General features: G+C 66.8%; 54 protein-coding genes, 2 tRNA genes and 2 pseudogenes (1 of these 58 only partly in view). 32 read left to right on the forward strand and 26 right to left on the reverse strand.

Translation table 11 applies throughout. The features are described from left to right. Positions 1 to 148, forward strand: a pseudogene (locus VGN82_RS02000) (mandelate racemase/muconate lactonizing enzyme family protein); the annotation flags it as partial. A 7-nt stretch (positions 149 to 155) separates the two neighbouring features. Next, positions 156 to 923 (forward strand): SDR family oxidoreductase, encoded by a 768-nt coding sequence (locus VGN82_RS02005; protein WP_327525314.1) that lies wholly within the window; start codon positions 156 to 158, stop codon positions 921 to 923. 24 nt (positions 924 to 947) lie between these two features. On the opposite strand, the gene VGN82_RS02010 is transcribed toward VGN82_RS02005, so the two are convergent. Continuing rightward, a complete protein-coding gene (locus tag VGN82_RS02010; protein ID WP_327525315.1) occupies positions 948 to 1,394 on the reverse strand; it encodes a methyl-accepting chemotaxis protein in 447 nt (148 codons plus the stop codon). A gap of 202 nt (positions 1,395 to 1,596) precedes the next feature. On the opposite strand from VGN82_RS02010, the pseudogene VGN82_RS02015 reads away from it, so the two are divergent. Beyond that, positions 1,597 to 2,496, forward strand: a pseudogene (locus tag VGN82_RS02015) (HNH endonuclease). 170 nt (positions 2,497 to 2,666) lie between these two features. Here the strand turns inward: VGN82_RS02015 and VGN82_RS02020 are convergent. Then, positions 2,667 to 2,741 (reverse strand) — tRNA-Gly (locus tag VGN82_RS02020). A 236-nt stretch (positions 2,742 to 2,977) separates the two neighbouring features. Here VGN82_RS02020 and VGN82_RS02025 point away from each other — a divergent pair. From VGN82_RS02025 to VGN82_RS02040, 4 genes are all read left to right on the forward strand, one after another. After that, positions 2,978 to 3,520 (forward strand): prolyl-tRNA synthetase associated domain-containing protein, encoded by a 543-nt coding sequence (locus tag VGN82_RS02025; protein ID WP_327525316.1) that lies wholly within the window; start codon positions 2,978 to 2,980, stop codon positions 3,518 to 3,520. Between the two features lie 77 nt (positions 3,521 to 3,597). Then, positions 3,598 to 4,497 carry a thioredoxin gene (trxA, locus tag VGN82_RS02030; RefSeq protein WP_327525317.1) on the forward strand — a complete coding sequence of 300 codons (900 nt, stop codon included), beginning with the start codon at positions 3,598 to 3,600 and terminating at the stop codon, positions 4,495 to 4,497. 17 nt (positions 4,498 to 4,514) lie between these two features. Next, the gene (locus VGN82_RS02035) at positions 4,515 to 5,186 is read left to right on the forward strand and encodes an LON peptidase substrate-binding domain-containing protein (RefSeq protein WP_327525318.1); all 672 of its coding nucleotides are present in this window, start codon (positions 4,515 to 4,517) and stop codon (positions 5,184 to 5,186) included. After that, entirely contained in the window at positions 5,183 to 6,580 is a 1,398-nt protein-coding gene (locus tag VGN82_RS02040) for an MFS transporter (protein WP_327525319.1), read from the forward strand. Before VGN82_RS02035 ends, VGN82_RS02040 begins: the two co-directional genes overlap by 4 nt. 19 nt (positions 6,581 to 6,599) lie before the next feature. Here the strand turns inward: VGN82_RS02040 and VGN82_RS02045 are convergent, their stop codons facing one another. The 8 genes from VGN82_RS02045 to VGN82_RS02080 all read right to left on the reverse strand — a co-directional run bounded on the left by VGN82_RS02045 (position 6,600) and on the right by VGN82_RS02080 (position 15,829). Beyond that, on the reverse strand, positions 6,600 to 8,036 hold the full coding sequence (locus tag VGN82_RS02045) for a homospermidine synthase (protein WP_327525320.1): 1,437 nt from the start codon (positions 8,034 to 8,036) through the stop codon (positions 6,600 to 6,602). A 119-nt stretch (positions 8,037 to 8,155) separates the two neighbouring features. Continuing rightward, on the reverse strand, positions 8,156 to 8,983 hold the full coding sequence (locus tag VGN82_RS02050) for a phosphodiesterase (RefSeq protein WP_327525321.1): 828 nt from the start codon (positions 8,981 to 8,983) through the stop codon (positions 8,156 to 8,158). 201 nt (positions 8,984 to 9,184) lie between these two features. After that, positions 9,185 to 10,516 (reverse strand): ABC transporter substrate-binding protein, encoded by a 1,332-nt coding sequence (locus VGN82_RS02055; RefSeq protein ID WP_327525322.1) that lies wholly within the window; start codon positions 10,514 to 10,516, stop codon positions 9,185 to 9,187. Between the two features lie 11 nt (positions 10,517 to 10,527). Continuing rightward, on the reverse strand, positions 10,528 to 11,391 hold the full coding sequence (locus tag VGN82_RS02060; protein ID WP_327525323.1) for a carbohydrate ABC transporter permease: 864 nt from the start codon (positions 11,389 to 11,391) through the stop codon (positions 10,528 to 10,530). After that, complete coding sequence (locus VGN82_RS02065) at positions 11,388 to 12,233, reverse strand: carbohydrate ABC transporter permease (protein WP_327525374.1); 846 nt, start codon at positions 12,231 to 12,233, stop codon at positions 11,388 to 11,390. The genes VGN82_RS02060 and VGN82_RS02065 overlap by 4 nt, the downstream gene beginning before the upstream one ends. A gap of 200 nt (positions 12,234 to 12,433) precedes the next feature. Further along, positions 12,434 to 12,970 carry a GNAT family N-acetyltransferase gene (locus VGN82_RS02070; protein ID WP_327525324.1) on the reverse strand — a complete coding sequence of 179 codons (537 nt, stop codon included), beginning with the start codon at positions 12,968 to 12,970 and terminating at the stop codon, positions 12,434 to 12,436. Positions 12,971 to 13,209: 239 nt separating this feature from the next. Continuing rightward, complete coding sequence (locus tag VGN82_RS02075) at positions 13,210 to 14,355, reverse strand: type III PLP-dependent enzyme (RefSeq protein ID WP_327525325.1); 1,146 nt, start codon at positions 14,353 to 14,355, stop codon at positions 13,210 to 13,212. 637 nt (positions 14,356 to 14,992) lie between these two features. After that, positions 14,993 to 15,829, reverse strand: coding sequence for an N-acyl homoserine lactonase family protein (locus tag VGN82_RS02080; RefSeq protein ID WP_327525326.1), 837 nt, complete (start codon positions 15,827 to 15,829; stop codon positions 14,993 to 14,995). Positions 15,830 to 15,917: 88 nt separating this feature from the next. Here VGN82_RS02080 and VGN82_RS02085 point away from each other — a divergent pair, with 88 nt between their 5' ends. The 4 genes from VGN82_RS02085 (at position 15,918) to VGN82_RS02100 (ending at position 19,546) form a co-directional block, all read left to right on the forward strand. Continuing rightward, a complete protein-coding gene (locus VGN82_RS02085) occupies positions 15,918 to 16,523 on the forward strand; it encodes a TetR/AcrR family transcriptional regulator (RefSeq protein WP_327525327.1) in 606 nt (201 codons plus the stop codon). A 144-nt stretch (positions 16,524 to 16,667) separates the two neighbouring features. Next, a complete protein-coding gene (locus VGN82_RS02090; protein ID WP_327525328.1) occupies positions 16,668 to 18,269 on the forward strand; it encodes an OpgD/OpgG family glucan biosynthesis protein in 1,602 nt (533 codons plus the stop codon). Positions 18,270 to 18,290: 21 nt separating this feature from the next. After that, positions 18,291 to 18,566, forward strand: a complete 276-nt coding sequence (locus VGN82_RS02095) for a GNAT family N-acetyltransferase (protein WP_327525329.1) — start codon at positions 18,291 to 18,293, stop codon at positions 18,564 to 18,566. 17 nt (positions 18,567 to 18,583) lie between these two features. Then, entirely contained in the window at positions 18,584 to 19,546 is a 963-nt protein-coding gene (locus tag VGN82_RS02100; protein WP_327525330.1) for a glutathione S-transferase family protein, read from the forward strand. Here VGN82_RS02100 and VGN82_RS02105 read toward each other — a convergent pair. Beyond that, positions 19,543 to 19,992: a Fur family transcriptional regulator gene (locus VGN82_RS02105; RefSeq protein ID WP_327525331.1), complete on the reverse strand. Its 450-nt coding sequence runs from the start codon at positions 19,990 to 19,992 to the stop codon at positions 19,543 to 19,545. The genes VGN82_RS02100 and VGN82_RS02105 overlap by 4 nt on opposite strands. A 130-nt stretch (positions 19,993 to 20,122) precedes the next feature. Here VGN82_RS02105 and VGN82_RS02110 point away from each other — a divergent pair, with 130 nt between their 5' ends. From VGN82_RS02110 to VGN82_RS02125, 4 genes are read left to right on the forward strand one after another with little or no spacing between them, the layout of a single operon-like run. Continuing rightward, positions 20,123 to 21,055 (forward strand): metal ABC transporter substrate-binding protein, encoded by a 933-nt coding sequence (locus VGN82_RS02110; protein ID WP_327525332.1) that lies wholly within the window; start codon positions 20,123 to 20,125, stop codon positions 21,053 to 21,055. Positions 21,056 to 21,057: 2 nt separating this feature from the next. Next, positions 21,058 to 22,005: a manganese/iron ABC transporter ATP-binding protein gene (locus VGN82_RS02115; protein ID WP_327525375.1), complete on the forward strand. Its 948-nt coding sequence runs from the start codon at positions 21,058 to 21,060 to the stop codon at positions 22,003 to 22,005. After that, complete coding sequence (locus VGN82_RS02120) at positions 22,002 to 22,862, forward strand: metal ABC transporter permease (protein WP_327525333.1); 861 nt, start codon at positions 22,002 to 22,004, stop codon at positions 22,860 to 22,862. Before VGN82_RS02115 ends, VGN82_RS02120 begins: the two co-directional genes overlap by 4 nt. Then, a complete protein-coding gene (locus tag VGN82_RS02125; protein ID WP_327525334.1) occupies positions 22,859 to 23,704 on the forward strand; it encodes a metal ABC transporter permease in 846 nt (281 codons plus the stop codon). Before VGN82_RS02120 ends, VGN82_RS02125 begins: the two co-directional genes overlap by 4 nt. Positions 23,705 to 23,740: 36 nt before the next feature. Here the strand turns inward: VGN82_RS02125 and VGN82_RS02130 are convergent, their stop codons facing one another. From VGN82_RS02130 to VGN82_RS02140, 3 genes are all read right to left on the reverse strand, one after another. After that, positions 23,741 to 24,748 carry an LLM class flavin-dependent oxidoreductase gene (locus VGN82_RS02130; RefSeq protein WP_327525335.1) on the reverse strand — a complete coding sequence of 336 codons (1,008 nt, stop codon included), beginning with the start codon at positions 24,746 to 24,748 and terminating at the stop codon, positions 23,741 to 23,743. Between the two features lie 92 nt (positions 24,749 to 24,840). After that, positions 24,841 to 25,581: an SGNH/GDSL hydrolase family protein gene (locus VGN82_RS02135; protein ID WP_327525336.1), complete on the reverse strand. Its 741-nt coding sequence runs from the start codon at positions 25,579 to 25,581 to the stop codon at positions 24,841 to 24,843. 47 nt (positions 25,582 to 25,628) lie between these two features. Continuing rightward, positions 25,629 to 25,901 (reverse strand): hypothetical protein, encoded by a 273-nt coding sequence (locus VGN82_RS02140; RefSeq protein ID WP_327525337.1) that lies wholly within the window; start codon positions 25,899 to 25,901, stop codon positions 25,629 to 25,631. 165 nt (positions 25,902 to 26,066) lie between these two features. On the opposite strand from VGN82_RS02140, the gene VGN82_RS02145 reads away from it, so the two are divergent. The 3 genes from VGN82_RS02145 (at position 26,067) to VGN82_RS02155 (ending at position 28,400) form a co-directional block, all read left to right on the forward strand. Further along, a complete protein-coding gene (locus VGN82_RS02145; RefSeq protein ID WP_327525338.1) occupies positions 26,067 to 26,798 on the forward strand; it encodes a response regulator in 732 nt (243 codons plus the stop codon). After that, positions 26,798 to 28,141, forward strand: coding sequence for an ATP-binding protein (locus VGN82_RS02150; protein ID WP_327525339.1), 1,344 nt, complete (start codon positions 26,798 to 26,800; stop codon positions 28,139 to 28,141). Before VGN82_RS02145 ends, VGN82_RS02150 begins: the two co-directional genes overlap by 1 nt. Positions 28,142 to 28,217: 76 nt before the next feature. Further along, positions 28,218 to 28,400: a hypothetical protein gene (locus VGN82_RS02155; RefSeq protein ID WP_327525340.1), complete on the forward strand. Its 183-nt coding sequence runs from the start codon at positions 28,218 to 28,220 to the stop codon at positions 28,398 to 28,400. Between the two features lie 6 nt (positions 28,401 to 28,406). On the opposite strand, the gene serA is transcribed toward VGN82_RS02155, so the two are convergent. From serA to VGN82_RS02170, 3 genes are all read right to left on the reverse strand, one after another. Beyond that, positions 28,407 to 29,663, reverse strand: coding sequence for a phosphoglycerate dehydrogenase (serA, locus tag VGN82_RS02160; protein ID WP_327525341.1), 1,257 nt, complete (start codon positions 29,661 to 29,663; stop codon positions 28,407 to 28,409). Positions 29,664 to 29,762: 99 nt separating this feature from the next. Then, positions 29,763 to 30,209, reverse strand: coding sequence for an NfeD family protein (locus VGN82_RS02165; RefSeq protein WP_327525342.1), 447 nt, complete (start codon positions 30,207 to 30,209; stop codon positions 29,763 to 29,765). Positions 30,210 to 30,219: 10 nt separating this feature from the next. Continuing rightward, positions 30,220 to 31,197: an SPFH domain-containing protein gene (locus VGN82_RS02170; protein ID WP_327525343.1), complete on the reverse strand. Its 978-nt coding sequence runs from the start codon at positions 31,195 to 31,197 to the stop codon at positions 30,220 to 30,222. A gap of 270 nt (positions 31,198 to 31,467) precedes the next feature. Between VGN82_RS02170 and VGN82_RS02175 the strand changes: the two genes are divergently transcribed. Continuing rightward, positions 31,468 to 33,879, forward strand: coding sequence for a transketolase-like TK C-terminal-containing protein (locus VGN82_RS02175; RefSeq protein WP_327525344.1), 2,412 nt, complete (start codon positions 31,468 to 31,470; stop codon positions 33,877 to 33,879). Positions 33,880 to 33,881: 2 nt separating this feature from the next. On the opposite strand, the gene VGN82_RS02180 is transcribed toward VGN82_RS02175, so the two are convergent. Beyond that, on the reverse strand, positions 33,882 to 34,193 hold the full coding sequence (locus VGN82_RS02180; protein WP_327525345.1) for a hypothetical protein: 312 nt from the start codon (positions 34,191 to 34,193) through the stop codon (positions 33,882 to 33,884). A gap of 193 nt (positions 34,194 to 34,386) precedes the next feature. Between VGN82_RS02180 and VGN82_RS02185 the strand changes: the two genes are divergently transcribed. Beyond that, positions 34,387 to 36,114, forward strand: a complete 1,728-nt coding sequence (locus tag VGN82_RS02185; protein WP_327525346.1) for an AfsR/SARP family transcriptional regulator — start codon at positions 34,387 to 34,389, stop codon at positions 36,112 to 36,114. Positions 36,115 to 36,183: 69 nt separating this feature from the next. On the opposite strand, the gene VGN82_RS02190 is transcribed toward VGN82_RS02185, so the two are convergent. Both VGN82_RS02190 and VGN82_RS02195 read right to left on the reverse strand, forming a co-directional pair. Next, complete coding sequence (locus VGN82_RS02190) at positions 36,184 to 36,489, reverse strand: hypothetical protein (RefSeq protein WP_327525347.1); 306 nt, start codon at positions 36,487 to 36,489, stop codon at positions 36,184 to 36,186. A gap of 119 nt (positions 36,490 to 36,608) precedes the next feature. Further along, positions 36,609 to 37,727 (reverse strand): hypothetical protein, encoded by a 1,119-nt coding sequence (locus tag VGN82_RS02195; RefSeq protein ID WP_327525348.1) that lies wholly within the window; start codon positions 37,725 to 37,727, stop codon positions 36,609 to 36,611. 463 nt (positions 37,728 to 38,190) lie between these two features. Between VGN82_RS02195 and VGN82_RS02200 the strand changes: the two genes are divergently transcribed. Further along, positions 38,191 to 39,225, forward strand: coding sequence for an aspartate-semialdehyde dehydrogenase (locus VGN82_RS02200; protein ID WP_327525349.1), 1,035 nt, complete (start codon positions 38,191 to 38,193; stop codon positions 39,223 to 39,225). 238 nt (positions 39,226 to 39,463) lie between these two features. Beyond that, on the forward strand, positions 39,464 to 40,336 hold the full coding sequence (locus VGN82_RS02205; protein WP_327525350.1) for a DMT family transporter: 873 nt from the start codon (positions 39,464 to 39,466) through the stop codon (positions 40,334 to 40,336). Positions 40,337 to 40,345: 9 nt separating this feature from the next. Here the strand turns inward: VGN82_RS02205 and VGN82_RS02210 are convergent, their stop codons facing one another. Then, positions 40,346 to 41,011 carry a TetR/AcrR family transcriptional regulator gene (locus VGN82_RS02210; RefSeq protein WP_327525351.1) on the reverse strand — a complete coding sequence of 222 codons (666 nt, stop codon included), beginning with the start codon at positions 41,009 to 41,011 and terminating at the stop codon, positions 40,346 to 40,348. A gap of 143 nt (positions 41,012 to 41,154) precedes the next feature. Between VGN82_RS02210 and VGN82_RS02215 the strand changes: the two genes are divergently transcribed. The 6 genes from VGN82_RS02215 to VGN82_RS02240 all read left to right on the forward strand — a co-directional run bounded on the left by VGN82_RS02215 (position 41,155) and on the right by VGN82_RS02240 (position 46,391). Further along, on the forward strand, positions 41,155 to 42,345 hold the full coding sequence (locus VGN82_RS02215) for an HlyD family secretion protein (RefSeq protein ID WP_327525352.1): 1,191 nt from the start codon (positions 41,155 to 41,157) through the stop codon (positions 42,343 to 42,345). Between the two features lie 153 nt (positions 42,346 to 42,498). Then, a complete protein-coding gene (locus tag VGN82_RS02220; RefSeq protein WP_414644179.1) occupies positions 42,499 to 44,085 on the forward strand; it encodes a DHA2 family efflux MFS transporter permease subunit in 1,587 nt (528 codons plus the stop codon). 179 nt (positions 44,086 to 44,264) lie between these two features. Then, complete coding sequence (irrA, locus tag VGN82_RS02225) at positions 44,265 to 44,810, forward strand: iron response transcriptional regulator IrrA (protein WP_414644180.1); 546 nt, start codon at positions 44,265 to 44,267, stop codon at positions 44,808 to 44,810. Between the two features lie 25 nt (positions 44,811 to 44,835). Continuing rightward, positions 44,836 to 45,123 (forward strand): (2Fe-2S)-binding protein, encoded by a 288-nt coding sequence (locus tag VGN82_RS02230; RefSeq protein WP_327525353.1) that lies wholly within the window; start codon positions 44,836 to 44,838, stop codon positions 45,121 to 45,123. A 102-nt stretch (positions 45,124 to 45,225) separates the two neighbouring features. After that, entirely contained in the window at positions 45,226 to 45,711 is a 486-nt protein-coding gene (gene bfr, locus VGN82_RS02235; RefSeq protein WP_327525354.1) for a bacterioferritin, read from the forward strand. A 140-nt stretch (positions 45,712 to 45,851) separates the two neighbouring features. Further along, positions 45,852 to 46,391, forward strand: a complete 540-nt coding sequence (locus VGN82_RS02240) for an MOSC domain-containing protein (RefSeq protein WP_327525377.1) — start codon at positions 45,852 to 45,854, stop codon at positions 46,389 to 46,391. Positions 46,392 to 46,451: 60 nt separating this feature from the next. Here VGN82_RS02240 and VGN82_RS02245 read toward each other — a convergent pair whose 3' ends face one another. Further along, complete coding sequence (locus VGN82_RS02245) at positions 46,452 to 48,209, reverse strand: adenylate/guanylate cyclase domain-containing protein (protein WP_327525355.1); 1,758 nt, start codon at positions 48,207 to 48,209, stop codon at positions 46,452 to 46,454. 297 nt (positions 48,210 to 48,506) lie between these two features. Here VGN82_RS02245 and VGN82_RS02250 point away from each other — a divergent pair, with 297 nt between their 5' ends. Continuing rightward, on the forward strand, positions 48,507 to 48,797 hold the full coding sequence (locus VGN82_RS02250; RefSeq protein ID WP_327525356.1) for a DUF1330 domain-containing protein: 291 nt from the start codon (positions 48,507 to 48,509) through the stop codon (positions 48,795 to 48,797). Between the two features lie 73 nt (positions 48,798 to 48,870). On the opposite strand, the gene VGN82_RS02255 is transcribed toward VGN82_RS02250, so the two are convergent. Beyond that, complete coding sequence (locus tag VGN82_RS02255) at positions 48,871 to 49,566, reverse strand: cold-shock protein (protein WP_327525357.1); 696 nt, start codon at positions 49,564 to 49,566, stop codon at positions 48,871 to 48,873. 149 nt (positions 49,567 to 49,715) lie between these two features. Continuing rightward, positions 49,716 to 50,966, reverse strand: coding sequence for a Zn-dependent hydrolase (locus tag VGN82_RS02260; RefSeq protein ID WP_327525358.1), 1,251 nt, complete (start codon positions 50,964 to 50,966; stop codon positions 49,716 to 49,718). 198 nt (positions 50,967 to 51,164) lie between these two features. On the opposite strand from VGN82_RS02260, the gene VGN82_RS02265 reads away from it, so the two are divergent. Then, positions 51,165 to 52,769 (forward strand): phytoene desaturase family protein, encoded by a 1,605-nt coding sequence (locus VGN82_RS02265; protein WP_327525359.1) that lies wholly within the window; start codon positions 51,165 to 51,167, stop codon positions 52,767 to 52,769. 174 nt (positions 52,770 to 52,943) lie between these two features. After that, complete coding sequence (locus VGN82_RS02270; protein ID WP_327525360.1) at positions 52,944 to 53,840, forward strand: ABC transporter substrate-binding protein; 897 nt, start codon at positions 52,944 to 52,946, stop codon at positions 53,838 to 53,840. Positions 53,841 to 53,910: 70 nt separating this feature from the next. Here the strand turns inward: VGN82_RS02270 and VGN82_RS02275 are convergent. Further along, positions 53,911 to 53,985: transfer RNA gene (locus VGN82_RS02275), tRNA-Val, on the reverse strand. A gap of 155 nt (positions 53,986 to 54,140) precedes the next feature. Then, positions 54,141 to 54,500 carry a cell cycle two-component system response regulator CpdR gene (gene cpdR, locus VGN82_RS02280; protein WP_038363805.1) on the reverse strand — a complete coding sequence of 120 codons (360 nt, stop codon included), beginning with the start codon at positions 54,498 to 54,500 and terminating at the stop codon, positions 54,141 to 54,143. A 256-nt stretch (positions 54,501 to 54,756) separates the two neighbouring features. Here cpdR and VGN82_RS02285 point away from each other — a divergent pair, with 256 nt between their 5' ends. After that, positions 54,757 to 55,128: the 5' end (the start) of an N-formylglutamate amidohydrolase gene (locus tag VGN82_RS02285; protein ID WP_327525361.1), read on the forward strand. It continues 549 nt past the right edge of the window; the window shows 372 of its 921 coding nt (coding positions 1-372); the start codon lies at positions 54,757 to 54,759; its stop codon lies off the right edge, out of view.

Consider the following 55,128-nt stretch of genomic DNA (forward strand, 5'->3'; position numbering starts at 1 on the left):
CACCGGCTGGTACAAGGAACTGGTCACGACGATGCCGGTGTTCGAGAATGGCTATGTCCTGCCGATGGAAGGGCCGGGCCTCGGCGTCGAACTGCTGCCGGCCGTGTTCGAGCGGTCCGACCTGACCGTCCGCCGCTCCAGCCTGTGAGGCTCAGATGACCAACCCTCTCTTCGATCTTTCGGGCAGGACCGCACTCGTTACCGGCTCGTCGCGCGGCCTTGGCCGGGCCATGGCGGAAGGGCTCGCCGTTGCAGGTGCCCGCATCCTGATCAACGGCACCGATCCGGTGCGCGTCGCCGAGACGGTCTCGCAGTTCCACGAGGCCGGCCATGCGGCCGAGCCGGCGGCCTTCGACGTGACCTCGGAGGCGGACATCGTCAGGGCCTTCGAGGCTTTCGATGCCGCCGGCATCGCCGTCGACATCTTGGTCAACAATGCCGGCATCCAGTTCCGTAAGCCGATGGTCGAGCTTGCGACCGCCGACTGGCAGCGCGTCATCGATACCAACCTGACCTCCGCCTTCATGATCGGGCGCGAGGCGGCCAAGCGCATGATCGCGCGCGGCTACGGCAAGGTGATCAATATCGGTTCGCTCACCAGCGAACTGGCCCGCGCTACAGTGGCGCCCTACACGGTCGCCAAGGGCGGCATCAAGATGCTGACTCGGGCCATGGCGGCGGAATGGGCCGAAGCCGGCATCCAGGCCAATGCGATCGGCCCGGGCTACATGATCACCGACATGAACCAGGCGCTGATCGAGAATCCGACCTTCGACGCCTGGGTGAAGGGACGTACGCCGGCCCGGCGCTGGGGCAAGCCGGCGGAGCTGGTCGGCGCGGCGGTGTTCCTCGCTTCGCCCGCCTCCGACTACGTCAACGGCCAGATCATCTATGTCGATGGCGGAATGTCGTCCGTCCTCTGATTCCCGCGCGAGGCGAGGCGGCGTTCAGTTGCGCCCGCCCGCCTTCGCCAGGCCCCAGCTCGGGGACATTCCCGTGCGCGCCGGCTCACCGGGCGCACAGACGGCGTCGTCGACCTTGAAGGCGGCGATCAGACGATCGAGCGTCGCGACCTGACCGGACAGAGAGACGGCCGACGCCGCGCCTTCCTCGGCCAGGGCTGAGTTCTTCTGCGTCACGGCATCCATCAAGGCCAAGGTCTGGCTCATCTCGTCGATGCCATTCGCCTGCTCCGACGAGCCGGACGAAATTCCGGAAATGGAGCACGCCACCTGCTGCGTCGCGGCGACGATGCGCTCCAGCGCGGCGCCGGCCGAGCGGACCAGCGTGACCCCGCGCGAGACTTCGTCTTTCGAAGCGTTGATCAGCGCATCGATGCCCTTCGACGCCTCGCTCGAGCGTTGTGCCAGGGTGCGGACCTCAGACGCCACCACCGCAAACCCCCTGGCACGTCAGAAATGGTGTGTATAACCGAAGCTTTCGAACAAGGAGCATGGCGAGCCGCCATGCAGCCTGGAGAGTTGACGTGTCCGCTTCCCGATAGGCAGCCAATATACGCAATTTGCGCGTTGCCGAAGGATTGACCCGGGCAAACAGCCTTGCTCAGTTTCGTTGGTTAGCGCGGATCGGACGGGCATGGGCTTCGGCGTCTTCATTCATCGTCAGGATTCGATCTACGACGACAGCCCGGCCGAACGGTATCAGTTCCCGCGCCAATATCTTGGCCGCGTGCAAGCCTGTGTCGGCGATTGGATCATCTACTATGAGCCACGTAAGGTTGCCGGGACACGCGGCTACTTCGCGGTGGCCAAGGTCCAGCAGGTCATTCCCGATCCGGCTGCTCCGGACATGTTCATCGCCGTCATCGAACCGGGCAGCTATCTCGATTTCGCCAACCCGGTTCCTTTCACCGACGCCCAGGGTATCATCGAGCGCGGCGTCCTGAACGAGGAGGGGCGCATCTCCGGTCGTGCCTAGGCGGCAGTGCGCCCGCTCTCGCCAGCGGACTTCGATCGAAACACCGACCTCGGCCTGGAAGATTCGGCACCGCTGCTGCCACGCAGAGATGAGGAGGCGGCATCGAACAGCTTCGCCGAGCAGCAGGCTCCGTTCGTATTCGAGCAGGCGCGCGAGCGGGCAACGTTCCTTGCCTCGCGGATCATCCGCGATCGCGTCTTTCGGAGCGTCGTCCTGCGTGCCTATGACGAACGCTGCGCAATCACAGGGCTTAAACTGATCAATGGCGGGGGCCGAGCGGAGGTCGCCGCTGCTCACATTCGCCCCGTCGAGGCGAGGGGGCCGGACATCGTCAACAACGGCATCGCTCTGTCGGGCACGGCTCACTGGATGTTCGATCGTGGTTTGATCAGTCTGTCGGATGACCTCGACATTCTGATCTCGCGGCAGGCGAACGACGCGGATGGGATACGCAGTTTCATCAACAAGACAGGTCGAGCGCTACCGCCGCTGCGAGCCCACGACCGTCCGCATCCACATTTCCTGCAGTGGCACCGAGACAATTGCTTCAAACAGTAGGGGTTAGCGATCGCGCGTCGAGAGAGCGTGCGGCGCCGAAGCGTACTTGCAACCCGCATGTAACCACTCGTCTTCGGAGCCCCCGTACCGGGCCTCGAAATCCAAACCTGAAAACGCAAAAAGCGCCGGTAAACCCAGCGCTTGCGGCAGTCTGATATGCTATGATGTCCTGGAGCGGGAGAAGGGATTCGAACCCTCGACCCCAACCTTGGCAAGGTTGTGCTCTACCCCTGAGCTACTCCCGCATCAGGACATGGCCGCGTCGTGTCCGCCGCGGTGGCCGGGTTATTGCCCCAAAGCGGCGCGCGTTGCAAGCGCCTTGTTGTGGAAATTTCATCCTTTGCGAAATCGGACCCCATCCCCGCGTTCAAGAGCCTCTCGATCGGCCAAAACGGTGCTTGTGGCCGGGTTTCCGGAGCGTTAGGCAACGCGGGCCAGCCCTTCGAGGCCGTAACTCCAGCGCGAATCCGACGTCAGCCCGATGCTCCAGACCGCACCGACCGCCGCCCATCTGACCCCCGACGAGCTGTGCGCGCATCTCGAAGTGCGCGGAATTGCGTTCGAGCGCGTCGATCACGAGGCGGTCTTCACGGTGGCCGAATCGCAGGCGCTGCGCGGCACGTTGCCGGGGCTGCATTCCAAGAACCTGTTCGTGAAGGACAAGAAGGGCCGGCTCTTCCTGATCTCGGCGCGGGAGAATGCTCGCATCGACCTGAAGCGCCTGCACGAGACGCTTGGCGCCAGCGGGCGGCTCTCCTTCTGCTCGGCCGAGACGCTGATGGAGAAGCTCGGTGTCACGCCGGGCTCGGTGACCGCCTTCGCCGTGGTCAACGACCGCGCCGGCGCCGTGACCATGGTGCTCGACCGCAATCTCACCACCGGCGCCGACATGAACTTCCACCCGCTGATCAATACGGCGACGCTGCGGATCGGGCGCGACGATATGCTGACCTTCCTGCGGGATACGGGCCATGAGCCGATGATCGTCGATTTGCCCGTCCCCGATGATGGACAGAACGGCTGATCCTCCCCATCTATGCTCCGGGCGCGGCGGCGGCCGGACCGACCATTCTCTGATGTAAGCGCGACGAAGGACGACCGATGCTGGTCAATGGCGAGGCGGCCGAACAACCCGGCCTGATCAAGGACACCACGACCCAGGGCTTCCGGCAGGATGTCGTGGCCGAATCAATGAAGCAGCCCGTGCTGGTCGATTTCTGGGCGCCCTGGTGCGGCCCCTGCAAGCAACTGACCCCGGTCATCGAGAAGGTGGTCAAGGAGGCGCGCGGCAAGGTCCGGCTCGTCAAGATGAACATCGACGATTTCCCGGAGATCCCGGGCCAGCTCGGCATCCAGTCGATTCCCGCCGTGATCGCCTTCAAGCAGGGCCAGCCGGTCGACGGCTTCATGGGCGCGCAGCCCGAGAGCCAGGTCAAGGCCTTCATCGAGAAGCTGGTCGGGCCGATGGGCCCCGGTGCGACGGAGGAGTTGATCACGGCCGCGCAGGCGGCCGCGGAGGCAGGCGACGCAGGGGGAGCGAGCGAGCTCTATGCGCATGTGCTCGAGCTGGAGCCGGAGAACCTGGCGGCGATCGCCGGCCTCGCGCGGCTGCATCTCGATATGGGCGACATCGAGGGCGCGGCCGGCATCCTCGGCATGGTGCCCGAGGCGAAGGCGGCGGATCCGATCGTGGCGGCGGTTCGCGCCGCGATCGAGCTGGCGCAGCAGGCCGCTTCGCTGGGCGACACCGCCGAGCTCGAGGCCAAGGTCGCGGCGAACCCGAAGGACCATCAGGCCCGTTTCGATCTGGCGCTGGCGCTGAACGCGCGCGACCGTCGCGAGGAGGCCGTCGATCATCTGATCGCCATCATCAAGGCCGATCGGAAATGGAACGAGGACGGCGCCCGCAAGCAGTTGCTGCAGTTCTTCGAGGCCTGGGGCCCGATGGACGAGCACAGCACGGCCGGCCGGCGCAAGCTCTCGACACTGTTGTTCTCCTGATCATGGAGCTGCCGCCGATGGGCATGAACGCCGTCTACAAGGGGCCAGAGGATTGCCCGTCGGTGATCCCGGTCTTCCCATTGGGCGGCGCGCTCCTGCTCCCGCGCGGCCAGATGCCGCTCAACATCTTCGAGCCGCGCTACATCGCGATGATCGACGATGCGATTCGGGCGCATCGCACCATCGGGATCATCCAGCCCGAGCCGGAGAACGGGCGCCAGTCGGCGACGCCGCCGCTGCTTCAGGTCGGTTGCCTCGGCCGGATCACGCAATTCGCCGAGACCGGCGACGACCGCTACATCCTGACGCTGACCGGCATCGCCCGCTTCCGCGTCGCGGAGGAGCTTCCGGTCACGACGGCCTACCGGCAATGCCGCGTGGCCTATGACGATTTCATCATCGACTTCACCGCCCGCGCCGGCGAGGAGGAGGTCGACCGCGTCGCGCTGCTCAAGGCGTTGCGCGCCTTCGCCAAGGCGAGCGACCTCAAGATCGACTGGAAGGGCGTCAACGAGGCGCCGAACGAGGCGCTGGTCAACGCGCTCTCGATGATGTGCCCGTTCGGGCCGCGCGAGAAACAGGCCTTGCTGGAGGCGCCGACCCTCAAGGAGCGCGCCGAAGTGCTGGTCGCGATCACCGAGATCGAGCTGGCACGGGGCGGCGGCGACCCCGAGACGACGCTGCAGTGAGTGCCGCGCCGGCGATTTCGGGGGCGCTGCCGGGCGCCTATCCGCCGCGGCGCGCCGTCGCCGCTTGGCTGTTCTTCGATTGGGCGGCGCAACCCTTCTTCACGCTGATCACGACCTTCGTCTTCGCGCCGTTCTTCGCCGCCGGTCTGGCTGCGGATCCGGCGCAGGGGCAGGCGCTTTGGGGCTATGCGACAGGCTTCGCAGGGCTTTGCATCGCCTTGCTCTCGCCCTTGCTCGGCGGCATCGCCGACCGTACGGGGCCGCGCAAGCCGTGGATCGCCGTGTTCGGCGCCTGCCTCGTGCTGGGTTCGGGCGCGCTCTGGTTCGCGGTGCCGGGTTCGCCCTGGGCGGTGCCGATTGCGCTCTCAGGCTTCGTGCTGGCGACGATCGGCGCTGAGTTCGCCACAACCTTCAACAACGCGATGATGACGCGGCTGGTGCCGCCGGAGCGGCTCGGCTGGCTCTCGGGCACGGGCTGGGCAATCGGTTATCTCGGAGGGCTCTTGTCGCTGGCGCTTACGCTCGGCCTGCTGGCAGCGGACCCGGTCACGGGCAAGACGCTGGCGGGGCTGACGCCGATCTTCGGGCTTGATGCCGCGAGCCGCGAGGGCGACCGCTTCTCGGGGCCGCTGACCGCGCTGTGGTTCGTGATCTTCGTCACGCCGATGTTCCTGCTGACGCCGGATTCGAAGCGGACGGGCATGAGGCTCGGCGAAGCGGCGCGCGGCGGTGTTGGCCGGCTGAAGGCGACGCTCGCGGAACTGCCGCGCCTGCCGTCGCTCGGGCGCTTCCTGCTGGCCAACATGATTTATCAGGATGCGCTGGTGGCGCTGTTCGCCTTCGGTGGGATCTACGCTGCCGGCGTGTTCGGCTGGCAGACGATCGAGATCGGCATCTTCGGCATCATGCTCACCGTCACCGGGACACTGGGCGCCTGGCTCGGTGGCAAGGTCGACGACGCGATCGGAGGCAAGGCGGTGGTGCTGGGTGCGATCGCCTGTCTGCTCTTCGCCTGTCTCGGCATCCTGTCGCTGGCGCCGGACCGGATCCTCTTCTTCGTGGAAGCCGTGCCGGCGGCGCCCGGGGACGGGCTGTTCGCCTCGCTGCCGGAAAAGGTCTATCTCGGTCTTGGCTTGTTGATCGGCCTCGTCGCGGGGCCGTTGCAGGCCTCATCGCGCAGCCTGATGGCGCGGCTCGCTCCACCCGAGCGCATCGGCGAGTTCTTCGGGCTGTTTGCGCTGTCGGGGAAGGTGACATCCTTCCTGGGGCCGACGCTGGTGGCGCTGGCGACGACGGCGTTCGCCAGCCAGCGCGCAGGGCTAGCCGTCCTGATCGCGTTCTTCCTGACCGGCGGCGCGTTGCTCGCCGGCGTCAAAGTGAAACGGGCGCCGTAGCGCCCGATCCTTTGCTTCCTCACCGAACCAGGATGTTCCGGAACTGCCAGGGGTCGCTGGTGTCGATGTCCTCCGGGAAGAGCCCCGGACGGCCGTCGAGCGGCGTCCAGTCGGTGTAGTAGCCCTTCACCGGCCCGAGATAGGGCATCTGGATCTCGAGGCAGCGGTCGAGATCCATTTCCTCGACCTCGACGATTCCCGCCTTCGGGTTCTCCAGGGCCCAGACCATGCCGGCGAGCACGGCCGAGGTCACCTGCAGGCCGGTCGCGGTCTGGTAGGGAGCGAGCTTGCGTGCCTCATCGGTCGAGAGCTGCGAGCCGAACCAGTAGGCGCCCTTGTCGTGGCCGTAGAGCAGCACGCCGAGCTCGTCGATGCCGTCGATGACCTCATTCTCCTCGAGAATGTGGTGCTCCTTCTGCGGACGGCCGGCATTGCCGAACATCTCGTGCAGCGAAAGCACGGCATCGTTCGCGGGGTGATAGGCGTAGTGGCAGGTCGGCCGGAAGATCGCCCGCCCCGCTTCGTCACGCACCGTGAAGTAGTCGGCGATCGAGATCGACTCGTTATGCGTCACCAGGAAGCCGTATTGCGGGCCCGGGGTCGGGCACCAGCTGCGCACCTTGGTCTCGGCGCCGGCCTGCATCAGGTAGATTGCCGCCTGCGAGCCGGTCTCGTGGGTGCGGGCATTATCCGGCATCCACTTCTCATGGGTGCCCCAGCCGAGCTCGGCCGGCTGCACGCCCTCGGAGATGAAGCCCTCGACCGACCAGGTGTTGACGAAGACGCCCGGCGGCTTGGGGTTCTTCGAGCGCTGCGTGTCGCGTTCGGCGATATGGATGCCCTTGACGCCGACCTGCTTCATCAGCCCGGCCCATTCCTCGCGGGTCGTGGGCTGCGGCACATTGAGGCGCATGTCGGCGGCGATGTTCAGCAACGCCTTCTTGGCGAGCCAGGAGGCCATGCCCGGGTTGGCGCCACAGCAGGAGACGGCGGTGGTCGAGCCAGGCGCGCGGGCGCGCTTGGCGGCCAGCGTCATCTCGCGCAGCGCGTAGTTCGAGCGCTCGCCCGGGCCCTTGCTCTCGTCGAAATAGAAACCGAGCCAGGGCTCGTTGACCGTGTCGATATAGAGCGCGCCGAGGCTGGAGCAGAATTCCATGATGTCGCGGGAGCCGGTGTCGCAGGACAGGTTCACGCAGAAGCCCTGCCCGCCGCCGGCGGTCAGCAGCGGCTCGAGCATCGTCTTGTAGTTGTCGATGGTGACCGCTTCCTGGATGAAGCGGATGCCGCGCTCGTCGAGGAGGTGGCGGTTCTGATCGTCGGGTGCGATCACGACGAAGCGGCTCTTGTCGAACTTCAGGTGCCGTTCGATCAGCGGCAGCGTACCGCGGCCGATCGAGCCGAAGCCGATCATCACGATCGGGCCGGTGATCTCGCCGTAGACGGGCCAAGTGCTCATTCTCTGGTTGTCTCCTTTTTGGGGGATAGCGCTGTTCAAAACGGGGCCGCGCGGAGCCGCCCTTGGGTCGTATGGGTGAAGTGCCGCCGCGTCAATGACGCGGCGGATTCGCGTTGTGCTCAGTGATCGCCGGGATAGTCGGCATCGAGCACGAAAGGATAGGGCCCCGGGAAGCGCTCGACATAGGCCGTGTGCGTCACGAAGCCCGCCGTCTGGCGGAACGAATGCAACAGATAGGCGGGCGGTTCCATGTGGAAGGTGGCATTGCTGGTCTCCGACAGATCGAGGGTGACCTGATGTGTCACGCTGGGCGCGATCTGGGCGATGGTGCCGCCGAAGCGCGTCACGATCGGCCGGTGGTGATGGCCGCAGAGGATGCGCTCGACATTCGGATGGCGCGCGACGATCGCGGCGAAGTCCGCTGCGCCATCGAGCAACCGGATCGCATCCATATGCGCGATGCCGCAATCGAAGGGCGGGTGATGCATGAAGATCGCGACGGGCTTGCCGTCCGCTTCGGATAGAGCCTTGTCGAGAAAGGCGAGGCGCGTTGCGCAGAGCGCGCCGGCGCTCTTGCCGGGCAGCAGCGTGTCGAGGCCGATCAGTCGCATCGGTCCGAGATCGGAGACGAACTGGACGAAGCCGCCATCCAGGACCTGACGCTGGTCGAGGGTAAGCCCGCCGATCAGCGTTTCGCGGCGGTCATGATTGCCGGGGACCAGCAGCACCGGCATGCCGACGCCGGCGAGCATCGCCTGCAACAGCTCGTATTCTTCGGGCAGCCCGCAATCGGTGAGATCGCCGGTGATCACCAGCAGGTCGGGTCGCGGATTGAGCCTGGCGACGACATCGAGCGCGCGCTCGCTCAGCGCATTGGTTTCGGAGACGCGATAGGCGGGCTTGCCGAGCGGGCGGATATGCAGGTCGGTGATCTGGGCGATGAGCATGGATGGTCTCGAAGGTCGAAAGGATGAGCGCGTTGCCCTCCCCCTTGTGGGGAGGGGCCAGGGGTGGGGGTGGTGCCGCTTGGCGATCGGATCCAGGAAGACCCGCTGCATCTCTGAACAGCGATCTGCCAAAGGGACCGTCTCGCGTTTTGACCCCCACCCCCATCCCCTCCCCACAAGGGGGAGGAGAGAAGCAGAACCTCAGTTCGTCGGCAGCTTCAGCGCGGTCTGCTCGACGTAAGGACGCATGATCTCGTCGGCCTGCTTCTGGGCGGCGGCGAGTGCCTCCTTCGGCTGCTTCTTGCCGGAGAGCACGGCGGCGAGCTCGTCCTCGATCGCCTTGCGGACGGGGACGGTCTTGTAGGTCGCGAACCACGGCTTGGCGAAGGCGAGCTGGCTGACCGCGATGCCAGCGTCGGGGTTCTTCTCGAGGAAGGCCTTCATCTCGGCTGTGTCATAGGCGGCCTTGTTGGGGGCGAAATAGCCGGTGGCGCGGCTCCACCAGCCGGACTTCTCAGGGCTCGTCATCCAGTTGATCAGCGTCCAGGCGGCCTTGCGGCGCTCGCCCTCGACGCCGGTCGGGATCACCAGCGAGGCGCCGCCGATCGGCACCTCGTTCTTCACGTTCTTCGGGACGAAGGCGACCTTGTAGGGGAACTTGGCGTTGTTGCGGATATGGGTCAGCGAGCCCGTGGAGAGCAGCATCATCGAGGCCTGGCCGGAGAGGAAGGCCGACGAGACCGCGCCGCCGGCCTGCACGCCGGCCGGATGGACCTTGTGCTTGCTGACGAGGTCGGACCAGAAGGTCAGGGCGCCGAGCATGGAGGGGGTGTCGTAATAGACCTCGCCGCCGTAATCGACGTTGAACCACTGGCCGCCATTCGAATGAGTGAAGGCCTGCAGGATCCAGCCGCCGTAATCATAGTTCGAGGGCATCATCATGCCCCAGCGGGTGACGCGGTCGCCGTCGCGCCTGGTCAGCTTCTTGGCGGTGGCGACCAACTCCTCCCAATTGGCGGGCAGCTTCTCGGGATCGAGGCCGGCTTCCTTGAGGTGGTCAGTGTTGACGTAGAGCAGCGGCGTCGAGTTGTGGAAGGGCACGCCATAGACCTGCCGGTCGAGCACGGCGTTGCCGTGCAGTGCATCGAAGAACTGGCCCATGAACTGATCGTTCGTCTTGCCGTCGGCCTTGATCAGCGCGTCCATCGGCTGGATCTCGCCCTCGATCTTGAGATCGAGCAGGAAGTTCGCGGACATGATCACCGCCGCCGGCGGCTTGCCGGCCTTCATCGCGGCCCGGGTCTTGATCAGGGTCTCGTCATAGGAGCCGGTATAGACCGGGGTGGCCTTGATCGAGGGGTTCTTCTCGTTGAACTCCTTGAGCAGGGCGGCCATGTCGCGGGCAAGCTGGCCATCGACCGGCACGGGGAAGAACAGCTCGATCTCGGTAGGCACCTGGGCGAATGCGGGGGAGAGCGCGAAGGTCGTGGCCAGCGCGGCGCCGGCGAGGACGGAGCGACGGGTGGTCGTCATGATGGTTTCCCTTACTTGATGCCGGAGGAGACAAAGGAGTTGACGAAGGCACGCTGGAACAGGGCGAAGGCGATCAGCAGCGGCGCGCTGACCAGCAGGGTGCCGGCGGCGATGACGCCCCAGGCCTGCGCGCCCTCGGCACCGCGGGTGAAGGAGGCGAGGCCGACGGTGAGCGGGCGCAGATCGGGCGAATTGATCACCATCAGCGGCCAAAGGAACTCGTTCCAATGGGCGGTGACCGAGACGATCGAGAAGGCGACGAGCGAGGGCTTGGCGAGGGGCAGATAGATGAAGCCGATGCGCTGCCAGACATTGGCGCCGTCGATCAGCGCGGCATCCTCCAGTTCCCGCGGGATCGCCCGGAAGGCCTGGCGCATCAGGAAGGTGCCGAAGGCCGAGGCGAAATAGGGCGCCATCACGCCGAGCAGCGTGTCGTAGAGGCCGAGCTTCGCGATCGTGGTCAGGTTCGGGACGATGAGCACGACCGGCGCCAGCATGAGCTGGAGCAGGAAGAGGTAGAAGCAGAGCGTCCTGCCGGGGAATTCGAGCCGCGCGAAGGCGTAGCCGGCTAATGTGATCGTGACGATCTGCACGGCGAGGATGCCGAGGCTGATGATCGTCGTGTTCAGGCCATAGCGCGGAAAGTCGGCCGAGACCCAGGCCTCGCGGAAGTTCGCCAGCGTCGGGAGGTAGGACGGCACCAGCGAAGCCATGCCGGCGCCGATGCTCTGCGGGTTGAAGGCGGCGACCAGCATCCAGAGGAAGGGCACCATCCAGAGCGCGGCGATGAGCAGCGTGGCGGCATAGCCGAGCTTCGGCGAGATCTCGCCGGTCGCGACGCCGGTGCTGGCCTGGTGGCCTCCCGCCTGGCTCATGCGCCCTTCTCCCCGAAGGAGCGCTCGAGCGTGCGCAGGGAGGAGGCGGTCACAGTGAGCAGCAGGGCCAGCATCACCAGCGTGCCGGCGGCGGCGCGTCCCGCGTCGTAGTTCTCGACCGCCTGCTGGTAGACGTAGAACAGCAGCAGGTTGGTCGAGTCGGACGGGCCGCCCTTGGTCAGGACGAAGACATGGTCGACCTGCGTCACCACATTGAGCAGGCCGATGACCAGGACGAAGCCGATCGTCGGCTTGAGATAGGGCAGGGTGACATAGCGCAGCCGCTGCCAGGGGCCGGCACCGTCGAGGATTGCGGCCTCATAGGCGTCGGCCGGGACAGCCTGCAGCCCTGCCAGGAAGAACAGCATGTAGTAGCCGGCATTCTTCCAGATCGTCAGCGCCATGATCGACCAGAGCGCGATATCGGGATCGCCGAGCCAGTTCGGCCCGGAGATGGCGAGCTTGGCGAGGTGGTAGTCGATCAGCCCGACATTGGGCAGGAACAGGAAGAGGAAGATCGAGGCGGCCGCGACCAGCGGGATGAGCACCGGCAGGAAGAACAGGGCGCGGAACAGAGCGTTGACGCGGCTCGTCCTGGCCAGAGCCATGGCGAAGCCCAGCGCCAGTACGAGGCTCGGGATCACCGTGCCGAAGGCGTAGACCAGATTGTTGGCGAGCGCCTTGCGGAAGGCGGCGTCGGCGAAGAGCTTGATGAAATTGTCGAGCCCGACATAGGCCTGCGGGCCGCCGACGCGGATCTGGCCGTGCAGCGACTGCCAGAGCACCTGCACGACCGGCCAGTAGGTGAAGAGCGCGAGGAAGACGAGCGACGGCGCCAGCATCGCGAAGGCGAGTAGCGTCGCCGGGCGCGGACGCCAGCGCGGCGCGCTCCAGTCATTCGCCCTGCCCGTGGTCAGAACTGCTTGCGCCATGAACCCCTTCCTTGGCGGGGGTCATGGCGCTGCGTGACGACGGAGCGGTTACGGATCGATGACGGATGCGTGACGGATCTCGCGAATCGCGAAACCCGTCACGGTTATCCTCAGGCGGCGCGGCGCGCAGGCTCGGCCAGCGGCGCGGTCTCGTCCACCAGGCCGGTCGCGACAAGGACGCCGGCCGCGCCGGCCAGCGCGCCGTCGCGCAGTTCGAGACCGAGAAAGCGCTCGCGCTCGACCGGGCCGGGCATGGCGAGGTCGCGGGTCAGGTCGCCCGAGAAGCCAAAGCGCTCGTAATAGGCGGCGTCGCCGACGAGCAGCACGGCGCCATGGCCGCGGCAGGCCGCGCGCCAGATCGCCTCACGCATCATTGCGCGGCCGAGGCCCTCGCCCTGGAGTTCCGGCGAGACGGCGAGCGGGCCGAGCAGGAGCGCCGCCTTGCTACCGGCCTGGACATGCCAGAGCCTGATCGTCGCGACGACGACGCCGTCGCGCTCGGCGGTCAGCGCCAGGCCTTCAGCCGGCAAACGACCCTCGCGGAGCCGCTCGCTCGATTTGGCGGTGCGGCGCTCGCCCAGGCAACGGTCGAGCAGCGCCTCGCGGGCGGGAACATCGGCAGCGATCTCGTCGCGAATCGTGATCATGACGCACCTCCGGCCGGAGCGCCTGCAAGCTCGCAGACCTTCCCGGCGCCGCGCGAACGCGGCCACAACATCAGGGGATGAGGGTGGATGAGGGTCCGGCGGGAGCCACGTCCACGGCGCTCCATTCTTGGAGGCACGAACGCTCCGCCCGAAAGCACTGGGCGGCCTGCCGATTATGGCAGGGCGCTTCGCCGGACCCGATTGGTGAGGGGCGCGGGTTTGGATCGCGCCCCGTTTCGTCAGATGACGTACTGCTTCAGCGGCGGGAAGCCATTGAAGGCGACGGCCGAATAGGTCGTCGTATAGGCGCCCGTGCCCTCGATCAGCACCTTGTCGCCGATCTCCAGCGAGAAGGGCAGCATGTACGGCGTCTTCTCGTACATGACGTCGACCGAGTCGCAGGTCGGGCCGGCGAGCACGCACGGGACGGTCGCATCGCCATCGCGCACGGTGCGGATGGGGTAGCGGATCGCCTCGTCCATGGTCTCGGCGAGACCGTTGAACTTGCCGATATCGAGATAGACCCAGCGCACATCGTCGCTCTCGGCCTTCTTCGAGATCAGCACGACCTCGGCCTCGATCAGGCCGGCTTCGCCGACCATGCCGCGGCCCGGCTCGATGATCGTCTCGGGCAGCTGGTTGCCGAAATGCTTCGACAGCGCCCGGAAGATCGCGTCGCCATAGGACGGCACGCCCGGAATCGGCTTCAGGTAGCGCGCCGGGAAGCCGCCGCCGAGGTTGACCATCGACAGCGAGAGACCGCGGGTGGCGCATTCCTTGAAGATCGCCGAGGCCGAGGCCAGGGCGGAATCCCAGGCGTTCACATTCGCCTGCTGCGAGCCGACATGGAACGAGATGCCATAGGCCTGCAGGCCGAGGCGATGGCCATGCTCGAGCACGTCCGCGGCCATTTCGGGCACGCAGCCGAACTTGCGCGAGAGCGGCCAATCAGCACCGGCGCCGTCGCAGAGGATGCGGCAGAAGATGCGCGCATCCTTGGCGCCGGCATTGTCGGCCGAGCGGGCAACCTTCTCGACTTCGGCCGTGCAGTCGACGGCGAAGAGACGCACGCCAAGCTCCATGGCGCGCACGACGTCGCGCTCCTTCTTGATCGTGTTGCCGAAGGAGATGCGGTCGGCCGTGGCGCCGGCAGCGAGTGCGAGCTCGATCTCGACGACCGAGGCGCAATCGAAGCAGGAGCCGAGCTTGGCGAGCAGCGCCAACACTTCCGGAGCAGGGTTCGCCTTCACCGCGTAGAAGACACGAGTGTCCGGCAGCGCCCGGGAGAAGGCACGGTAATTGTCGCGCACGACATCGAGGTCGATGACGACGCAGGGCCCGTCCTCGCGGCGGGAACGAAGGAATTCACGGATGCGCTCGGTCATGAGACGCGACTCCCTTCGGCGCAAGCGGCGCCGATGCGACGTGAAGCCGGGTGCAACGTCAGCAATTCCGGGCGCGATGGAGACGCCTAGAACAGCCGAACGTAACGTCCGGACCCTGGTAACCGTCGCTTGGGGAGACCCCGCACGCCCGGCAATGAAGGACAAGCCTCTTCGGTGCCGGCCTGTGGAAAGCCGGCGAGACCAAAAAAAGCCCGTTCCGTCGTTGCTTTAAGCTGCGTCCCCCGTGGAGATTCGGGGTTCGCCGGTTTCGCCTCCGGCTGCCAGTCGCTGTTCGGTGACAGTTCCCCGGAGAAGGGAACCGGGAGCGTGATTTGAGGGGATGTCCATCCCCCTCCATCCGTCTCCAACACCTGGCGGCTGTCCGGCCTCTTGTCCGGATGCCCACCGACCGGCACGCGGCCACAGGCACGTGCGAATTGGGTGAACGCGATATACGGATGATGGACCCGGCATTCAAGTTTTTTCTGAAGGCCGGGTGCGGTTTTTTTGACGAACGCGAGCGGATTCGGCCGGCTGTGCGAGACGATGCGGCTTCCCGACCCGATCGGGGCCAGTTCCGTCCTTCCGCGCGGGCACTTCGCCTGTGTGCGTACCCTGGATGGCTGGCCGGGATACGTCAGATCAGGACGGTGCCGGCGGCGAGCCGCGCCGGGCCTTCCGGGTCATGTGCCGGCAGCAGGATCGTCGGCTCCTGGGTGGCGAAGCGGCGGATCGCCTGCAGGGTCGCGAGTGCGGTTGCGGGGTCGTTGGTGACGCCGTCGGTCTTCTCCGCGAGCAGGTTCGCCTGCGAATAGGTGGCATCTCCGGCGAGGAACCAGGTGATGCCCTCGCCCCGGACGATCACCGAGACATGCCCGTCGACATGGCCGGGCGTCGGCACCAGCAGGATGCGGCCGTCGCTGGTGATGCGGTGCGAGGCCGGGAACGGGCCGATCGCGGGCCCGTCCATCTCGACGAGATCGGGCTTGAGCCAGACCGGCCAGCGCTGCGGCAGGCAACCTGTCATCATCCCGCGCAGGCCGGTGGAGACGGCGTAGTTCGCGCGCGGGCCGACGATGCGGCTGCGCGGGAAATGGTCGAGCCCGCCGGTATGGTCGTGATGGAAATGGGTGAGGATGACGGTGCCGATATCCGTCGCCGGATCGATCCCGAGAGCCAGCAGGCGCGAGCCGGCCTCCTCATGTGGGGCCACGCGAATCTGGACCTGCTTGTAGAAGGGGTTCCAGCCCGGCAGATAGCCGGGCACGGAATTGCGCCAAGTGTCGCCGGTGTCGACGAGGAAGCGCCCCTCGGGGTGCTCGATCAGGAAACACAGGATCGGCAGCGGCTCGACCCAGTCCGGATCGCGGAAGATGTCGATCTTCCTGCCGATGCCGCCGCGCCCGTCACGGCCACTGCGCTGCGCCGTCTTCATCCGCGCCTTGCCGGTCTCGATCGCCGTCACCTTGATCATGATGGCCTCCAAAAAGAACGGTGGTTCGTTTTATTAATCCAGATGCCGTCGCCTTGTAAAGAGCGATCGTTCGTTTTATTTCGAGGCCATGCCGAAGATCTCAGACGAGAAGCGTGCTGCCCGCCGAGCCCAGATCCTCGACGCAGCCTGGATCTGCTTTCAGAAGGAGGGGCTGCATGCCACGACGATGGACGACATCATCCGCGCGTCCGGGCTCTCGGCCGGTGCGGTCTATTCCTATTATCCGAGCAAGGACGAGCTCATCCTGGCGGCGGTGACCACGTCGCTGTCGGGTTTGCGGACCCTGATGCAGCCGCTGTTCGATGTGCGGCCCCCGTTGGCGCCGGCCGAGTTTCTGCGCCGGGCGACCGAGACGATCGCGCGCTTCACGGCGCGCGAGGGCTACGACCTCAAGCGGATAGCGTTGCTCGGCTGGAGCGAGGCGCAGCGCAATGAGCGGCTGCGCGCGACGATGCAGGGCTTCTACCTCGCATTTCGCGACCAGATCGAAATTGTGATGGAGCAGGCGGTCGAGGCGAAGCGCCTCGATGCAACGGTGTCCGCCAAAGATGCCGCCAAGACGCTCCTGTCCGCCATTCTCGGCTTCGTCGCCCAGTCCGCCATCCTCGGAGACGTCGATCCGGCCGAGATCGCTGCTGGGGTGACCGCTTTCGCAGCTTCGGGCCGCAGCTAGACGCCGCGCAACGGGCCGCGTCGAATCGCGCCGCGCCACGGCCCTAGACCGGCCCCAATTCCTCGCCTAAGTCACTGGCAGGCCAGCCTTTGACAATTCCCCCGCGCCGACCCCGCGACGGCGCGGCGAGACCACGGATTTCCCATGACCTTGACCAATCGTCGCCATGTCCTGGCGGGGCTTTCAGCCGCGCTCAGCCTCTCGGTGGCTCCGTCCGTCCTGCTGGCGCAGCAACCTGCGGCACGGCCGGACCCCGCGCCGGCGCCGGCTCCCGAGCCGCCGCAGCCGAAATTCGGCTTCGACGAGGTCGTGCGCCGCGCCCGCGAGATCGCCGCCGTTCCCTATGATGCCGGCCCGAACCTGCCCGAGCCACTGTCCAGGCTCGATTTCGATTCGTGGCGGGACATCCGCTTCCGGTCGGAGCGTGCTCTGCTCGCGCAAAACGGCTCCCCGTTCCGGATGCAGATGTTTCATCCGGGCTTCCTGTTCACGCGCCCGGTCGTGGTCAATGTCGTCCGCGACGGCGTGGCGACGCCGGTGCCCTACTCGGCGAACCTGTTCGACTACGGCCGCGTCAAGTTCGACAAGCCGCTGCCGGTCAATCTCGGCTTCGCCGGCTTTCGCCTGCACTATCCGCTCAACGATCCGCGCGTCTATGACGAGCTGATCTCCTTCATCGGCGCGAGCTATTTCCGCGTCCTCGGCCGTGAGCAGCGCTATGGCCTGTCGGCGCGCGGACTTTCGATCGGGGCCGGCGTGCCGGGTGGCGAGGAGTTCCCGATGTTCCGGGAGTTCTGGGTCGAGGCGCCGCAGGCCAATGCGGAGCGCGTCACCGTCTATGCGCTGCTCGATTCGGCCTCCGTCACCGGCGCCTATCGCTTCCACATCTATCCGGACGTCGATGCGGTCGTCGATGTCGGGGTGACGCTGTTCCCGCGCAAGCCGATCGAGAAACTCGGGCTGGCACCGCTGACCTCGATGTTCTTCACCGGCGAGAACGATCGGCGTTTCCATGACGATTTCCGCACCGAGCTGCATGATTCCGACGGGCTGATGATCCATTCCGGTACCGGCGAATGGATCTGGCGGCCGCTGCGCAACCCGCGTCAGCAGGCGGTGTCCTCCTTCGTCGAGCGCAATGTCCGCGGCTTCGGACTGATGCAGCGTGACCGCGTTTTCGAGCACTATCAGGACCTCGACCTGAGCTATGAGCTGCGCCCGTCCTACTGGATCGAGCCGCAGGGCGACTGGGGCGAGGGCGTGGTCGAGCTGATCGAGATGCCGACGACCGACGAGACCAACGACAATATCGTCGCGCTTTGGGCGCCGAAGGCGCCGCTGGAGCCGGGCCGTGAATTCTCCTTCGGCTACAAGTTGACCGCCATGCTGGATTCGAGCGATCTGCATCCGGGCGGGCGCATCATCAACACCTATCAGGCGCGGCCGAAGGCGCTGGGCTCCGGCGAGCCGGTGACGGCAGGGGCGCGGCGCTTCATCGTCGACTTCGCCGGCGGCGACCTCGACTATCATCTGCGCCAGCCGGAGAAGGTCGAGATCGTGCCGTCGATCGCCTATGGCCGGATCGACCGCGCCTTCATCGTGCCGAACCCGAAGACGCAAGGCTTCCGCGCCTTCATCGACATCGTCGTCGAGCCGGGCCAGCTCGCCGAGATGCGCGCCTTCCTCAAGAGCGGCGACAAGACGCTGACCGAGACCTGGAGCTACCCCTGGCGGGCTGAAGCCTAGGCGGCTGCGAGGAGAGAGCGGATGGACCAGGTCATCGACAACACGGCGGAGAGCCGCTTCGAGCTGGCGCTCGAAGGCGGCACAGCAATCATCGCCTATCGGATCGAGGGCGAGCGGATCGTGCTGATCCACACCGAGGTGCCGCAGGCCCTGTCGGGGCAGGGCGTCGGCTCGCGGCTCGCCAAGGGCGCCTTCGAGCTGATCCGGGCCAGCGGGCGCAAGGCGGTGCTCCGCTGCACCTTCATTCGGGGCTGGATCGTCAAGCATCCCGAATATGACGACATCGTCGACGGCTGAGACCGGGAAGGGCGCAGATGGGTCTGCTGATCGACGGCCGCTGGCAGGACCAGTGGTATGACACGGCCAAGAGCGGCGGACGCTTCATCCGGCAGGACAGCGCCTTCCGCAACTGGGTGACGCCGGATGGAGCGCCGGGTCCGAGCGGCAAGGGCGGTTTCGCGGCCGAGGCCGGGCGCTATCACCTCTATGTCTCGCTGGCCTGTCCCTGGGCGCATCGCACCCTGATCTTCCGGGCGCTGAAGGGGCTCAAATGCCATATCGACGTCTCCGTCGTGCATTGGCTGATGCTCGAGCAGGGCTGGACCTTTGCCGCGGCTGAGGGCGTCGTGCCGGATCCTGTTGGCGGCGCGCACTATTTGCACGAGGTCTATACCCGGGCCGATCCGCACTACACCGGCCGCGTCACGGTGCCGGTGCTCTGGGACAAGGTGACCGGCACCATCGTCAGCAACGAATCCTCCGAGATCATCCGGATGTTCAATTCGGCTTTCGATGGCGTCGGCGCAAAGGCGGGCGACTATTTTCCGCTGGCGCTGCGGGCGGAGATCGACGCGCTGAACGAGCGCATCTACGGGACGCTCAACAACGGCGTCTACAAGGCCGGCTTCGCGACGACGCAAGCGGCCTATGAGGAGGCTGTGAAGCCGCTGTTCGAGACGCTGGACTGGCTCGAGGAGCGGCTGGCGACACGGCGCTTCCTGACCGGAGATGCGATCACGGAAGCCGACTGGCGGCTCTTCACCACGCTGATCCGGTTCGACGCCGTCTATGTCGGCCACTTCAAGTGCAACATCCGGCGGATTGCCGACTATCCGCGGTTGAGCGCCTATCTGCGGGCGCTGCTCGCGGTCGAGGGCGTGGCCGCGACGGTCGATTTCGGCCATATCAAGCGGCACTATTACGAGAGCCACCGCATCATCAACCCGACCGGGGTCGTGCCGGTGGGGCCGGACCTGGCGGGATTGCTCGCGGGCTAGCCCTTCTTGCCGCGCGTGCCGGGGCGCTTCTTGCGGCCGTAGAGCTCGAGCCGGTGGCGGACGAGTTCGTAGCCGAGCTCGGCGGCGATACGGCGCTGCAACTCCTCGATCGCGTCGGAGGAGAACTCGATCACCTCGCCGCTCTCGACGTCGATCAGGTGGTCGTGGTGCTCCTGGTCGGCGTGCTCATAGCGCGAGACGCCGTCCTCGAAGGCGTGGCGCTCGATCGCGCCTTGCGTCTCCAGCACCTTCATGGTGCGATAGACCGTGGAAAGCGAGAGCGTCGGATCATGCGCGAAGGCGCGGGTGAAGATGCCCTTGGCGTCGGGGTGGTCGTCGGCTTCCGCCAGCACGCGCAGGATCAGCCGGCGCTGCTGCGTCATCCGCAGCCCCGCATCCCTGAGCTGGCCCTCGAAACCGGCCACGCGCTGTTCAACTGCTGTCATGGCGCCGGCATAGCAACTCTGCGTCGCATTTGCAAAAACTCCTTATTGCAAATCACTCGCAGTTGCGTTGACAGATGCAAGTGCTTTGCAATAGCGTGATGACTTGAACGGGTATCGGACAGGAGACCACATGCCTTCGCGTCGATCTTTCATGGGTGGCTCGCTCTTGAGCCTGGGAGCGGCCGCCGTGCTGGTCGGCGGATTGGCGGCGGGCACCGGCGTCGCGCTGGCGCAGGCGCCGGCGAAGAAGCTGCGCGTCGTCACCACTTTCACGGTGATCCAGGACATCGCCCAGAACGTCGGGGGCGAGGCTGCGGTCGTCGAGTCGATCACCAAGCCTGGCGCCGAGATCCATGATTACCAGCCGACGCCGCTCGACGTGGTGAAGGCCCAGTCGGCCGATCTCGTTCTGTGGAACGGCATGAATCTGGAGCGCTGGTTCGAGCGCTTCTTCGAGAATGTGAAGAGCGTGAAGAGCGCCGTCGTCACCGAGGGCATCGAGCCGATGGGCATCAAGGAAGGGCCCTATGAGGGCAAGCCCAACCCCCATGCCTGGATGTCGACGAAGAATGCACTGATCTACGTCGAGAACATCCGCAAGGCGATGGCCGAAGCCGATCCGGCACAGGCCGAGACCTATGCCCGCAACGCCAAGGCCTATGCCGAGAAGCTGATGGCGGTCGACGCGCCGCTGCGCGCGCGGCTGGACAAGGTCCCGGCCGACAAGCGATGGCTCGTCTCCAGCGAGGGAGCCTTCAGCTACCTCGCCCGCGACTATGGCTGGCGCGAGGCTTATCTCTGGCCGATCAACGCCGACCAGCAGGGCACGCCGCAGCAGGTGCGCCGCTTGATCGATCTCGTGCGCAAGAACAAGATCCCGACCGTGTTCAGCGAAAGCACGATTTCTGACAAGGCGGCTAGGCAGGTCGCCCGCGAGACCGGTGCCCGCTATGGCGGCGTGCTCTATGTCGACTCGCTCTCGGCGGAGGACGGGCCGGTGCCAACCTTTCTGAAGCTGCTCGAAGTGACCGTGGACACGATCGCGAAGGGTTTCAGCCAGTGAACATGCGGGCGGCCGGCTTGCCGGGTGGCATCGGTGTGACGCCCTCGATCGCGGTCGAGGAGGTCACGGTGCGCTATGGCAACGGCGTGACGGCTGTGAACGACGCCTCCTTCGCCCTGGGAGCGGGAACCATCTGCGCGCTGGTCGGCATCAACGGCTCGGGCAAGTCGACGCTGTTCAAGACCCTGATGGGCTTCCTGAAGCCGGCGCGGGGCTCGGTCCTGATCGCCGGCCTGCCGGTGCGCCAGGCCTTGAAGCGTGGGCTCGTCGCCTATGTGCCGCAGGCCGAGGAGGTCGACTGGACCTTCCCCGTGCTGGTCGAGGACGTGGTGATGATGGGCCGCTACGGCCATATGGGCCTGCTGCGCATCGCCGGAAAGGCCGATCGCGCTGCCGTCGATCAGGCGCTCGCCCGCGTCAACATGCTGGAGTTCCGCAAGCGCCAGATCGGCGAATTGTCGGGCGGGCAGCGCAAGCGCGTGTTCCTCGCGCGGGCGCTCGCACAAGGCGGGAAGGTGATCCTGCTCGACGAGCCCTTCACCGGCGTCGACGTCAAGACCGAGGATGCGATCGTAGCACTGATGCGTGAACTCAGGGCTGAGGGGCGGCTGATGCTGGTCTCGACCCATAATCTCGGCTCGATCCCGGATTTCTGCGATCAGGTCGTGATCATCAACCGCACCGTGCTGGCGGCCGGCCCGACCGAGACCACCTTCACCCATGACAACCTGCAGCGTGCCTTCGGCGGCGCGCTCCGGCATTTCCGGCTCGGCGGCGCCGACCTGCATGACGACGCGGACAAGCGGCGCGTCACCGTCATCACCGACGACGAGCGCCCGCTCGTGCTCTACGGCGACCGCGACCACGAGAAGCTTGCCAGGGGTGGCAAGGAGAACGGCGGCAGCGAGAATGGCGGAAAGGCGATAGGCGAAAAGGATCCCGCGCCGTGATCGAGCTGCTGCTGGAGCCGTTCGGCTATCAATACATGGTCCGGGCGATCTGGGTCTCGGCACTGGTCGGCGGGGTCTGCGCCTTCCTCTCCTGCTTCCTCATGCTGAAGGGCTGGTCGCTGATGGGCGACGCGCTGGCGCATGCGATCGTGCCCGGCGTGGCGCTGGCCTATCTGCTGAAGGTGCCCTATGCGGCCGGCGCCTTCTTCTCCGGGCTGCTGGCGGCCCTGGCGATGGCGCTGGTCAGGGTTCGCACGCAACTGCGCGAGGACGCGATCATCGGCATCGTTTTCACCACCTTCTTCGCGGTGGGGCTGCTGATCGTCTCGATTAACCCGACCTCGGTGAACGTGCAGTCGATCGTGCTCGGCAACATCCTCGGAATCTCGGACGAGGACGTGGTGCAGGTCGCGATCATTGCCGCTGTCTCGCTGGTCATCCTCGTGGCGCGCTGGCGCGACCTGATGCTGGTCTTCTTCGACGAGAACCAGGCGCGTTCCGTCGGGCTGTCGCCGACGCGGCTGAAGATCCTGTTCTTCATGCTGCTCAGCGCCTGCACGGTCGCGGCCCTGCAGACCGTCGGGGCCGTGCTGGTGATCGCCATGGTGATCACGCCCGGCGCCACGGCCTATCTGCTGAGCGATCGTTTCGGCCGGTTGATCTGCATCGCTGTCGGGCTCGGCGTCGTCACCAGCGCGGCCGGTGCCTATGCCAGCTACTTCCTCGACGGCTCGACCGGCGGGCTGATCGTCGTGTTCCAGACACTGCTGTTCCTGCTCGCCTTCGTCTTCGCGCCCAAGCACGGTCGGCTGGCCGCCGCACGTGCGGCGCAGGCCGCTTCGGAGCCGGCGCCATGAGCCTGATCGAAGCCTGGCTGATCGCGCCGCTGGCGCATGAGTTCATGCAGCGCGGCCTCGTCGTCGCCGTGCTGGTCGGCGTGGTCTGCGCCGTCCTGTCCTGCTTCCTGATCCTCAAGGGCTGGTCGCTGATGGGGGATGCGGTTTCGCATGCGGTGCTGCCCGGCATCGTGCTGGCGCAGGTCGCCGGCCTGCCCCTGGCGGCGGGCGCCTTCGTTGCAGGCTTAAGCTGCGCGCTCGCCATCGGCTATCTCAAGGAGAACAGCCGGGTGAAGGAGGACACGGTGATGGGCATCGTCTTCGCCGGGATGTTCGCGCTCGGGCTCGTCCTGTTCGTCAAGGTCGACAGCGACCAGCACCTGCTTCACGTGCTGTTCGGCAACATGCTCGGCGTCCGCTGGGAAGACATCGCCGAGACGGCGGCGATCGCGGTGCCGACGATCGCGATCATGCTGGCCAAGCGGCGCGACTTCCTGCTCCTCGCCTTCGATCCGGCTCATGCACGGGCGATCGGCCTGCCGGTGCGTGCGCTGAACTTCGGGATGCTGATCCTGTTGGCGCTGACCATCGTCGCGGCGCTGAAGGCCGTCGGCATCATCCTCGTCGTCGCCATGCTGATCGCGCCCGGCGCCATCGGCTTCCTGACGACGCGGCGCTTCGATGCGATGCTGGCGGTCGCCGTCGCAGCCGCGACGCTGTCCAGCGTCATCGGCACCATCCTGAGCTTCCATCTCGACGGGGCGACCGGCCCCTGCATCGTGGTGGTGCAGGCAGTGTTCTTCCTGGCGGCGCTCGGACTCAACCTGCGCCGCTCGGCCCGGCGCGCGGCGGCTGTCGCCTGATACGGTGCCTGGTGCAGCCCCGCGTCGCCAGCTTGCTCAGGCCGCGTGAGCCGTGACGCCGATCTCCGGAGCGATGCTGGCCAGGATCTCATAGGAGCGCTTGCGCGCGCCATGGTCGAAGATCGGCGCGGTCGCCATGATCTCGTCGGCCCGTGTGGCGGCGAGGAAGGCGCGCAGATCGCGCTTCAGCGTCTCCGGCGAACCGATGAAGGCGTAGCGCAGCATCGACGAGACATGGGCCTTCTCGGCCGGCGACCAGTAGCTGTCGATGTGGTCGAGAGGAGGCTGGAGCTTGCCGCGCGCGCCACGGACCATGCCGACGAAGCGCTGCTGCAGCGAGGTCGCGAGGTAGCGCGCCTCCTCGTCCGTTTCGGCGGCGATCACATTGATGCCGGGCATCGCATAGGGGCTGTCGAGCTGTTCTGAGGGCTTGAAGCGCTCGCGGTAGATCGCCAGCGCCTGCATCAATGCATCCGGCGCGAAATGCGACGCGAAGGCATAGGGGAGGCCGAGTTCGGCGGCGAGCTGCGCACCGAACAGGCTGGAGCCGAGGATCCAGAGCGGCACGTTGAGCCCGGCGCCGGGGACGGCCTGGATCATCTGGTTCGGCCCGGCCGGCGCGAAGTAGGCCTGCACCTCGAGCACATCCTGCGGGAAGGTGTCCGCCGACATCGGGTTGCGCCGCAGCGCGCGCATGGTCATCTGGTCGGTGCCCGGCGCCCGACCGAGGCCAAGGTCGATGCGGCCCGGAAACAGGGCTTCGAGCGTGCCGAACTGCTCGGCGATGACGAGCGGGGCGTGGTTCGGCAGCATGATGCCACCGGCGCCGATCCGCATGGTTTTCGTCGCGGCGGCGAGCTGGCCGATCACGACCGCGGTTGCGGCACTGGCGATGCCGGTCATGTTGTGGTGCTCGGCCACCCAGTAGCGCTTGTAGCCCAGCGCTTCGGCATGGCGGGCGAGGTCGATCGAGGAGCGCAAGGCATCGCCCGCCTCCTGGCCTTCGCGGACGGGGACGAGGTCGAGGACGGAGATGGCGACCATGGGAGCCTCTGCTTGGGCTCCGTGCGGAACCGCTGACGTGGCTTCCTAGATGGGGCAGGGGGAGCGCCCGGTCCAGAGGTGCCACCGCTCCGTCATGGCGCGTCTGCGTCGGCGTTCTGGCCGCGTCGTGGCGAGGGTGATGGTTCTCCGGCCAGAGCTGTACAGAGCGTCGCCGCGATGCGGGCATAGGCGTGCTCGTATTCCGCGAGATGCAGCCCATCCGTGAGTCTGTCTTCGTCGCGGAAGCTTTTGACCACGCGGCAGGAGGCGCTCCGGCGGCAGGCGCCTTCAGCCGAGGCGGTGATCCCGGAGGCGGCCTCGGCCGAGAAATCCGGGACGTTGCCGGCATCCAAGGGCGGAAGGCCGGTGACCACGACGAGATCGGCCCGATGTGCGAGCTTCCTCAGCAGCGGCCGGAAGGCCTGGCTGAAGCGGGTGACCGCTTCGGGCGGGTCGCGGAAGCGCTTGCGATTGGCGTCGTTGGTGCCGACGGTGAGGATGATCGCACGAGGTGGGCGCGGCAGGGCGAGTTCCGCTTGCAGGGCGTCGATGTCGCGCACCGTTGCGCCGTTCACCCCGGCATTGACCAGCGGCAGGCCGCAGAGTTCGCGGGCTCGCCAGGCTGCCACATGGGAATCGCCGGCGGCCAGCAGATAGTCGCCATCGATGTCCCGGAGATCGGCCGAAATCTGAGCGAGGCGCTGGGCTCGATAGGAGGTCGGCGCCGATGAGGCGCTGCCGACCGCGAAGCCCGCCATCGAGCCGAGCATCAGGGTGAGCGGAACGACGAGGACGAGCGTCAGCAGGATCTGGCCTGCTGAAATGCCTCCCATGTGCCGGGTTGTCCGAACTTCGAGGGAGGGCTTTCGGTCAAGGGCCGTCATGACCGGCCCGTTCTCGACGGGGCCGGGCAGGTTCCGCTGGCGGCGGCTTGGATGGTGGGGGCCGGCCGGGATTGGCCGGTGACCGGATCGCGATAGCTCGCCGGGGCGCAGGCGTCGCCACGGGAGATGAAGCCATCACGCGTCAGCAGCGTCGGCAGGGCCCAGAGCCATAGAGCGACGGCGCCGAGCAGGGCAATTGCGATGCCGGTGCGCCTGAGCGTCAGGTGCGAGAGGGCGGTTTGGGGGGCGGGCGAAGTGAGCTTGAGCATGACGTCATCGAGCGCGGCGGCGTGGCCTGTTCTGTGGCCGGGAGTTTTCCGGATGACGTCTGGCGGAAGGCTTCTGGTATCCTTGCTTTTCCATCTCCGGCGTCGGAAACGATTGGAAACAATTCCGGCCACGACCTCGCCGTGCGCGGAAGTTAGAGCCGATCCATGACCCGAACCCCGCATATCCTCATTGTCGAGGACGACCGCGAGATCGCGACGCTGGTGTCGCGCTTCCTGCGCAACAATGATTTCCGCATCAAAGCCGTCGCGAACGGACGCGAGATGGACGTCGCGCTGCAGGACGGGCGCTTCGACTTGATCGTGCTCGACCTGATGCTGCCGGGCGAGGATGGCCTCAGCCTGTGCCGCAGGTTGCGCAGCAACGGCTCGATCCCGATCATCATGCTCACCGCCAAGGCCGAGGAGATCGACCGCATTCTCGGCCTCGAGATGGGCGCGGACGATTATCTGGTGAAGCCCTTCAATCCGCGCGAACTGCTCGCGCGGATCCGCGCCGTGCTGCGGCGGGCCGGAGGCACGCCGGCGCCCGATGTCGGGGAAAGCTCGGTGTTGTCCTTCTCCGGCTGGCGGCTCGACAAGGCCGTGCGGCGGCTCTTCAATCCGCAGGGCGAGCGCGTCGTGCTGACCGGCGCGGAAATCGACCTGTTGTTGGCCTTTTGCGAGCGGCCGCGCCGGGTGCTCTCGCGCGACCAGTTGCTCGACCTGACGCAAGGCCGCGCCGCAGCGCCGTTCGAGCGCTCGATCGACGTGCTGGTGAGCCGGCTTCGTCAGAAGATGGAGCGCAATCCGCGCGAGCCCGAGCTGATCCAGACGATCCGTTCCGGCGGCTACATGTTCTCGCCCGAGATCGAGCTCTCGCCGGGGAATCCGGGCTGATGAGGCGGCTCCTGCTGCGCCTCCTGCCGGCAAGGGCCGCGGCACAGATCACGGTCATCGCAATCGGCTCGCTGGTGCTCGCCAATCTGGTGACGATCGTGACGCTGGTGGTGGCGCTGCCGCCAGAACTCAAGCGCGTTCCGAACATGCCCTATGTGACGCAACTCGTCTCGATCGGCCAGATGGTCGTGGCCGCGCCGACATGGGAAGCCAAGGCCGCGATCATCGAGGCGGCGCTGGCGACGCATCCGAAGCTGGCGCTTCTGCCCGCCGACGCCAGGGCGACGGCCCGCAGGCTGCCGCCGCCTGACGAACAGATCGTCGAGAGCGTCACCGAGATGCTCGGCGGCGCTGTGGAGGTGCTGGTCCTCGATAAGCCCGGCGAGCAGCGCGGCCCGCCACCGTTTGGCCTGCGCTTCGGCGACGGGACGGGGCTGGTGATGTCTCCCGATCCGATGATGCGACCGCCCCGTGCCTCCGCCTTCATCGGCTATCTCGTGGTGATGCTCGCGCTGCTGGCCTGCCTCGTCGGGCTGCTCTCGCTCTGGGCGGCGCGTGCCGTGGCATCGCCACTGTCGCGCCTGGCCGAGGCGGTGGACCGCTTCGACCCCGACCGCGACGATCTCATCGCTGCCGAACAGGGGCCGACCGAAGTCAAGCGGCTCGCGCGGGCATTTGGCGAAATGGCGGCGCGCATCAGGCGGCTTGTCGACGACCGGACGCGGATGCTAGCCGCCGTCAGCCATGACCTGCGCACGCCGATCACGCGGCTGCGGCTGCGGGCTGACGAAATCAGCGACGGGAAGCAGCGCCGCGCCATCGTCGCCGATCTCGCCTTGATGGAGCGCATGGTCGGGGGCGCGCTGTCCTATCTGCGCGAGGGGCGCGCCTCGGGCAGCATGGCGGCGACCGATATCCCGGCGCTGCTCCAGACGATCTGCGACGATTTCGCCGATCTCGGCCACATCGTTGTGTTCGAAGGACCGATGCGGGCCTCGGCGCTGTGCGATTCCGACCAGATGACGCGCGCCGTCACCAATCTCGTCGATAACGCCATCAAGTTCGGCGGTAAGGTCGTGGTCCGTCTCGACGATGGCGATCCCGACACGATTGCCGTCATCGTCGAGGACGATGGGCCGGGCATCGCGCCGGATGAACGGGAAAAGGTGTTCGAGCCGTTCTATCGCAGCGATCTGGCGCGGACACTGAAGCAGGGCAGCGGTTTCGGGCTCGGGCTCGCGATCGTGCGCGCCATCGCCGAAGCGCATCGCGGCGAGCTGACCCTGGCGGAGCGGGAGGGCGGGGGCCTCGCTGCGCGGATCTCCTGGCCGCGCCGCCGCTAGCGGAACGCGTTGACACCTGACGCGTTGATTCCACAGGGCCCGCGAGCCGGGCCGCGGCGTTCACGAAAGGATTGCCATGACCAGCACCAATCCGGCCAAGGAAAGCCTACGCAAGGAACAGCGCGAACAACGACAGGCCAGTCGCAAGCAGGGCAAGGATGCCGAGCTCGACAAGGCGCTGGAAGACACCTTCCCGGCTAGCGACCCGGTGGCGGCGCAGGAGCCGACCAAGCCGGGCGCAAGCCGCAGGCGCCACTGACGCCCGTCAGGAGCGCTGATAAAGCAGGCGCGCCCTGATGGTACCGTCGAGGGCGCGGATCTCCCGCAGGATGTCGCGGGCGTCGGCGCCGATGCTTTCCGCCTCCATGACGACGTAGCCGACCTCGCCATCCGTTTGGTAGTTCTGCGCGGCGATATTCACGTTGCGGCTGGCGAAGACGTCGTTCAGCCGCCGCAGCATGCCCGGCACGTTGCGCTGGACATGGATGAAGCGCGTGCCCACGGCGCGGGCCGCGAGCTGGACCTGCGGGAAGTTGACCGCGCCGACCGTCGAACCGACATCAGAGTAATCGACCAGCTTGCGTGCGACCTCCGCGCCGATGCGCTCCTGCGCTTCCTCCGTCGAGCCGCCGACATGGGGAGTTAGGATGACGTTCGGCAGCCCTTGCAGCGGCGAGACGAAGCGATCGGCGTTGGAGGCCGGCTCGACCGGGAAGACATCGACCGCAGCGCCCGCCAGATGGCCGCTCTTCAGCGCGGCCGCCAGCGCGTCGAGATCGACGACGGTTCCGCGCGAGTTGTTGATCAGGTAGCTGCCCGGGTTCATCGCCGCGATCTGCTCGGCACCGATCATGCCGTGGGTCTGCGGCGTCTCCGGCACGTGCAGCGAGACGATGTCGGCCGAGCCGAGCAATTCGTTGAGGCTGTCGACCGGTTCGGTGTTGCCGTGACGCAGGCGGTCGGTCTGATCGAAATAGATCACCCGCATGCCCATTGCCTCGGCCAGCGTCGAGAGCTGACTGCCGATATTGCCGTAGCCTACGATGCCCAGCACCTTGCCGCGCACCTCGAAGGAGCCATCGGCGGACTTGTCCCAGCCGCCGCCATGGGCCGCGCGCGAGCGGTCCGGAATCCGGCGCAGCAGCATGACGATCTCACCGATGGTCAGCTCCGCGACGCTGCGGGTGTTCGAGAAGGGCGCATTGAAGACCGGGACGCCACGGCTGCGCGCCGCCTGCAGGTCGACCTGGTTGGTGCCGACCGAGAAGCAGCCGACCGCGAAAAGGCGGTCGGCATGGGCGAAGACCTCTTCGGTCAGCTGCGTGCGCGAGCGGATGCCGAGCACATGCACGCCCTCGATCGCCTTGAGCAGGGCGTCGCGGTCGAGCGCCTTCGGCAGGCGCGTCATGTTGGTGTAGCCCGCGTTCAGCAGCAGCTCGGCGGCGGAATCGTTGATGCCTTCCAGAAGCAGGACCTTGATGCGGTCCTTGGACAGGGACAGGCGTTCGCTTTGAGTGGTCATCGCAATGTTCGGTCTGGCGGCGGAGGCGTTCGCTATAGACCCCGCGTCGCGCCTGAGAAACCGATTCTTCGCATGAGCGCCGCGCGCGTGGACCGCGGGCTAGTTTTTCTCGACCACGAGCGTCGCGCCCTCGACACGGATCACGCGGACTTCGCTTCCCGCCAGGAGTTCCGGGCCGATGACGCGCCAGGACGAATCGCCGACGCGGATGCGGCCCTCGCCGCCGGTCATGGTCGTCTCCAGCCGGAAGACCTTGCCGATGAGCTGGCGGCCGCGGTCGTTGAGGCCGGTGGCGGCATCGGGCTCCTCGCCCTTTCGGCGCGTCAGCAGGCGTCCGACGACCACGCTGACGAGGCTGAAGCCGGCGAAGACGAGCGCCGCCGCCTGCCAGCCGATTCCGGTGATGCCGACGACCGCGCCGGTCAGCAGCGCCGCGAGCCCGAGCCAGATCAGGAATACGCCGGGCGCGAACACCTCGCCGCCGATCAGGATCAGGCCGAGAATGACCCAGCCCCAGGCGCCCAGCCACAGCATCGACGACAGCATGATCTTCTCCTCAGGCGCCGCGCCCGGCCGGCGGCACGGAACCGCTACGCCTGGTCTCGGCCGCGTCATCGCCGAACACAGCGCGGGTAAGCTGCGCGATGCCGCCGACCGTACCGGCGAGAGCAGCGGCCTCGATCGGCACGATGACAACCTTGCTGTTATGGGCGCCAGCGATCGATTTCAGCGCATCGGTGTAGCGCTCGGCGATCAGGAAGTTCGCGGCCTGGATGTCGCCCTTGCCGATCGCCTCGGAGACCATGGTGGTGGCGTTTGCCTCCGCCTGCGCCAGCCGCTCGCGGGCTTCCGCGTCGCGCAGCGCCGCTTCCTTGCGGCCTTCGGCGGCAAGAATCTGCGCCTGCTTCTGGCCCTCGGCCTTGAGGATCTCGGCCTGGCGCAGGCCTTCGGCCTCGAGGATCGCGGCACGCCGGTCGCGCTCAGCCTTCATCTGGCGGTTCATCGCGCCGGCAATGTCGGCCGGCGGCAGGATGTCCCGGATCTCGATGCGCGTGACCTTGACGCCCCAGGGCGAGGCGGCGGCGTCCATGACGCGCAGCAGACGCTCATTGATCTCGTCGCGATGCGACAAGAGCTGGTCGAGATCCATCGAGCCGACGACGGTGCGGATATTGGTCATGGTCAGGACCATCAGCGCGTCGTTGAGCGAGGAGACCTCGTAGCAGGCCTTGGCGGCGTCCAGCACCTGGAAGAAGGCCGCGGCGTCGATTCGCACGCCGGCATTGTCCTTGGTGATCGCTTCCTGCGAGGGAATGTCGAGCACCTGCTCCATGACGTTCACCTTGTGCCCGATGCGGTCGATATAGGGCACGATCAGGTTGAGGCCGGCGCTGAGCGTGCGCGAATACCGGCCGAAGCGCTCCACCGTGTAGTTGTAACCCTGAGGCACGGTCTTCACCAGGAAGGCGATGGTGATGACGACGAGCAGGACGAGCACGATGACGAAGAGACTGAAACCCGACAACGCGTCCATCCAATACTTCTCCTGATCCGCCGTGCCGCTGCGGTACTCCGCATCGGGATTCAACCTGACGATTGCGACAGACCAATGCAAGTTCGTGCGGCGGGTGTACACCCGGGCCGAGTCGGCGAACCCGCGGCGCCAACGCCGCTCTGGCAGTTTCCACTAAGATGGCCGGGCCTTTGGCAGAAAGCTCCAACGCATCCGTCGTTTCCGGGGCGATTGCGGTTCACAGCGCTTGGCGATTTCGTGCATGATCGGCGCCTTGCTGGAGTGTCGACCATGTCCGATCCGCGCCTGTCCGCCGATTCCCGCCTCCCGGTCCTGGCCGAGCTGGAAAAGAAGATCCTCTGGCTGGCGTCATGGACGATCCACAACGCCAACCACCTGCGCGACAGCGCCGATGGCATGAAGGTAGGCGGGCACCAGGCCTCCTCGGCCTCGCTGGCGACGATCATGACGGCGCTCTACATGGCGGCCTTGCGCCCGCAGGACCGTGTCGCGGTGAAGCCGCATGCCTCGCCGATCTTCCACGCGATCAACTATCTGATGGGGCTGCAGACGCGCGAGAAGCTCGAGAACTTCCGCGGCTACAAGGGCGCGCAGAGCTATCCCTCGCGCACCAAGGACATCGACGACGTCGATTTCTCGACCGGTTCGGTCGGCCTCGGCGTCGCGCAGACTTTGTTCTCGTCGCTGACGCAGGATTACCTGCGCGGCCATGGCTGGGGCACGGATCGGCCCGAAGGCCGCATGATCTCGCTGATCGGTGATGCCGAACTCGACGAGGGCAATATCTTCGAGGCCCTGATGGAAGGCTGGAAGCACGGTCTGCGCAACACCTGGTGGGTGATCGACTACAACCGCCAGTCGCTCGACGCCGTCATCCGGGAAGGGCTCTACGACCGCTTCGAGACGATGTTCCGCAATTTCGGCTGGGATGTCGTGACGCTGAAATATGGCCGGCTGCAGCAGGCGGCTTTCCGGGAGAAGGGCGGCGAGCGGCTGAAGGCCTGGATCGATTCCTGCCCGAACCAGCTCTATTCGGCGCTGACCTTCCAGGGCGGCGCTGCCTGGCGCAAGCGCCTGATGGACGATCTCGGCGACCAGGGCCCGGTGACGAAGCTGATCGAAAGCCGCTCCGATGCGGAACTCTCGAAGCTGATGTGCAATCTCGGCGGGCACGACCTGCCCTCGATCCTCGAAGCCTTCGAGGCGATCGACCACGATCGGCCGGTCTGCTTCCTCGCCTACACCGTCAAGGGCTTCGGCCTGCCGCTCGCCGGGCACAAGGACAACCACGCCGGGCTGATGACCAAGGAGCAGATGGAGGGCTTCAAGGCCGCCAACGCTGTCCGCCCCGGGCATGAGTGGGACCTGTTCGAGGGGCTTTCGCTGCCCGAGAGCGAGATTCGGGCCTTCCTCGACAAGGTGCCGTTCTTCGCCGAAGGGCGCCGTCGCTACAGCGCTCCCGCGCTGCCGGTCCCGGCGAAGCTGGAGGCCGGCATCCAGCCGGTGATGTCGACGCAAATGGGCTTCGGCAAGATCCTCGACGAGATCGCCAAGGCGGGCGGGCCGCTCGCCGACCGCATCGTCACGACGGCGCCCGACGTTACGGTCTCGACCAATCTCGGGCCCTGGGTGAACCGGCGTGGCCTGTTCGCCAAGGCGTCGATGGCCGACACCTTCAAGGACGAGCGCATCCCCTCGATGCAGAAGTGGGAGTTCTCGCCCAAGGGCCAGCATGTCGAGCTCGGCATCGCCGAGATGAACCTGTTCATCAATCTCTCGGCGCTGGGCCTGTCGCATTCGATCTTCGGCGAGCGGCTGATCCCGATCGGAACGCTCTACGATCCCTTCATCTCCCGCGGTCTCGATGCACTGAACTATGCCTGCTACCAGGACGCTCGCTTCATGGTGGTGGCGACGCCGTCAGGCGTGACGCTCGCGCCCGAAGGCGGGGCGCACCAGTCGATCGCGACGCCGCTGATCGGGATGAGCCAGGATGGTTTGTGCGCCTTCGAGCCCGCCTTCGTCGACGAGCTGTCGGTGATGATGCGCTGGTCCTTCGAATACCTGCAGAAGGATGGCGAGGGTGATCCCGACGAGCGCACTTGGCTGCGCGACGAGACCGGCGGCTCTGTCTATCTGCGCCTGTCGACGCTGCAGCTCGAGCAGCCGCAGCGCGCAATGACGCCCGAGCTGGAAAGCGACATCATCGACGGCGCCTACTGGCTGCGGAAGCCCGGGCCGAACGCTTCGGTGGTGATCGCTTACACGGGTGCGGTCGCGTCCGAGGCGATCAAGGCGGTCGGGCTGCTGGGCGAGGACCGGCGCGATGTCGGCCTGCTCGCGATCACCTCGGCCGACCGGCTCAATGCCGGATGGCAGGCGGCCGAGCGCGCGCGCCAGCGCGGCAACCATCGCGCGACCAGCCATGTCGAGCGGCTGCTCGGCGACCTGTCACGCGATTGCGGCATCGTCTCGGTGCTGGACGGTCATCCGGCGACGCTGGCCTGGCTTGGCAGCGTCCACGGCCACAGGCAGAAGGCGCTCGGCGTCGAGCATTTCGGCCAGACCGGCACGGTCGCCGATCTCTACCGGCATTTCGGCATCGACGCGAACGCGATCGTCCATGCCGCGAATGCCGCGTCGCCCGGCCGACCGGTGCGCTATCTCAAGGCTCTGCCCTAACCTCAGGGGCGCGGGTTCGGGCCGGCGCGGCGCTGTGCGTCGTCACCGATTTCGCGGCCATGGCGCAGTGCCCATTCGACGCCGCATTGCGGGAGGCCGATGTCCTTGAGCATGGCGTCGTCGGCGCCGCGCAATTGCCTGCGCTCGCGACGGCGCTCGAGGGCGGCTTCGAGCCCCTGAAGCAGGTTCCACGCCCTCATCGCCCTCATCCGCAGGGTGCGGGCGACGCGTAGCGCCTGTGCTTCGGCGCTCTGCGCCGTCGCACTCAACCGGGTGCTCCATGATGTTGGCCGTTCGGGAACGAAGGTCGACATGCCGGCGTCCTTTCGATTGGCTTGATCGGCGATACGTGCCGTTCGAGGATTGGACCGTGCTCTGCTGTCACCGGGCGTGTTCCTCGCAACGTCGGTCGCACGACGCCGTGACACGTTCGCTGACACGTTGAGCCAGTCGACTTGGCGGTCATCGCTTCGAGGGAACCGCCAATCCTGAATCGTGAGGCCAGCCATGGGCGTGACGATCAGATTGCTGGGCAGGCCGGCCATTCTCGATGCCACGGGGCAACCCGTCGCCATGCGCGGCCAAAAGGTCTGGGCGCTGCTGGCGCGGCTGCTGCTGGCGCGGGGGCCGATCGAGAGGCGGGTGCTGGCGGCGGAGCTGTTCCCGGAGGCTGAGGACCCGCTCGGCTCGCTGCGCGGGTGTCTCGCCATGCTGCGCCGAGCGCTGGGGCGGCGCCTGCACTTGCGCGGCGACCCGTTGAGCATCGTTCTGCCCCCCGACTGCGATGTCGACCTCACGAGGTTCGACGGCGATGACTTCGACATCGAGCAGGCAGGACAGCTGCTGGATGGCCTGGAGCCGCAAGCCGGTCCCGAATTCGCGACCTGGCTTCTGGTCGAGCGCTCGCGCCTATCGAGCCTGGTCGAGTCGCGCATCCGGCAGGAAGCGCTCCGGGCGCTCGCCATGGCGGAATTCGAGAAGGCAATACGTCTGGCTGAACTCGGCGTGCAGCGCGCTCCCTTCGACGAGGGAGCGCATGTTCTGCTGGTCAAGGCTCTCGCGATGGCCGGTCGGCATGACGCGGCGCAGCGCCATGTCGCGGTGACCGAAGCGCTGTTTCATGACGAACTCGGCGAGCGTCCTTCCTCGGCTTTGCGCAGTGCGGCGCGCCCCACGATGTCATCGCCTCCGGTGGGAATCTCCCGCACGGCTTTTGTCGGGTCGCTGATCGCCTCCGGGCTGGCCGCCCTGTCCGCCGGCGCGAGCGATGCGGGGCTGGATTGCCTGCGACGGGCGGCGCAGGACGCTACCGCGCTGGGCGATCCCCATCTCGAAGCCAGGGCGCTGCTTGAGCTCGGCACGGCGCTGGTCCATGCCGTTCGCGGCCATGCCGTGGAGGGGGCTGTGCTCCTGCGCCAGTCAGCCGAGATCGCCCGGGCGCGCGGCTATGGCGACATGGCGGCGACAGCGCTGCGTGAGCTGGGCTTCATCGAGACCAAGGCGGGTCGGCGGCCGGCCGCCGCCGATTGCCTCACTCAGGCGCAGGCGCTGGCCGGGGGAGGTGAGAGCCTTGCCGGTATCCATGCCGTCGCGGGCATGAACCTGATCGACTGGGGGCGGCCAGCCGAGGGGCTGGAGCAGATCGCACTTGCGCTCGACCAGGCGCGTCGTGCCGGCAATTGCAGGCGTGAGGTCTTCGCGCTCGGCATCGGCGCCCGCGGGTTGCTGTGTGTCGGACGGCTCGATGAGGCCGAAACCTGGCTCGCCGACTGCATCGGGCTAGTTGATGACGAGCACTGGCTCGCATTTCGGCCCTGGCCTGTCGCATTGCTCGGCGAGGCCCGGCTGCGTCAGGCGCATCGACCCGCTTCCGTCCGGCCAGCCCTGGAGGAGGCCTTCGCCCTCAGTTGCCAACTCGGCGATTCCTGTTGGGAAGGCGCCGCGGCGCGCGTGCTGGCGCTGTCCTTCATCGGCGAAGGGGAACGATCCCGTGCTGCCGAATGGCTTTCCGAGGCCCGCAGGCGATGTATTCGCCATGCCGACAAATACGTCGCGATGGAGGTCGAGATCCTGGCCAATCAGACCGAGAACAGCCAGGCGCTGGGGCAAAGCGAACTAGCCGATGCCTTCGCCCGCAGCTGGCTCGTACTGGCGGCAAGGAGCCACATGGACGATCACGTCGCGCGAGCCGCACGTCTGCTGCCGCAGGCGACCCGCGCAGGTCAGCCGTCGTAGCGGCGATCTACCAGGCCCAACCGATGCAGCGGCGGAAACGGCGCCGCCGCGATCGTCATGGCGTCAGGTTCAGAAGCGCGGCGTCGAGAAGGTGTTGGCGAACGGATTCACGCCCGCGCCGATGCGGCCGGGGAGGGCCTCCTCGCCATACCAGCCGCCGACATTGGCATAGGTCGGGGCGGCGATGAACTGCTGGGTGGCGTAGCGGTTCATCGAGCCGACCGGGACGACGTTGCCGGCGTCAAGGTAGCTGCGCTTCTGGACGGTGACGCGCAGCGGCCCGCGGCGGCTCTGTGCTTCCGCGATGGTGACAAGGACGGTCGATGCCGCGATCGAGACCGCGAACACGGCGGCGAGTTGCTTGAGCGAACGCATGGCGACGACATCTCCGGAGCAGCGGCGACCCGCTTGACGTAAGGATGAAAACTTCACGATGAAGCCTATCCTACCGTAGTTAACGAATTTGTGAGCGTCTCTTCAGCATAGCGCCGCCATCAACGCTTCGGTTGTGGCTTCGTCGACACGTTCGCCGCGCTCTTCGTCCGCAATGCGGGCGTCGCGCCGTCGGCGTCGAGCCAGGAAGCCTTGCGGCCCGACGCAGCGAGGCGCGACGGGGCGCAGGCCGGCTGGCGGTTTAGCTCGGTGCGGGCGAAGGCGGAGCGCAGGGCGCGGTCGTCGCCGGCATTGAGCAGGTCGATGCGATCGATCAGGCAGACGAGCTGCTGCCGGTCGGCGGGCTTGCCCTCGCCGCCGCACCACCAGCCGCTCATCGACAGCGGCATGGCTCCGGCGTCCATCCGGAAGGCGATGCACGACCGGCTGAGGTCGCCGTCGCTCAGCGTCGCGTCCGCGGTCTCGACCGGGCCGAAGCGGGTCTGGATCGCGTTCGCCAGGCCGCTGCGCTGTACCGACATGGCGCGCATAGCGGCCTCGCGCACCAGCGCGACGACGAAAGGCTGGCTGAGTTCGGTGCGATCATGCTCCACGCTCAGGCGCAGCAGCAGATGAGCCTTGGGTTCGGCGAAGCTGCCGAAGCCCAGCACGTCCTCGCGCTGCGAGCCGTCCTGGCTGCGCCGCGCCTCGAGGGTTGCGGAAGCGCGCTCCAGCTCGGGCGATTCCAGCCCGAACATCGGGATCGGCTTGGTGATGGGGATCCAGTTTTCCCGGCCGCCCAGGCTTGGGCGAGGCTCCTGCCGGACGTTCCGGACGGGCCGGATGTCCTGCGCAGGCTGCACAGCGAGGCTGGCGATGGTGGGCTCACGCTCCGGGGCCAGCGCGGTGACCAGCGCAGCGGTCAGCCCGATGCCCGTCGCGGCGGCGAGGCTTCGCCAGAGTAGCCCGCCGCCGAGCCCGAGATCAGGAACGCGCAGCAGGCGAGGCAGATGGCGCAGGCGGGCGAGATTGCTCCGGATGTAGCCGAAACCGATCTCGATGCGGTCGGCGAAGCGGATCAGGGCGGCGGCGACATCGACGTTCGCCAGCCGCGCCCGGAGCCGGTCCAGCGACGCGCCGCCCGGCCACGGCCGGGCATCCGCGATGAATGGCCAGGCCGACCTGAAGCGGCCGAGCAGATGCGATGCGATATGACTCGACACGAACCCCGAACCCGTCATGCCGCGCCGCTCCCCAGCGGCGCGGTCGTCCTCACCCGCGTCGAGGGTGATGCGGGCTGGTCAGCGCGTGGTTACCGGCCGCCGGGATTCGCGGCGCAGCGTGAACAGCCGGTCAACGGGCACGGTTAACGCAGGTCGAAGCTGGCGCGGGGCAGGCCGTCGCGGACAGGGCCACATTGACTTTTTATCGCCTTCGGTGTTCTCACATCCTCGTGGCATGCGGGGCGAGCGCCCTGGATGGCACCGCGAAGCATCAGCCTTTCGGGATTGGCCCTGTGACTGTCCGTCTCACGACGAAACGCACGACCAAAACGGCGACCGGGACCACCGGCACGCCGCGCTGAACTTCGCCTCGGTTCCGGGCCCCTCCCCCCCGGCGGGGGCATGATGCCGGACCCGCCTTCTAAAAGGCGACCGGCGCCCAGGGGGAGACCAAACCGGCTTATCCAAAAGGAACAAGATCATGAGCTTCAAGGTCGCGATCGTCGGCGCCACGGGCAATGTGGGCCGCGAAATGCTGGACATCCTGGCCGAGCGGGCCTTCCCGGTCAGCGAGGTGGTCGCGCTCGCATCCTCGCGTTCGATCGGGACGGAGGTCTCGTTCGGCGACAAGACGCTGAAGTGCAAGTCGCTCGAGCATTTCGACTTCTCCGACACCGATATCTGCCTGATGTCGGCCGGCGGCGAGATCTCGAAGGAATGGTCGCCTAAGATCGGCAAGCAGGGCGCCGTCGTGATCGACAACTCCTCTGCCTGGCGAACCCATCCCGACGTGCCGCTGATCGTGCCGGAGGTGAACGCGGCCGCCGCTGCCGGCTTCACCAAGATGAACATCATCGCCAACCCGAACTGCTCGACTGCGCAGCTCGTCGTGGCGCTGAAGCCGCTGCATGACAAGTACGGTGTCAAGCGCGTCGTCGTCTCGACCTATCAGTCGGTCTCGGGCGCCGGAAAGGAGGGCATGGACGAGCTCTTCAACCAGACCCGCGCCGTGTTCTCGGCCGGCGAGGTCGAGACCAAGAAGTTCCCGAAGCGCATCTCCTTCAACCTCATTCCGCATATCGACGTCTTCATGGAGGACGGCTTCACCAAGGAAGAGTGGAAGATGATGGTCGAGACCAAGAAGATCCTCGACCCGAAGATCAAGCTGACTGCGACCTGCGTGCGCGTGCCGGTCTTCATCGGCCATTCCGAGAGCGTCAACATCGAGTGCGAGAAGCCGGTCACGGCCGACGAGGCGCGCGAGGTGCTGCGCTCGGCGCCCGGCATCCTCGTCGTCGACAAGCACGAGCCCGGTGGCTACATCACCCCGCACGAGGCGGCCGGTGAGGATGCGACCTACATCTCGCGCATCCGCGAGGACAATACGGTCGAGAACGGCCTCGCCTTCTGGTGCGTCTCCGACAACCTGCGCAAGGGCGCGGCACTCAACGCGGTGCAGATCGCCGAGGTGCTGGTCAACCGCAAGCTGATCCAGCCGCGGCAAAAGGCGGCCTGAGGCCAGCTCTCCGGTGCTGTTTGATGAAGGCGGGCTGCGGCCCGCCTTTTTCGTTTGCTGAGCCGGGCGATCCTTCCGTTGGGACAGGCGCGTTGCTGCATGCGGGGCGTTCGTTCTTTGCGCAACCAATTCGGGGCGGATCGACTAAGGTCACGGTCCCATCCGACGTGACCTTGAATTGCCAAACGCCCCGCATCCCGAACCGCCTCCGCTGCCCAAGGGCGAGGCAACGCCGCCATTGCGTCGCGATGCGCCGTTTCGCGGCATCGGGCTGGTGCTGCTGGCCAGCATCTTCCTGACTTCGGCGGACATGGTCTCGAAGCTGCTGACGCTTCAGATCCCGCCGCTGCAGGTGACCTGGATTCGCTACGGCACCTTCTCGGTGATCATGCTCGCGATCGTCTGGCGCCGTGGCGGCCTCGAGCGGCTGCGGACGCAGCGGCCGATGCTGCAGTTCCTGCGCGGTGTCGGCGTGCTGACCTCGTCGGTGCTCTTCATCATGGCGCTCAAGCACATGCCGCTGGCCGATGCGACGGCGACGGGCTTCGTCGCGCCGCTGTTCGTGACGGCCCTGTCGATCCCGATCCTCGGCGAGAAGATCGGCTGGCGGCGCTGGACGGCGACCCTGGTCGGCTTCGTCGGGGTTTTGATCGTGGTGCGTCCGGGTGGTGCGGGTTTCCAGATCGCATCGCTGCTCGCCGTGGCCTCGGCCCTGGCGTGGGCCTTCGCGATGATCATGACGCGGATGATGAGCCGGACCGAAAGCCCGCTGACGACGCTGACCTATTCGGCCCTGATCGGTTTCGGCCTGACGAGCTTCGTGGTGCCGTTCCTGTGGGGGCCGGTGACGCCGCTGATCCTGCTGATGGGCGTATTCGTCGGCGTTTCGTCGACGGTGGGGCACTGGCTGATCGTGCTGGCCTATCGCCATGCCGACGCTTCGCTGCTGGCGCCGTTCTCCTATATCCAGCTGCTCTGGGCCTCACTGCTCGGCCTGGTCGTCTTCGCTGTCCTGCCGGACTTCTGGACGCTCGTCGGCGCCGTCATCATCGCAGGGTCCGGCCTCTATACCGCGCATCGGGAACGGGTCACCGCGAAGCTGCGCGGCTGAGGCAGCAGGTCAGCGTCTCGGCGCGCCGTAGCGTGCCATGAACATCGCGACGGCGGAGGCGACGACGCGGTGGATCTCATCGTCCGACGGGGGCTCGCGCATGGCATTGAACAGGCGTGGCCGCAGCAGGGTCGACTGGCAGAGGTCGATGAACTGAACGGCGGCGAGATAGGCGTCGTCCAGCGACAGCAGCCCCTGCTCGGCCTTGCCGGCCAGGAACTGCGCCAGGCGATAGCCGCCCAGCTTGGGGCCGCTCTCGTAGAAGTCCCGGCCGAGATCGGGCATCCGCTCGGCCACGCCGATGACGATGCGATGGGCGCTGACCACGAAGTCGCGGGTCAGAAGATGGGCAAGCCCTTCGCCGAAGCGGGTGAGGGCGCGGACGACATCGGGGTCGTCGTTCAGCGCGTCGAAGACCGCGGCCTTCTGGGTCTCGCGCTCGCGTTCGATCAAGGCGACAAAGAGGTGCTCCTTGTCGGCGAAATAGACGTAGAGCGTGCCCTTGGAGACGCCGGCGACGGCCGCGATCTCGCTCATGCTCGCGGCGTCGAAGCCCTGAGCCGCGAATACGGCCTGAGCGCCGTCGAGAATCTGGCGGCGCTTCTCGGGATCCATGCCCGCGACACGGCGATTGCGCGCGGTGGCCTTAACGATCGGCTCAGCAGTCTCGTTCATTGTCCCCGTCCGGCAGCGCGAAGGCCTGCTTGAAAAAAGAATCGAACCAATCGGTTCGATATGACTTGATATGCGTGAAGCGCCACGCTATTTCAAGCGCAATCGAACTGACTGGTTCGAATTGTTTTGTTCAGGACGAAGCCATGTCTGCCGAGACAAGCACCCGCCAGCGTCGCGACCGGCTGCAACTGGTCGATCCCGTCGGTGAAGCCGCACCTGCGCCCGCCGAGGCGCGGCGCGAGATCGCGAATGCGCCGAAGGAGGCCGTGACCCCTGCGGCTCCGCCGAAGGGCAAGGCGCTGCGCCGCGCCGGGTTGATGCTGCTCGGGACGGCCGCGATTGGCGCCGGCCTCTGGTTCGGTGGCAACTGGTGGTTCAACGGCCGTTTCATCGTCTCGACCGACGACGCCTATGTCGGGGCGGAGATGGCGACGATCTCGGCCAAGCTCGCCGCGAACATCGCCTCGGTCTCCGTTGTCCAGAACCAGGAGGTCAAGGTCGGCCAGCCGCTCGTCGCGCTCGATGACGGCGACTGGCGGATCGCGCTGGAGAGCGCCCGCGCCAAGAGCGCGACGGCGGCGGCGACGCTCGCCCGGATCGACAGCCAGATCGAGGCCGGCCGCGCCAGCCTCGAGCAGGCGCAGGCGCAGGAGAATTCGGCGCAGGCCGGCGTGACGCGCACGGCCGCGGATTTCGAGCGCGCCAACAGCCTCGCGGCCAAGGCCTATGGCTCGCAGGCAACGCTGGATGCGGCAACCGCTGCACGCGATCAGGCCAAGGCCTCGCTCGGCAGTGCGCAGGCCGGCGTCGCAGCGGCCAAGGCCAATGTCGAGGTGCTGAAGGCACAGCGCGTCGAGGCGGCGCGCCAGGCCGACGAGCTCAAGCTGGCCGAGCAGAAGGCGGAGCGCGACCTGAGCTTCACCAAGGTCAATGCACCGATCAGCGGGCTCGTCGCCAACACCAATGTCCAGCTCGGCGACCTCGTCAGCGCCGGCAAGCGACTGATGTCGATCGTCCCGCTCGACCAGGTCTATGTCGATGCGAACTTCAAGGAGACGCAGGTCGGCCCCCTGAAGATCGGCGACCGCGCCACGATCACCGTCGATGCGCTGCCGGGCGAGGTCTTCGAGGGCAAGGTCAGCGGCATTGCCGGCGGAACCGGCTCGGTCTTCACCTTGCTGCCGCCGGACAATGCGACCGGCAACTTCACCAAGATCGTCCAGCGCGTGCCGGTGCGAATCGCGCTGGCGCCGGAGGCAACCGCCAAGCACGTCCTGCGACCGGGCATGTCCGTGGTGGTGAAGATCGATCCGCGCCCAGAAGCCCGGCGCTGAACTTAATCGCAGATTTCTCAACCCTTAGCCTGAGCAGCCGCGGAACGTGGCGTCTCGAAGGATGGTCCAGGAGGCTCCGGTCGAAGCTGGAGCATCCTTCGAGACGGCCCTTGCGGGCCTCATCAGGATGAGGGCTCGTATGGGGAGGCCGGCATGGCCACCGCGACCCTGACCAGCCCGAGCGGCGCGCCGCCGGCAGACGACGCCATCCCGATGCGCCGGATCTTCGCCTTCGTGGCGATGGTCTTCGGCATGTTCATGGCGATCCTCGACATCCAGATCGTCTCGGCCTCGCTGGCCGAGATCCAGGCGGGGCTGTCGGCCTCGTCGGACGAGATCGCCTGGGTGCAGACGGCCTATCTGATCGCGGAAGTGATCATGATTCCGCTGTCGGGCTATCTCAGCCGGGCGCTGTCGACGCGGGTCTTCTTCAGCATCGCCGCCGCCGGCTTCACCATCTCCAGCGTGCTCTGCGCGATGTCGTCCTCGATCAACGAGATGATCCTGTGGCGCGCTGTGCAGGGCTTCATCGGCGGTGGCATGATTCCCGGCGTCTTCGCGGCCGCCTTCACGATCTTTCCGGCCTCGAAGCGCCCGATCGTCTCGCCGCTGATCGGGCTGGTGGCGACGCTCGCGCCGACAATCGGGCCGACCGTCGGCGGCTATCTCAGCCATGCCTTCTCCTGGCACTGGCTGTTTCTGGTCAATGTCGTGCCCGGCATCTGCGTCACGATCGCGGCCTGGACGCTGATCGATTTCGACAAGCCGCAGCCCGGCCTGCTGAAGCGCTTCGACTGGCTCGGCCTGCTCGGCATGGCCGGCTTCCTCGGCAGCCTCGAGTATGTGCTGGAGGAGGGGACGCGGCTCGACTGGTTCGAGAGCCACGAGATCGTGTTCTTCACCGGCGTCATGCTGGCCGGTGCGGTGCTGTTCTTCTGGCGGGCTCTGACGCGGGACGATCCGCTGGTCGATCTCTACGCCTTCAAGAACCGCAACTTCGCCTTCGGCTCGCTGTTCTCCTTCTGCATGGGCATCGGGCTCTACGGGCTGACCTATCTCTATCCGGTCTATCTCGGGCGCATCCGCGGCTATGACGCGCTGCAGATCGGCGAGACCATGTTCGTCACTGGCCTGTGCATGTTCCTGACGGCGCCGATCGCCGGCCGGCTCTCGCAGAAGATCGACCCGCGCGTGCAGATGATGATCGGCTTCGCGGGCTTTGCGCTCGGGACCTACATCGCCACGGGAATCACGGCGGACTGGGACTTCCACGAATTGCTGATCCCGCAGATCCTGCGCGGCGTCTCGCTGATGCTGTGCATGGTGCCGATCAACAACCTCGCGCTCGGCACGCTGCCGCCGGCGCAGCTCAAGAATGCGTCCGGGCTCTACAACCTGACGCGCAATCTGGGCGGGGCGGTCGGGCTGGCGGTGATCAACACCATGCTGAACAGCCGCACCGACCTGCACATCACGCGGCTGCACGAGAGCGTCGCCGCCGGCCGGCAGGTCGCGGAAGAGGCGCTGGCGCAGATGATGCAGCGCTTCCTCGACTATGGCGAGGCGGCCGAGCAGATGGCGCTCGCGCTGCTCAACCAGCGCGCCCACAAGCAGGCGCTGATCATGGCCTTCGGCGACGTGTTCCTGGCGCTCACCATGATCTTCGCGAGCCTGGTTCTGCTGGCGCTGTTCATGCGCAAGCCGCCAGCGGCGGCGCCGGGCGCCGGGGGAGGGCACTGAGCGGCCGGCCTGCAGCCATCACGGCTTCGTGCGCTCCATGCACAGCCGGATGACCGGATGCCGCACCCGCGAAGATTGACATTGAGACGCCATTGCGACAAATATAACAGCAATATCAGTAGTTTAGATGATTTCTAAACTACGGGCCGGCTATCCCGGCATTGCGGAAGGCGTTGTCTATGAGCGTTTCGTCCCTGAAGGATCAGGACCATCAGCGAGTTGCCGCGGATCATATTCCGTGGCCGCAGAAGAGCCCTGCCTCCTGCCCGATCAGCGCCGTGAAGGCGCGTCTGCGCACCGCCGGCCTGCGGCCGACGCGGCAGCGCATGGCGCTGGGCTGGCTGCTCTTCGCCAAGGGCGACCGCCATGTCAGCGCCGAAATGCTTTATGAGGAGGCGCTGCGCGCCCGCGAGCCGCTCTCGCTTGCGACCGTCTACAACACGCTGCGCCAGTTCTCCGAAGCCGGCCTGCTGCGCCAGGTCTCGGTCTCGGGCCCGAAGACGTTCTTCGACACCAACGTTTCCGAGCATCACCACTTCTACAACGAGGATGACGAGACCGTCGTCGACATTCCGGGTTCCACGATCCAGGTCGCAGGGCTGCCGGAGGCTCCGGAGGGCATGATGATCTCCTCGGTGGAGGTGATCGTGCGGCTGCGCCGGGCCGATGGCTCGGAGGTCGAAACCAAGATGCCGCTCTCGCATCTGGCGTCCCATCACGCCTGAATTTTTCGCAAGTGATCGTTCCGACGTGATCGTCTGTTCCTGCAACGTCCTGTCCTGCTCCCAGATCAAGGGCACCATCGCCCCTGACGGCTCCGGCCCGAGGACGGCCGGCGAGGCCTATGACTGCCTCGGCTGCAGCCCGGATTGCGGACGTTGCGCGCGCGAAGTCCGCGCCATCCTGGCAGAGGCGCGCGCCGCCTGCATGACGCAGTGCGGTTCATGCGCCAGCCGCGACATCGAATGCGCGGTCCATGTCTCCGTCGGCCAGATGCTGGACGGGCTCGCCATCGACGACGAGCTGGCCGTCGCCTGAGGGCTGCCGAATATCTCGGCTGGACGACCTCTTTTCGCTTTCCTTCCGTAAACCCGTGCCATACATTAGTATCATTCTAATGTGTTGGTCGGGAGCGATGTCATGAAGGGCGACAAGAAGGTCATCGAATATCTCAACAAGGGGCTTCGCTCGGAACTCACCGCCATCAACCAGTACTGGCTGCACTACCGCATGCTGGACAACTGGGGCCTGAAGGAGATGGCCAAGACCTGGAAGAAGGAGTCGATCGAGGAGATGGTCCACGCCGACCGCTTCGTCGATCGCATCCTGTTCCTCGAAGGCTTCCCGAACCTGCAGACCCTCGACGCGCTCCGAATCGGCGAGAACGTCAAGGAGGTCATCGAATGCGACCTCAAGGCGGAGATCGAGGCGCGCGCACTCTACCAGGAAGCTGCCAGCTACGCCCGCGAGGTCGGCGACTATCCGTCCGAGCAGCTCTTCAAGGATCTCATGGCTGACGAGGAAGGGCATATCGACTTCCTCGAGACTCAGCTCGATCTGATCGGGCGGATCGGCCTCGAACTCTATACCCAGAAGCATGTGGGCGGGCTCGACGAGGGCCACTGACGTCACGCCCGATTGCGGTGCACTCAGCGAAGCCGGTTCCGTTCGCGGAGCCGGCTTTGTCATATGGGCGTCTCGCCAGCGTGCCGTATTCGTGCCAGAAGCCGGCTATGCTGACCGGCCGGATGTGAGACGTGGTGACGATGGCGACGGTGATCACGGTGAGCGGGGCCCCCGGGCATCGCTTCAGCAAGCCGGTGCAGGGCTCGATCCGTCTGCTGAAGGGCCTTGGCGTCGAGGGTGACGGGCATTGCGGCGAGACGGTGAAGCACCGCTCGCGCGTCGCGGTCGATCCGACCCAACCCAACCTTCGCCAAGTCCATCTGCTGCATGCCGAACTGCTCGACGAACTGAACGCTGCCGGTTTCGAGGTCGCGCCGGGGCAGATGGGCGAGAACGTGCTGACGCGCGGGATCGACCTGCTCGGGCTGCCGGTCGGCGCGCGCCTGCGGCTGGGTGCGGAGGCGCTGGTCGAGATCACCGGGTTGCGCAATCCATGCGCCCAGATCGAGGCGTTCCGCCCTGGTCTGCTCAAGGCCGTGCTCGGACGTGACGAGCAAGGCCGGCTCGTCCGCAAGGCCGGCATCATGGGCGTCGTGCTGCAGGGCGGTGACATCGCGGCGGGCGATGCCATCGCGGTCACGCTGCCGGCGCTGCCGCACCGGGCGCTGGAGCGCGTCTAGAGCGGGCGGCGGAGCGCCCGAACCGCAAGGCGCAGGGCTGTCTGGACGGTGGCCGACGCTTCATTCGGGCACGCCGGCCTTCTTCAGCCCTTCGACGAACACCTCGCAATGCGCGAATTTCCCGAGGTTCTGGCGGAGCACCGAGAGACGCAGCGGCGGCCCGACGCGAGCCCGGGCCGCAATGAACTCCTGTGCCTCCTCGATCAGGCCGAGATGGCCGCAACAGCTGATCAAGGTGTTGTAGTGCCCTGAGTACTCGGTGAAGGCCGCGACCGATCGACGAAGGTGAGGCAGCGCCTCCTCGAACCGCCGCGCCCCGAGAAGGGCCAGGCCATGGATCGCCGTGTAGATTCCCGCAAAGCTGTCGAGCGGGCTCATGCGGATGGCCTTGCCGGTCTCCGCGACCGCATCGTCATAGCGGCCCGAGCGCAGCAAGCCCCAGCCATAGGCGGATCGTCCCAGCGCAAAGCTCGGATTCAGTTCGAGGGCTGCGCGCAGTTCCGCCAGGGCTCGCTCGTGCTGGCCTGCGGTGCTCAGGCACAGGCCGAATGTCATCCGCGCCCACGGATCGCCCGGATCGCAGGTCAGGCCCACTTCGGCGTGACGTGCGGCCTGCGCGTAACCTTCCCTGGTCTCGGGCACCCAGTAGCAAAGCGACGCCCACCAGATCGCCCAGCCCAGCAGGGCATGGGCTCGCGCGTAGCCGGGATCCAGGGAGATGGCCTGTCGCAGGAGCGTCTGGGCCTCGTCGTTCTGGCGGCGCCCGACCTTGTTGATCAGGCCCATTGCGCGGACGGCCAGTCCCCAGGCGTCGATGTTTCCCGGCGTCTTGCCGGCAGCCCGCGCGCCTTCCGCCGCGTAGAGGTGAGGCTCGATCGTGGCGACGACGACATTGGTGATTTCGTCCTGAACCACGAAGACGTCGGTCAGATCGCGATCGTATTTCTCGGCCCAGAGGTGCTTGCCGCTTTGTGCGTCGATCAGCTGACCGGTGATCCGGATCCGCTGTCCCGCGGCTCTGACGCTGCCTTCGAGGACGTATCGGACCCCGAGTTCGCGGGCGACCTGGCGGACATCCACACCCCGCCCCTTGTAGGAGAAGGTGGAGTTGCGCGCGATCACGAAGAGCCAGCGCAGCCGGGAAAGGGCGGTGATGATGTCCTCGGTTATCCCGTCGGCGAAATAGTCCTGTTCCGCGGCGCCGCTCAGATTGTCGAAAGGCAGGACGGCGATCGAGGGCTCGTCCGGCAGAGCCGGGGCCGCGACGATCCGATCCCCCGGCTTCAAGGCGGCGTCGCTGACCCGGTAGCACCTGATCGGCCGGTCCAGGTTCTTGACGGCCTGTTCTCCAAGGTCGTCGAAAGCGATGTCGAGCGCATTGCCGAGATGTTCATGGACATTGCCGGAGATGCAGATGCCGCCCGGTGCAGCCAGGGTCTGCATGCGGACGGCGACATTGACACCGTTTCCGTAGAGGTCGTCGCCTTCAACGATGACGTCGCCGAGGCTGATGCCGATCCGCAGTGCAAGCCGCTGCTTCGCGGCGATCCCCTCGCCAGGCAAGGCAAGCGAACGCTGGATCTCGATCGCGCCTCTGACGGCGTCGACCGCGCTGGCGAACTCGATCAGGACACCGTCGCCGATCGTCTTGAAGATACGGCCGCCATGCCGCCCGGCCTCGGGTTGCAGCACGTCGCGGTGCAGGGATTTGAGCCGGGCCAGCGTGCCCTGCTCATCGGCTTCCATCAGGCGCGTGTAGCTGACGACGTCGGCGGCGAGGATTGCGGCGAGGCGGCGTGGCACATGTTCTTCGCCCATTGGCCAAGCCATCACTAGAGTGCAGCACAATGCGCGATGGTACGCCTCGGCGGTTTGGGCGTCTATCAAGCCGGCCGGCGGGGGCATAGTGGGCGACGATGGCGTCGCGCTTCCTTCCAGAGGAAGTGCCTGCCGAGAGCAAGATCCTGGCGGGCGGCGTAGGTCATGGCCTTGGCCGGCGCGCTCTCGTGCCGATCGAGACTTTCGCTTGCTGGCCAGCGCATCGAGGGACATGCTGCTTCCGCTCGGTCAATTCCGCGCTCCGAACGAGCCCTTTCTCTCATCGCAGGGTTTGACATGGCAAAAGCATATTGGGTTGCGGCCTATCGATCGGTGAGCGATCAGGACGCGCTGGCGGCCTACGCGAAGCTGAGCGGGCCTGCGATCACGGCAGGGGGCGGCCGCATCTTGGTGCGAGGCTTGCCGTCCGTGACCTACGAGGCCGGATTGCAGCAAAGGACGGTCGTCATCGAATTCGACAGTGTCGAGCACGCACAACGGGTGCACGACAGCCCCGCCTATCAGGAGGCCCTGGCCCTGCTCGGCAATGGGGCGGAACGAGATATCCGCATCGTCGAGGGCGTGTGACACACGGGGCGATGCCCAAAGAAAAAGGCTCGCCGGCGTGAACCGGCGGGCCTGATTTCGTTTCGTCCGGGCTTCAGAGGAAGCTGACGTTCGCCGCTTCCGGGCCCTTCTTGCCGGCGCGGATCGAGAAGCGGATACGCTGCCCGTCCATCGGCGGCTGCAGGCCGCTGCGGCTGAGGGAGGAGACGTGCAGGAACACGTCCGGCCCGCCCTGGTCCGGAGCGATGAAGCCGAAGCCGCGCTCCGAGTTGAAGAACTTCACGGCGCCGTCGAAGGGGCCTTCCATCGGGCCGCTGTCACGGCTACCGAAGCCGCCACGATCGCCGCGGTCGGAATAGCCACCGCCACCGCCGCCGTAGCCACCGCGGTCGCCACGATCGGAATATCCGCCGCCGCCGTAGCCGCCTCGGTCGCCGCCATAGCCACCGCGGTCGCCGCGATCATTGTAGCCGCCGCCGAAATCGTCGCGGGGAGCGCGGGGCGCACGCGGCGCCGCCGGCGTCGCGGTCGAGGCGTCGATCTCATGAACCGCGACGACCTGGAGGCCGCGGCGTCCCTCGCCGAGATCGGCGATGATCGTCGCCCCCGGCTGAAGGTCCTGCTGATCGAGCGGGCCGATCGCGGAGATGTGGAGGAAGACATCGCCCGAGCCGTCGGCCGGCGATGCGAAGCCGAACCCTTTCTCGGGGTCGAACCATTTGACCTTGGCTTCGATATTTTCGTGCGTGACGAAGGGCTGAGCGGCAGGAGGCTTGCGACGATCGAACATGGAGCTTCAAGGATGAGTGACCGGGAAGCGCGATCCTAGCGCAAGGAAAGCGCGCCGTCATCGGGGGGAGGGCGTAAATTATCGTCAGCCGGCAATGCCGCGCCGGAGGGCTGCTCCAGCGACGTACCCGGCCTTCGCCGTCACCTATTCTAACCCTGCCGGTCGGCCCTGGCGAGCACGGACTGCAGCAGGACGTCGAGGCCCGGCTCGAGATCGTCGCGCGAGCAGAATTCGCCATTGTTATGGGTGACGCCGCCCTTGCAGGGCGTGAAGATCATCGTCGTCGGCGCATGGCGGGCGACGAAATAGGCGTCGTGCCCGGCCTGGCTGAGGATGTCCATGTGGCGGTAGCCGCGTTCCGTCGCGATCGCACGGACCTGGTCGATCAGCTCCGGCGCGAAGATGCGCCCGCCCCACTGCCAGACATCGAGGATCTCGACGCCGCAATCGGCCTTGGCTGCTGCCTCGAAGGCGGCGCGGCGCATCGCCTCGGCCATGACGGCCGAGGTCGTCGGGTCGGGGTGGCGGACATCGCCGACGGCCTGGGCCCAGTCGGAGAGGATGCCGGGCTTGTTCGGCCAGGCGACGAGGCGCGCAGCCGTCGCCTTGCCGCCCGTGCCGGCATGGGTCCAGCCGAGATCGTCGACCGCGACGAGGAAGCGTGCGCCGGCGATCAGCGCGTTCTTGCGCCGCTCCATCGGCCAGGGGCCAGTATGGGCGGTCTCGCCCTTGAACTCGATCAGCATGCCGGTGGAGGGAAAGCCGCCGGTGACGACGCCGACCTGCATGCCCTCGCGGTCGAGGATCGGCCCCTGCTCGATATGCAGCTCGAAATAGGCGTCGAAGGCGTGCGGCTTGTCCTCCATCGCGCCGAGATAGCCGATGCGGGCGAGCTCCTCGCCGATCGATTTGCCGTCCTCGTCGCGCCGGCCCTGCGCCCAGTCGAGCGCATAGGCGCCGACGAAGGCGCCGGAGCCGACCATCGGTGGCGAGAAGCGGGCACCTTCCTCATTGGTCCAGTTGACCACCTCGATCGGCCTGCGGGTGCGATGGCCGATCGCATCCAGCGCGCGGCAGACCTCGAGCCCGCCGAGCACGCCGAGGATGCCGTCGAAGCGGCCGCCGTTGAACTGGGTGTCGAGATGGCTGCCCATCACCACCGGCGGCAGGCTGTCGTCGCGCCCCGGGCGGCGGGCGAAGATGTTGCCCATGCCGTCGACCCGGATCGTGAGCCCCGCCTCTCGGCACCAGGCGACGAACTGGTCGCGCACTTCCCTGTCGGCATCGGACGCGGCCAGCCGCGACAGGCCGCCGGGCCGGCCCGGGCCGATCTCTCCCGAGCGCTCGATCGTCGCCCAGAAGCGATCCATGTCGATGCGGGCTTTGACTGGCTGTTCCATGGGACTCGTCTTCTGTGCGTTCTGAAACGGGGCCACCGCCGCGCTTTCGCCGGGCCGTGAGTGGCAGAGGCGGTAACTATCGAGCGGCGGCGGGGAAGGGGGCAAATAGATATTGGCGATGCCTGATATTGCCGGCGATGTGGTGATTGCCGTAGCGCGCCTCGGTCAGCACAGTGCGGCGAATCGGACAGGCGGAACATGGCGACCAGCGAAGCGGACATTGTCATTCTCGGTGCCGGGCATAACGGGCTCGTCTGCGCCTTTCACCTTGCCCGCGCCGGCCTCAAGGTCACGGTGCTGGAGCGTCGCCATGTCGTCGGTGGCGCGGCGGTGACGGAGGAATTCCATCCGGGTTTCCGGAACTCGACGGCAAGCTACACCGTGAGCCTGCTCAGGCCCGAGATCATCCGGGAGATGGAACTGGCGCGCCATGGCCTGCGCATCGTCGAGCGTCGGCTGGGTAATTTCCTGCCGCTGCCGGATGGGCAATACCTCGCCGCCGGGCCGGGACGAACCGCCACGGAGGTCGCCAAGTTCTCGACCCGGGATGCCGAGCGGCTCGCCGCCTATGAGGATCGGCTCGAGACGGTGGCCACGGTGCTGCGCGAGCTGGTCTTGCGCGCCCCGCCCAATCTGACGGATGCCGGCTGGCGGGCGGCGTTGCCGGAGCTGATCGAGGCCGGGCGCCTCGGCCGGCGCCTCGGCGGGCTCGACACCACCGGCCGCCGCGACGTGATGGACCTCTTCACGAAATCGGCCGGCGACTGGCTCGACGGCTGGTTCGAGAGCGATCCGGTCAAGGCGTTGTTCGGCTTCGATTCCGTCGTCGGCAACTATGCCAGCCCCTACACGCCAGGCTCGGCCTATGTGCTGCTGCACCATGTCTTCGGCGAGGTGAATGGCCGCAAAGGTGCCTGGGGCCATGCCATCGGTGGCATGGGAGCGATCACGCAGGCGATGGCGAAGGCCTGCGCGGAGGCTGGCGTCGAGATCAGGCTCGACGCGCCCGTCGCCGAGGTGCTGACCGAGCGCGGCCGGGCCGTCGGCGCTGTGACGGAGGCCGGCGACGTGGTGCGGGCGCGGGCGGTCGTCTCCAACCTGCATCCACGCCTGCTCTTCTCCAAGGTCGATGCCGCGGCCGTGCCGGCTGATTTCGCCGAACGCATCGGCCGCTACGCCTCGGGCTCCGGCACCTTCCGGATGAACGTCGCGCTCTCCGAACTGCCGCGCTTTGCCAGCCTGCCCGAAGCGGGCGACCATCTCACAGCCGGCATCATCATTGCACCCAGCCTCGCCTATATGGACCGCGCCCATGCGCAGGCACGGCTCGATGGCTGGTCGCGCGAGCCGATCGTCGAGATGCTGATCCCCTCGACGCTGGACGATACGCTCGCCCCGCCGGGCCAGCATGTCGCGAGCCTGTTCTGCCAGCATGTCGCGCCGGAGCTGCCGAACGGCCTCGCCTGGGAGGATTGTCGCGAGAGCGTCGCCGACCTGATGATCGAGACGGTCGATCGGTATGCGCCGGGCTTCAAGGCCTCGGTCATCGGGCGGTTGGCGCTCGGGCCCGCCGATCTCGAGGCGCGCTTCGGGCTCGTTGGTGGCGACATCTTCCATGGCCGGCTGACGCTCGACCAGCTCTTCTCGGCGCGGCCGGTGCTCGGCCATGGCGACTACCGCATGCCCGTGCCGGGGCTCTACCTCTGCGGCTCGGGCGCCCATCCGGGCGGCGGCGTCACCGGGGCACCGGGGCGCAACGCGGCCATGGCCGTGCTGGCGGACCGGCGCCGCAAGCGCTTTTGAGGTTTGTCGGCGCTGATTCGCCTCCTGTGGCAGCGTTGACGTCAGGAGAGTAGGCTCTTCGCAGGCTGAGCTGAGCGAGGTTGTCGCATGCAGAGGCGGAATCTCCTTGCTCTTGCCGCCGGCCTAGCCACGATTCCGCGCAGCCTGGCACAGACGAGGAGCAGGCCGCCTGCCGTGGGCTTTCTCGGCCTTGCGACGGAGCCGGCCGACCGCCCGCTGATCGCGGCGCTCCGGCGAGGCCTGCAAGAGCGGGGGCACGTCGAAGGGCGGACGATCCTGCTGGAAAGCCGCCATGCTGCCGGCGATCTCGGGCTGGCGGGGCGCTTCATCGACGAGATGGCGCTTCGCCCGGTCGATGTCTTCGTGGCGCCGGGGCCGGCGGCGGCGCGGGCGATTCATCGTGCGACGCAGATCCCGATCGTCGCGCTCGGCCTGCCGCCGGTTCCCAGCGATCAGGGCCTGTTCGCAAGCCTCGCGAAACCCGGTGGCCGCGTGACCGGATTCTCCTATTTCGGGGAGGCGTTGTCGGCGAAGCGGATCGAGGCGCTGCGCGAGATCCTGCCGCGATCCTCCATGCTCGGTATCCTGCACAATGTCGCCGATCCCGTATTTCGCGAATGGGGCGGCCAGACCGAGGCGGCGGCCCGGGCACAGGGGTTCGAAGCCCTAAGGCTCGGCCTGCGCTCGGCCTTGCCGGGCGATGTCGCCGAGCATCTGCGGAACTTGAAGAGCCGTGGTGGCGATGCGGTGATCGTGATCACCGACTTCCTGACGGTCAGCCTCAAGGACGAGATCATCCGGAACTGCGCCGAGCTGAAGGTCGCGGTGATCTCGGAATGGCCGACATTCGTCGAGGCGGGCGCGCTGATGTTCTATGGCGCCGATATTCCCGAGCTGTTCCGGCAGGCTGCGGGGTATGTCGATCGAATCGTCCGGGGCGAGCGGGCGGGCGACCTGCCGATCCAGCTCGCGACCAAGTTTCGGATGGTCATCAATCTCAAGACGGCCAGAGCACTCGACATCGCCGTTCCGCCAAGCCTGCTCGCCAGCGCCGACGAGGTCCTCGAATAGGCTCGCCGGCATGGCCAGAAACGAAAACCCCGGAGACCGCTTTTGCCAGCAGTCTCCGGGGCTTCGAAAATGGTGGGCGCGACAGGGATCGAACCTGTGACCCCTACGATGTCAACGTAGTGCTCTCCCGCTGAGCTACGCGCCCGTCTGCCGCGTCGGGATGTCGTCGCGGCGGCCGGAACATGGCGCGCCGTTTCGGGCTGACCATGTTGCGAGGTGTGCGGCTATAGCCGCTCGCTTCATGGCTTGCAAGGCGCTTCGCGAGAAAATCTCTGTACGAGCAGCGCCTGTGCACAAGCCTCAGGCGGCAAGGAGTTTTTCGACCTCGTTCACCAGCTCGCGCAGGTGGAAGGGCTTGGAGAGGACCTTCGCGTCTTTCGGCGTCTGCGAATCGGGGTTCAGGGCCACGGCGGCAAAGCCGGTGATGAACATCACCTTGATGTCGGGATCGAGCTCGGTCGCGCGCCGCGCCAGCTCGATGCCGTCCATCTCGGGCATGACGATGTCGGTCAGCAGCAGCTCGAAGGGCTCTTCGCGCAGGCGGTTATACGCCGAAAGCCCGTTGTCGAAGGACGCCACGTCGTAGCCCGCATTCTGCAGGGCCTTGACCAGGAAACGGCGCATGTCGTTGTCGTCTTCGGCGAGAAGTATCTTGGTCATGGGCCTGAATGTCCGTCCCCGTAAGGCCTGTCGTCACAGATGAGGGGCGCGGCCAGGCGACCCTTGTCTCGTTCTCTGGCGCCCGCGCCTGATTCCAGGGCCGGCGCCGGCAGGGTTATCGGCCCATCCCCGTGCGTGGAACCCTACGCTTCTATAAGGCACCACTATGGTAAACAACGCGTGAATCCACCGGCGATGGCGGCTGCGCGTGCGCTGCGCTTCAACCCCGCCGCTTTGTGTGCTTGTGTTGGCGGGCATGAGCGCTTTTCCAGCCCCCTTCCTGCCTGGTCCCGAGGACGTCGTCGCCGAGATCGAGCGGCCGTTCACGCTGTACCAGCCGGCGCTGCATGTCGTGCCGGTGGTGGTCGACGTGCCGCATGCCGGACGGCGCTATCCGCGCAGCTTCGTCGACCGGGCGAGGTTGCCGCTGCGCTCGCTGCGCCGCTCCGAGGATGCCTATGTCGACCAGCTTTTCGCGCGCAGCGTCTCGCTGGGCGCGCCGCTGCTGGTCGCCGAGTTCCCGCGCGCTTATCTGGACGTCAACCGCGAGCCCTATGAGCTCGACCCGCGCATGTTCGACGGCCGCCTGCCGCCTTTCGCCAATACGCGCTCGATGCGGGTCGCCGGC

It is taken from the genome of Allobosea sp., from assembly GCF_035999205.1.
Lineage (GTDB): Bacteria > Pseudomonadota > Alphaproteobacteria > Rhizobiales > Beijerinckiaceae > Allobosea.

Coding starts and splice junctions, on each gene's coding strand:
- VGN82_RS02005 (WP_327525314.1), top strand. CDS start 156: ATGACCAACCCTCTCTTCGATCTTTCGGGCAGGACCGCACTCGTTACC.
- VGN82_RS02025 (WP_327525316.1), top strand. CDS start 2,978: ATGCTCCAGACCGCACCGACCGCCGCCCATCTGACCCCCGACGAGCTG.
- trxA (WP_327525317.1), top strand. CDS start 3,598: ATGCTGGTCAATGGCGAGGCGGCCGAACAACCCGGCCTGATCAAGGAC.
- VGN82_RS02035 (WP_327525318.1), top strand. CDS start 4,515: ATGGGCATGAACGCCGTCTACAAGGGGCCAGAGGATTGCCCGTCGGTG.
- VGN82_RS02045 (WP_327525320.1), bottom strand. CDS start 8,036: ATGAGCACTTGGCCCGTCTACGGCGAGATCACCGGCCCGATCGTGATG.
- VGN82_RS02050 (WP_327525321.1), bottom strand. CDS start 8,983: ATGCTCATCGCCCAGATCACCGACCTGCATATCCGCCCGCTCGGCAAG.
- VGN82_RS02055 (WP_327525322.1), bottom strand. CDS start 10,516: ATGACGACCACCCGTCGCTCCGTCCTCGCCGGCGCCGCGCTGGCCACG.
- VGN82_RS02060 (WP_327525323.1), bottom strand. CDS start 11,391: ATGAGCCAGGCGGGAGGCCACCAGGCCAGCACCGGCGTCGCGACCGGC.
- VGN82_RS02065 (WP_327525374.1), bottom strand. CDS start 12,233: ATGCTGGCGCCGTCGCTCGTCTTCCTCGCGCTCTTCACCTACTGGCCG.
- VGN82_RS02070 (WP_327525324.1), bottom strand. CDS start 12,970: ATGATCACGATTCGCGACGAGATCGCTGCCGATGTTCCCGCCCGCGAG.
- VGN82_RS02075 (WP_327525325.1), bottom strand. CDS start 14,355: ATGACCGAGCGCATCCGTGAATTCCTTCGTTCCCGCCGCGAGGACGGG.
- VGN82_RS02080 (WP_327525326.1), bottom strand. CDS start 15,829: ATGATCAAGGTGACGGCGATCGAGACCGGCAAGGCGCGGATGAAGACG.
- VGN82_RS02085 (WP_327525327.1), top strand. CDS start 15,918: ATGCCGAAGATCTCAGACGAGAAGCGTGCTGCCCGCCGAGCCCAGATC.
- VGN82_RS02090 (WP_327525328.1), top strand. CDS start 16,668: ATGACCTTGACCAATCGTCGCCATGTCCTGGCGGGGCTTTCAGCCGCG.
- VGN82_RS02095 (WP_327525329.1), top strand. CDS start 18,291: ATGGACCAGGTCATCGACAACACGGCGGAGAGCCGCTTCGAGCTGGCG.
- VGN82_RS02100 (WP_327525330.1), top strand. CDS start 18,584: ATGGGTCTGCTGATCGACGGCCGCTGGCAGGACCAGTGGTATGACACG.
- VGN82_RS02105 (WP_327525331.1), bottom strand. CDS start 19,992: ATGACAGCAGTTGAACAGCGCGTGGCCGGTTTCGAGGGCCAGCTCAGG.
- VGN82_RS02110 (WP_327525332.1), top strand. CDS start 20,123: ATGCCTTCGCGTCGATCTTTCATGGGTGGCTCGCTCTTGAGCCTGGGA.
- VGN82_RS02115 (WP_327525375.1), top strand. CDS start 21,058: ATGCGGGCGGCCGGCTTGCCGGGTGGCATCGGTGTGACGCCCTCGATC.
- VGN82_RS02125 (WP_327525334.1), top strand. CDS start 22,859: ATGAGCCTGATCGAAGCCTGGCTGATCGCGCCGCTGGCGCATGAGTTC.
- VGN82_RS02130 (WP_327525335.1), bottom strand. CDS start 24,748: ATGGTCGCCATCTCCGTCCTCGACCTCGTCCCCGTCCGCGAAGGCCAG.
- VGN82_RS02135 (WP_327525336.1), bottom strand. CDS start 25,581: ATGGGAGGCATTTCAGCAGGCCAGATCCTGCTGACGCTCGTCCTCGTC.
- VGN82_RS02140 (WP_327525337.1), bottom strand. CDS start 25,901: ATGCTCAAGCTCACTTCGCCCGCCCCCCAAACCGCCCTCTCGCACCTG.
- VGN82_RS02145 (WP_327525338.1), top strand. CDS start 26,067: ATGACCCGAACCCCGCATATCCTCATTGTCGAGGACGACCGCGAGATC.
- VGN82_RS02150 (WP_327525339.1), top strand. CDS start 26,798: ATGAGGCGGCTCCTGCTGCGCCTCCTGCCGGCAAGGGCCGCGGCACAG.
- VGN82_RS02155 (WP_327525340.1), top strand. CDS start 28,218: ATGACCAGCACCAATCCGGCCAAGGAAAGCCTACGCAAGGAACAGCGC.
- serA (WP_327525341.1), bottom strand. CDS start 29,663: ATGACCACTCAAAGCGAACGCCTGTCCCTGTCCAAGGACCGCATCAAG.
- VGN82_RS02165 (WP_327525342.1), bottom strand. CDS start 30,209: ATGCTGTCGTCGATGCTGTGGCTGGGCGCCTGGGGCTGGGTCATTCTC.
- VGN82_RS02170 (WP_327525343.1), bottom strand. CDS start 31,197: ATGGACGCGTTGTCGGGTTTCAGTCTCTTCGTCATCGTGCTCGTCCTG.
- VGN82_RS02175 (WP_327525344.1), top strand. CDS start 31,468: ATGTCCGATCCGCGCCTGTCCGCCGATTCCCGCCTCCCGGTCCTGGCC.
- VGN82_RS02180 (WP_327525345.1), bottom strand. CDS start 34,193: ATGTCGACCTTCGTTCCCGAACGGCCAACATCATGGAGCACCCGGTTG.
- VGN82_RS02185 (WP_327525346.1), top strand. CDS start 34,387: ATGGGCGTGACGATCAGATTGCTGGGCAGGCCGGCCATTCTCGATGCC.
- VGN82_RS02190 (WP_327525347.1), bottom strand. CDS start 36,489: ATGCGTTCGCTCAAGCAACTCGCCGCCGTGTTCGCGGTCTCGATCGCG.
- VGN82_RS02195 (WP_327525348.1), bottom strand. CDS start 37,727: ATGACGGGTTCGGGGTTCGTGTCGAGTCATATCGCATCGCATCTGCTC.
- VGN82_RS02200 (WP_327525349.1), top strand. CDS start 38,191: ATGAGCTTCAAGGTCGCGATCGTCGGCGCCACGGGCAATGTGGGCCGC.
- VGN82_RS02210 (WP_327525351.1), bottom strand. CDS start 41,011: ATGAACGAGACTGCTGAGCCGATCGTTAAGGCCACCGCGCGCAATCGC.
- VGN82_RS02215 (WP_327525352.1), top strand. CDS start 41,155: ATGTCTGCCGAGACAAGCACCCGCCAGCGTCGCGACCGGCTGCAACTG.
- VGN82_RS02220 (WP_414644179.1), top strand. CDS start 42,499: ATGGCCACCGCGACCCTGACCAGCCCGAGCGGCGCGCCGCCGGCAGAC.
- irrA (WP_414644180.1), top strand. CDS start 44,265: ATGAGCGTTTCGTCCCTGAAGGATCAGGACCATCAGCGAGTTGCCGCG.
- bfr (WP_327525354.1), top strand. CDS start 45,226: ATGAAGGGCGACAAGAAGGTCATCGAATATCTCAACAAGGGGCTTCGC.
- VGN82_RS02240 (WP_327525377.1), top strand. CDS start 45,852: ATGGCGACGGTGATCACGGTGAGCGGGGCCCCCGGGCATCGCTTCAGC.
- VGN82_RS02245 (WP_327525355.1), bottom strand. CDS start 48,209: ATGGGCGAAGAACATGTGCCACGCCGCCTCGCCGCAATCCTCGCCGCC.
- VGN82_RS02250 (WP_327525356.1), top strand. CDS start 48,507: ATGGCAAAAGCATATTGGGTTGCGGCCTATCGATCGGTGAGCGATCAG.
- VGN82_RS02255 (WP_327525357.1), bottom strand. CDS start 49,566: ATGTTCGATCGTCGCAAGCCTCCTGCCGCTCAGCCCTTCGTCACGCAC.
- VGN82_RS02260 (WP_327525358.1), bottom strand. CDS start 50,966: ATGGAACAGCCAGTCAAAGCCCGCATCGACATGGATCGCTTCTGGGCG.
- VGN82_RS02265 (WP_327525359.1), top strand. CDS start 51,165: ATGGCGACCAGCGAAGCGGACATTGTCATTCTCGGTGCCGGGCATAAC.
- cpdR (WP_038363805.1), bottom strand. CDS start 54,500: ATGACCAAGATACTTCTCGCCGAAGACGACAACGACATGCGCCGTTTC.